The following is a 57,671-nucleotide window of genomic DNA, read 5'->3' as shown; positions in this document are numbered from 1 at the left end:
TTCCGTTGTTCCTATGGCAAATGCACTTATGGTCAATGCCCATAATGCTGCTGGTAGACTTTTCTTTTTGGCTACCGTAGTATCTTTATGTATTGTTGATGTTTCCATAATTTCTAATCGTTTTTTGTTATTTTTATTTAATAGCAACAGGATTTATTTGTACTTGTGTAGACCCTTCATATAATGGATGACCTAATACAAAAAGGAATTCCCAAGCTTTATCTTCTACCAACTCATCTACAAGAATGTTTTCCAAAACTTGTACACCGTACTCGATTGCCATCATTTGATTTACAGGAAAAGAAAGTTCGCTGTTTTCGTGTGGTACAGCCTCAAAAGACCAGTTATCTGCACCTGCTGCTACAATTCCTTTTTTACCTAAATAATGCGCAGCTTCAACACCAATTCCAGGTCCACCAGCTAAATAGCGTTTATCATCTTTACCCATTAATTTTGTCCATCCCGTGTAGAACAATACCACATCACCTTTACGAATTTCAACACCTTGTTTTTTAGATACTTTTTCAATGTCTTCAACTGTAAAAACAGTGCCTTCTTTTACAATATCTTGATTGTAATATGAGCGCATATCTAGCACAACACCTCTAGTTACAATTGGAGGTAATTTTTCTAGACCTAATTTTTTCACACCAGATACGGTTAAAAAATCTTCTACTTTATGACCGTTATAATGCACATTGTCTCTACCATAATGTGCCAATCCGTTTATTTGAGACCCAACACCTGTCCAACCAATTAATTGATCATCTACGTAAGTGAATTTGTTAGAACCTGCAGCAGCAGTTTCTGGTTGTAACGTTTCAATGTGAAAGTATCTGTGACGGAAAGCTGCAGTTTGTGCATTTACCACCATTCCTAAGCGATATACTTTTCCTTTTTTAACCAATTTTACCGCATCCAAAACTGTTTCTTCATTCAAAAGGTTTAGTGCGCCAATTTCATCGTCAGCACCATAAGGTGACGTTGGTACTTGTTGCGCGTTTGTAGTTAAAGCAGTGAAAAGTGTAGCTGCTAAGGCAATTGTTTTAAATGTATTTACTATTGTTTTCATTTTAATATGTTTTTAAATTTCTTATACAAATTTCCGATTAATGCAAGGGGTGTGCGAGGATGTACATCACCATTTTAAAGTGATGTATGTCACATTTAATAATGCTCATACATCACTTGGTTTTTTTAGAGATACTTACTCTTCAATCTTCATCTTTAACACCAAGTAAGGCGGTTTACTGGCATCTTTTCCTTCATTTAATAAAGGAAGGTTGTGAAGTTGATTTGCTACTATATATAAGTAGTTACCGTGTATGGCAACACCATCAGGCCAAGACAGGTCTTTTTTGGATTGCGCAATGGTTTTCATTCCAGCAGGCGTACTTTCTACAATGGCTGAATTTTCAACATCGGTTACATACACTTTTCCGTTTGCACCCACTTTAAATCCGTCAGATTTTGGTTTGTTGGCATAAAACTCGATGTGCTTATTCAGTTCGCTATCTTGCTTACTTTCATCAGCTAAAACAGCAGAAGGTATGCGGTGAATTTTGGTATTCCCCATTGCACCATAGTAGATGTAATTGTTTTTGTCATCTATAGAAATTGGATTTAATGGATATCTTGGTTGAATGGTAGTACCGTCTTTTCTTTTGTGGGATACTAATCTACCGTGAATTTTTACTGGTTCATCAGCAGGTAAAAATGAAGCATTCCCTTCCAAAACACGTCTTATATAACCTGTTTCTAAGTTAATAACGACAAAAGCTGGTGCAATTGGCGGATTTAAAGCATCGGTCATATCTGCAATGACAGCAGTGTTGTTTTTAACATCGATTACAAAATCCTGTAAAAAAGGTTTTGTTGATAATACCGTATTCGGGATAGGAAAAACTTTTGTTACATTACCGGTAACCAAATCAAACCCAACTAATTTTGGAGCTTGATTTTGTTTTACATTACCCATATCCAATACCCAAAGGATACCGTTAGCATCAGCTTGAATTCCGATAGTTGAATTGATACCTTTTAAACTTCCGTTTTGTGGTTTTACAATCCACTCTTTATCTCCAAAAGGAATAGCTTCTCCATTAGGTAAAATTTCTTTCACCATATATTTTGAAGCACTTAAGGCACTCATTGTTACAAATATTCTTCCGTCGTTAGAGACGGTTATATTTCCTGGTCGTGATTCTGGAAATGTAGCTATCGTTTCTAATTGTGCTTGTGCTGATAGTGTAAAATTCATTACAAGTGCGAACAAGACTGTTTTTATAATTGTTACTGTTTTCATCGTTATTGTTTTTAAAATTGAATTGATTTAATTAGTTGCCCAAAAACTTCTTTTGGGTTGATGGGTCTACCCAGATAACATCGCTTGGGTCTCTGGCTATTGCGTCAAAAACGAGTACGTCTAACGGACCTTCCAAAATTTTTCCGTTACCGTGTGCTGTGCCTTTTCCCCAAAAAAGTAAGTCGCCTTTTCCTGCAACAACAGGACCTTTATCGGCAACATAAAATTCTGCTTTACCATTTAAAATGTAGAGGTAAGCATCAGATTTTGCGTGGTAGTGCATAGGCACTTCGTCATACAACCTAAAGATTCTTACACCTGCGTGTTCACGGTCTATTAATCTGATGTCTTTGATGATGCCGTTGTGACTTTTAGGAAGTAGCGTTACGTATTCATCAATATTGATAATACCATAAGCGTTACCCATTAACGGTCTTTTGTTTTCTTGCGCATAGGTGTTAAAACCTATAGCAAATACTGTAAATAATAGAAAAAGTGTTCTTGTAGTTTTCATAGTACATTGTATTTAATTGTTCGATACAAAATTCTATGAAAACCAAGGGGTGTGCGAGGACATACATCACGGATTTTTTGTGATGTATATCAATTTTGAAAAGTGATTTAGGTCACTTTTAGCTGTTAAAACGACTTAAAGTCTCTCTGGATACGCCTAAATAAGAAGCGATTAATTTTTTAGGAACGCGTTGTATTAATTTTGGAAGTTTATTTAATAGGTATTCGTACCTACTTTCTGCGGTCATTGTAAGCAAAGACAAGATTCTTTGCTGTAAATTGATATAACCGTGGTTGGATTTAATTCTGAAGAAATTGGCAACGGCAGGGACTTCAAAACAAATCTTTTCCCTGTTCTCTAAAGACAAACAGAAGAACTCAGAATCTTCAAGGCAGTCCACAAAAATAGTCCCAGGTTCTTGATGTTGAAAAGCACAATGGTCGCTCACCCAATAGTCTTCCATAGCAAATTGAAGAATGTGTTCTTTACCTTTTTCGTCTATGGAGTACGCTTTTACCAAACCTTTAATAATCCAATATTCAAAGTCTACAGGTTGCCCTACTTGTATTAAAAATTGGTGTTTTTTAAGACTTTTAAATTCAAAGTGCGATTGTATAAAGTTCCACTCCTCATCAGTTAAAGAAACGATTTCCTCAAAATGTTGTCTTAGTAACTGTAACTTGTCTTCCATAAAGCAAAAGTACTTTTCTTTATTTAAACTATTATTTATTGTTGCATTTTATATTAAATAGACAACCAGTTAAAGAGAATAAATTTACTTTACACAGTCATTAAAATTACATTAGCATTCCACACACGCACACATATTGCTCTCCCTCCTATTGTCGGCTCGGATAATAAGTGTTTATTAATTGCTTGTTTATCATTTTTTAAAGGTATTCATGAATCTCAAAGCGAAATTGCTCTTCGATTTCATTACCTTTTTAGAAGAAAGTTTTTAGAAAGAAAAAAATAAAAGAAGATTGAAAAAATAACTTCGCTTTAGCCAAAGCTCAAGTTACTTAACGCAAGTACATTATAGAACAAAAACTGATTATTGCTTTTTTATGAGAGAAGTCCATTAAAAAGCAATAATTAATATGTTTTATTTCTTTTTCATTGGAGGTAAATCGAAAGCTGTTGCTTCGTGTTCAAAATGATTTCTGTGAGAACCATCGCAAAAAGGTTTGTTATTAGAAAGTCCACAGCGACATATGCCTAATACTGTTCTACCTTGCAAGTTATATGAATTACCTTGGCTATCTACAACTTCAAAATCTCCTTCTACTTTTACAGACCCATTACTATTTATGGTTAGTTTTGTTTTGCTCATACTATTAAATTCTTTTATTTGATTTTGGTAAAAATAGGAATATAGATTTAATTTTTATCGTGAATAATTAAGAGTTATGAATTTTAAAATAAGATGTAATAACAAGTGTTTATTCAATACATCTCGTCGGTTGTCAACTATTATTTTATTACGATTTTAAATTCTACCCTATCTTTTTCATTTTCTGATAATCTCAACACATAAACCCCTGAATTAAGAATATCCGATACATTTATTCTAAGCGTACTATTTTCAATATATTGTGTTGTTTGCATAACTACTTTACCTGAAACGTCTGTTATTAAAATGGTAACCACACCCTCGGCATTGAATCCTGATACCGATATCCAATCAGTAACTGGATTTGGAAATAAACGTAATTCATTAAACTGGAAGGTAACCATCTCAATTCCTTGACAATCTGAAGTTCCTTTTATTTCAAAAGTATTCTGCCCGCTCTTTAACGGTAGTTCAATACTATTTAAACCTGTATTTGAAAATTCGAAAACTAAAATTTCAGTATCGGTCTTTACTTGGTATGACTTGCTTCCGGTAACATTTACGTGGCCTAAAGCAGCACCTTGGTCTATTTTCTTGTTTGTAATACCTATAGCCTCTAATTCTGGAATTATTACATTGAATTCAGGAGCGTTGATTTCCACATCTGAACCTTCAAAATTAACTACAAACTGTCCGGATGGTAAGTTTGGGAAAACATACGAGCTTTTTTGTGGAACATCAATAGCTATTTCATTAATACCATTACCTGAGAGTGTAGCAATTAAATCATATTCGCTATCATTGGTAATGGTTATGCTTCCGTTTGAAGTGCCTGGACAAGTAGGCGAATTTAGAAGTATACTAATATCATTCGATGCTAGGTCAACCGGCGTACTAATCAATTCACTGATTATAACGGTTCTAACTACTTCAATTGCAGCATTTTCAACACTATCTTTTACGTTGTATGTAATGCTATAGGTACCCGCAACATTCATATTTAAATACGTCATATCTACCATTACGAGGTCGGTTATATCACCGTCCACATCATCGGTTGCCAAATAACCGTCTTCTACAAATGGTTCACCTACATAAAGTACTAATGGATTATCGCCATTTAAAACAATTATGGGCTTAATGGTATCCATAGGTACGGCAATTACATTAATGGTTCTACTAACTTCATCTGCAGCATTACCGGATTCATCGGCAACATTATAAGTAATTTCATATGTACCAGCTAGACCTAGGTTTACATTTTGCATACCTACAATGACATTATCGGTTAGACTACCGTCAACCAAATCGGTTGCAGAATAACCAGGCTCGAAGTACGTGTCTCCTTCGTTTATTTCAATGGGGTCGTCGCCTTTTAATACAATAATCGGTTTTTCGGTATCAGGTATAGAGATACATGTAAAAATCTGAGCGTTATCTTGGCTATCTGCACCACCAATGGCGGCACTCCCAGAAATGGCTACCGACGAACCAAACCAATCTTCGCCAGTATTACCCTCGGCTACAAGGTTATAGGACTCTTTCCATATTCCATCAGCTTCCTTTTGAAAAATATAGGCGGAATTTTTAGTCAAACCATATACATCGTTGGTTCCTACCATGACTACATCTCCAAAAACAGCTACGGAATATCCGAAATAGTCATACCTGTTGCCATTGCTAGCGGTTAACTTCTGTATTTCGTTCCAGTTACCGGTAGGACTCTTTTCGAATATATAGGCCGATCCATTTCCATCGTTCAAATAAGAATTATTTGTCCCGACTATGGCAACATTATCGAAAATGGATACGGACCTGCCAAAGTAATCTACCCTAGCATTGTCGCCAGGCGTCAGTTTTTTAGTATGCATCCAAATGCCATCTACATCTTTTTCAAATATATAAGCGGCACCGTTAGCGGCGTTATTCTCATTTTCGCTGTATTTGCCCACAATGGCCTTATTGCCAGAAACCGATACGGCGTAGCCAAACATATCTAAAGTTCCACCGTCGAAAGCGGTAAGCTTTGCGGTTTCTATCCAAGAGCCATTAAATTCCATTTCGAAGATATAGGCCGACCCACTTGATAAGCCCTTTTCATTATCTCCCGTTGCACCAATGATAGCAACTTCACCAGAAATAGCAACGGAAAAACCAAAACGATAATAGGATTCATCATTGTTAGGTAATAGTTTCTGAATTTCGACCCAAAGCCCATTGGCATCTTTTTTAAATATATAGGCAGCACCACTACCGGTACCATTATCACCCGCGTTAGAGGAACCTATTATAGCTATATTGCCAGAGATGGCCACAGAAATACCAAAATCATTATATGGACTGGAGTCGCTAGCCTCGAGCTTTTGAATTTCTACCCAATTGTTATTTGCGTCTTTTTCAAATACATAGGCTGCGCTGTTTCCATTGGCTCCCACAATGGCCGTATTACCCGATATGGCAACAGATCCACCAAAATAATCCCTTATCATGGCATCGCTGGGGCTAATGCTTTGATTGTTTGTACAAACCGTAATATCGATGACAGTAATAGTAACGTTTTGAACGGCAAATAATCCTTCACTATCCGTTACCGTTACTTGAGCATTGTAAACGTTATTGCCATCATTATCCAAAGGGTTATCGATATCCGGAATTGTAATAAATGAAAACTCACCGTTTTGGTCGTTTAAATTGAAAAAGGAATTATCCGCTCCTGAGTTGTCATCCATTGTAAAACTATAGACCAAACCATTACCTTCTGAATCGTTATCATCTGTAGCGGTAACCTTAAAACCAACATTGGTACCATTTACATCAAAATCAAAAGAATCCGTAGAAGATAAGACCGGGGCACGATTAGACGGTGTAACGCTAATTTCAATTTCTTGCGTTGCTGTTAAACCTGCATTGTCTGTTACCGTTACTTGAACGTTGTACGTATTATCTGCATCATTATCCAGAGGTTCACTATAATCTGGCGGGGCAATGAAAGAAAGCTCACCAGTATCCGCTACCAGTGTAAAGAGGTCATTGTCTATACCTCCATTGTTAAAAGTAGAAAGGTTATAGACTAAACCATTACCCTCTGTGTCTTTATAGTGTGATGCATTGATATCTAATACAATAGCTGTTATGTTTTCGATAATGGTTACAGTTGTATTTGCTTCTAATCTTGGAGCTTGATTTGAAAGTGTGCCACCAAAAAAATAAGCAGCACCGGTATGAGCGCCGTATTCATCGTCATTTCGTGCGCCTACTACGGCCACGTCCCCAGATATGGAAACCGAACCGCCAAAACTATCATAACCTGCATTAGGTCTAGAGTCGAGTATTTGTATTTCTAACCAAGTTCCATTTGTATCTTTTTCAAATAAATAAGCGGAACCCCTACCTACTCCATTCTCATCTGAGCCTACCACTACCCTATTACCGGAAATGGATACTGATTGACCAAACCAGTTATTTGAAGCTGCATCGCTAGCCGTCAGTTTTTCTTGTTCTTCCCAATTACCATCTGTATTTTTTTCAAATATATAGGCAGACCCACTACCGTCTCCGTCATCATTATTGCCAGGGGTACCTACTATAATGGTATTTGCAGAAATAGCTACCGAAGAACCAAATCTATCGCTGAAAGAAGCATCACTGGGAACTATTTTTTGTGTTTCCGAAAAATAACCATCTGTACCTTTTTCAAAAATATACGCAGCCCCGCTATTATTACCATTACTTCCATTACGTGCGGCACCAATTACAATTTGGTCTTCTGATATGGAGACCGAGCCTCCAAAATCATCACCTAAGGCTGCATCGCTAGCGGTAAATACTTGGAGCTGAACCCAATTACCATCCACACCTTTTTCAAATACATATGCCTTATCTATTAAATTTGCGTCCGTATGGTGTGTACCTACGACTATATAATTTTGGGATATACCGACCGAGGTTCCAAAATTACTATTTGTAGCACCATTATCAACCAGTAATTTTTGTGATTCTAACCAAATGCCATTTGCGTTTCTCTCATAAACATAGGCAGAACCACTGCTATCTCCATTATCATCATTACCAATAGCACCTACAACAGCAGTATTCCCAGAAATGGCAACAGCACTACCAAAATAATCATACGTATTGCTGTCACTTGCCGTTAGTTTTTGAGCCTCAAGCCAATTGCCATTGGTATCTTTTTCATATAGATATGCTGCGCCGCTTTCTATGCCAAAATCATCATGGCCATTAGCGCCAATTATAGCAAAATCATTTGAAATGGCAACAGAATTGCCAAACCAACTACCGGATAAATAATCATTTGCCGATACCCTTTGTACATTACCCCAAATGGTTTCATTAACATCGGTTACCTGCACGGTATAATTTCTATAGGCATAGAATCCGCCACTATCTGTTACCGTTACCTGAATTTCATATTGATTATCCTTATTACCGTCAAGAGGATTTTCAAAATCTGGGCTGTTTATAAATGAGAATATACCCGTATCTTCCGTTAAATTAAACAAGGCATTATCTAAACCATAGCCGTATTTGGTGGTAAAGGTGTAGCGCAGTCCGTTTCCTTCGGTATCCGTGTCGTCCGTGGCGTTTATATCCCTTAGGAAATCATCACTGTTTTCCGCTACATTTAAAGTTCCATAGGCAGTTTGTTGCGGTTTTTGATTTGTTGTCGGGGTGTAATTATAAAAGTACGCCGCACCACTGTTCTGACCGTTTATGTTTTTAAAAGACGAACCTATTAACGCATCATCTCCAGAAATAGCTACGGCTCCCCCAAACTTATCGCCCACAGCAGCATTACTAGCGTTAATTTTTTGAATATTATCCCACAGACCGTTCGCTGATTTACGTAACATATAGGCAGAGCCACTTTCTGGCGATTCTTCATCATCTAACAAAGCACCAACTATAGCTACATTACCCGAAACAGCTACTGCATTTCCCAGTTGACCATTTCTATAGTCATGCAGTTTATCGACTTCAATCCAATCTGTAACTGCTTCTTTTTCAAATATATAAACATCGTTAACGGCACCAACTATTGCAACATTTGATGAAATGGCAACGGAATTGCCAAATCTATTATATCTACTACTATTACTTGCAAAGAGTTTTTGTGTTTGAATCCATGTATTTGCATTTTTTTCAAAAATATAGGCAGAGCCACTGTCTCGACCTCTTTCATCATCTGAGAATGCGCCTATTATCGCCCTATCATTTGATACGGATACCGAGATCCCAAAGCCATATCCATAAATAGCATCTTCAGGAACAACTTTTACGACTTCGGACCAAGTACCATCAATACTTTTTTCAAATATATAAGCAGCTCCCGTTGAACCATTATCCCTAGAAGCCCCTACTACAATTGTGTTATTCGATATAGCTATGGAGTTACCAAAAGTGTTACCACGGGGTGCATCACTAGCAATTAGTTTTTGTAATTCTGTCCATGAGCCATCAACCGACTTTTCAAAGATGTATACAGCTGGGTTACCAGGTGCCCCTATGATGGCAATATTCCCATTTATTGCGACAGATTCACCAAAGCGGTGGTATTCATCTGCATCACTAGGTGAAAGTATTTGCATTTCATTCCAAGTACCGTCAATAGCCTTTTCATAAATATAAGCTGCTCCGCTGCCAGTTCCGTTCTCATCATTACTTTTTGAGCCGATTACAGCATAATTTCCAGATACTGCCACGGCATCTCCAAAGAAATCACCTTCTGCATTATTGCTGGCTATTAGTCGTTGCTCATTGCTCCATTGGGCATTTAGATTGCCTACGCCCACTAGGAGTAGAATTATGCAAATTAGTTTTAACTTCATAGTTGTTTGCTGTATGTTCTTGAAAACAAATAGTATCAAAAATATATTTGCTCAAATTTTGCTATAGTTCAACGCAAAAGCGAGTAAGATATTTTGAGCTACATAAACAATGCGGATGTATTAAATCATTTTCAATAAAACCTCTAAAAAAAAATTAAACTCAATTGCCAGGTAAACCTGAGCATAATTACCCGCATGGCACAACTTCCCTAAAAGGCTTAAATTGGCAGATTGTTTAAAAACTATGAAAAGAAAATGGTAGTAATGTTAAAGTTCACAAACCAATTAAATAGTGTACTATTATAGTCCAGATGACAATATCAATACTTCAAAAAAAAATATCAGATATGAAAAATCTATTGAGCTATTTATTGATTCTAATACCTTTTTTAGGATTATGCCAAATGAATAAAAAGCATACGGATAAATGGATCGACAAGAATGAAAGTGAAGATTATACGGCGCGACACGAATGTTCATTTGTGCAAATTGGTGATAAATTTGTATTGTTTGGAGGTCGCGAATCTGCTCAGAAATTGGATATATACGATTATAAGAAAAACACGTGGAGTACCGGTAGAATGGCGCCCAAAGAGTTTAATCATTTTCAGGCAACAGCTTATGAGGGTTTTATTTGGGTTGTAGCAGCGTTTAAGACCAATAATTTTCCGAGAGAAATTCCTGAAGAACATGTATGGTTATATCACCCACCTACAGACAATTGGATTCAAGGTCCTGAGATTCCTGAAAACAGAAGAAGAGGCGGTGCAGGTTTGGTTATGTACAAAGATAAGTTCTATGTCATAGGTGGTAATACTATTGGTCATGATGGCGGTTATGTCAACTGGTTTGATGAATATGACCCTAAAGCCAATATCTGGACTGTTTTAGAAAATGCGTCTCAACAACGGGATCATTTTAGTGCTGCTGTGATCGAAAATAAATTATATGCCGCTGGCGGAAGACAATCTGGTGGCGAAGGTGGAGTGTTTGCCCCGTTACCAGCAATAGTTGATACTTATGATTTTGACTTAAAGCGCTGGTCTATATTATATGAAAATTTACCGACCCCAAGAGCCGCTCCTGGTATTGTAGTTTATAACGGGGAGCTTTTTGTAATGGGCGGTGAAGGTGAAGAAGCAGGACCAGCTTATAAACTTGTTGAAGCCTATAATCCTAAATCAGGTTTATGGTCTAAAAAGGAGAATATGAACTATCCTAGGCATGGTACTCAGGCAATACTTTCGGGAAATGGTATACATATAGCAGCGGGATCACCGGTACAAGCCGGTGGAAATCAAAGGAACATGGAGGTGTATGGCGAGGACAACCCAAAAGGGAAAACACTTGTAGGTTCAAAGCTAAGTGCTAAGTCAGAAGTTGAAATACCAATTGGCACCGAAACGACTATAAATCTCAAAAATACGGGAGGTAATACGGGCTGCTTTATTAGTACTATAGCACTTACAGGTTATGCTAGAAATCAGTATCAAATTGAGTCAAAAGTTGAACATATTTTGGTTTCAACAGGAGAAGAAATGCCTATTGTTATTAAACATATAGGTAATTCAACGAATCAACAAGCAGGTTTGAAAATTGTCTACAACGGCAATCAAGTAATTGAAATCAAATTGAAGAGTATGTGATTTGTTTTAGGTATCGGTTTAATAATACAGTCTAAAATCAAGCAACTTACAGATATTGTAATGTCTTTGGTTGTAGTTCTTCTACCACATTAAACATATTATCATCTTCTTTAAATAAGTTAAAGAAAGCCTTATCAAGGTTTAGTGCTTCCCTCCTACTGTCGCGCTTTATAAATACAAAACGATACTAAACCCTAAGGTGATTATTGAATAGCATCTAAAAATGGATGCATTTCTAAGAGCTCAATATCATCGCGCTTGCGTAGTTCTCTTAAAAACCAGCCTTTGTGTCCGGCGCCATAAGTAATTAGAATACGTTTACCTTGATAGCGGTGTTTTTCAAGAGCCTTTTCAATATTCCAATAATGTGCAATATTTATATTTTCCCAACCACCAAGACCTAGTTCTTCATTAAATAGCTCATTGTATTTTTGTAATCCAATATCTTGAATGCTGTCATAGGCATTGGTATGTATGAAATAAGGGTCATTAACCCTGCCACTTGCTTTGTATAAAGAATCTGTACGCTTATTTGCTGAAATGTATGCGGTCCAATCTGTTGTTCTAGAAGTGTCTTTCTGTATTGCCCTTAGTTTCTCTCCTCGTTCGTCTGCCATGGTCTTGGTCCAACCAGCGGTAGGTATAATTTCAAAATCCATGGTTTTGGATAATGGAAAAACAACAGCTACATATTCAGGAAAACGCATGGTACGCGGTTCTGAAATACTATCGTCTCTTTTAAAGCCGTCATAGGCAGTTTTAAAACGATTTGGAGGAATCTCGGTTAATATGTAATCTGGATTAATACTCTTGATCAATTTTTTTAGATAGTCGGTAGTATAAACGTTATCCGTTAGATGCCCGCCGTGAATAGTTCCTAAGACTAGAACTTCATTTTTTACTCTTTTATCGGCGTGTTTTTTTTCGTCCATTTGGTTGCAGCCCGTTATGGATAATAGTAATACACATAGTATGGAAAAATGGATCGCTAGCTGTTTCATAATGGGTTGATGATATATCTATATATTCTTTAAAAAGTCTTTTACGGCGCTCCAATAACCATCATTATCATCAAACTTTTCCCATAATGCCCGTGAACCATGATTTCCTTTGGTAGCTGGCACATATGATACTTTTGTTGTAGTAGGTATCGCTTCGTTTATAGCTGCCCAATTATCTTGCTCGTTTTGTGCAGAAGTAATAAACGTGGGTACTTTAATATTTGCGGCACTATTTTTTATAAAATCGTCCTTACCAAAATATTCTCCGGGAGAAAAAGCCATGGCAGCATCAATATTGTCAGGATGGTCACCGGCATATTTAAGTACTAAAGAAGAAGAGTAAGAACTACCCCAGATAATTACTTTCTTTGGAGTATATGTCTTTTTTACATAAGCTACGGTAGCTTCAATATCTTGAAAAGCATCTAGGTACTTGGTTTCCTTCCCTGCGGCTACCGCTCTTTGGTTGGTCTGGTTGGTAACGGAATTCACTGCTCCACCAGAACGTTGGTCTATGGCAAGGCAGCTATAGCCTAAGGCATTTAATTTGGGTGCTATTTCTTTATATTCTCCACGGCTCCACCCTGCTTGATGAAAAAGAAGTATAAAGGTTTCGCTCCCTTTGGCTTCATAATAATCTGCGGTAATCTGCAAACCATCTTTAGAAGGAAAGTCTAACGTTTTTTGTGCAAACAAACCTAAGCAACTTAAGCTTAAGACAAAGAAGAGAATGGTTTTCATAAATGGCGTTGTTAGTTATATGTTCATGAGTCCGCATTTACTGCATTTGCTTACAAAAAGAGAGAATAAATTTTTTTGGATTGCATTTAAAAACTATGCGATACTTTTTTTAATAAAGCCCTTCATCGAATAGCCTGAATTTGTAGGAAGATGATTCCAATAATTATAATATAACTCGACTAATTCTGTTATTTTAGCATAAAACTATCCTTATGCTTATATCAATTGTATTAATTGCTATTGTTCTTATCCTATTTTTCTATGCTATTTCAGTGTACAACGGCTTGGTTAGAAAGAAAACAGAAATGGCAGAAGGCTGGAGCAGTATTGATGTGTTCTTGAAAAAGCGATATGATTTGATTCCTGGTTTGGTTGAAACCGTTAAAGGCTATGCGACGCATGAAAAGGAAACTTTTGAAAATATTACCAAAGCAAGAAATCTAGCACAAAACGCTTCATCTGTTGATGAACAGGGAAAAGCAGAAAGTGCTTTGAAAAACTCTATGGTGAACCTTTTTGCCGTTGCAGAGAATTATCCTGATTTAAAAGCGAATAGAAATTTTAGTGAGTTGCAAAATGAGCTGTCTTCATTAGAAGATGATATTGAAATGACACGTAGGTATTACAACGCTACGGTAAAAGAAAACAATATCGCTATTGAAAGCTTTCCTTCTAATATTTTTGCTAACATGTTCAATTTCAATAAAGGTGAGTTTTTTGAAATTGAAAATTCGAAAGAGAAAGAACCGGTTAAATTTTCTTTCTAGTTTCGATGAAAAGAAATGTTTACGCTACATATGATGTGTTCCCAAGCGCAAAAGGTGCTTCTACACATATTAAAGAGATGATCAACGTATCATCGCAGCAATGCGATGAATTACAATTATTCTGCTTACGAGGTAATAGCACCTACCCTGCCGTACAAACGGAAGGTAATATTGTTATAAAGCGTTATTACAACGAAGAGGAGATGAATTATTTAGAAAAAGCCTCTCTTTTCTCTCAGCAACTATTTGTTGATATCCAAAAAAATAAAGAATCTATTCAGATAGGTCATTTTAGAGATGTTTGGAGCGGCATGGGATTAACTGCCGAGCCTAGTATAAAAACAATCTTTGAGGTAAACGCCCTAACATCCATAGAGCTACCTTATAGATACCCCAATTTAACACCCACTTTTCTAGAGAAACTAAAAGAAATTGAGTCGCAATGTTTGCAAAAAGCGACCGTGATTATTACTCCTTCCGAAGTTACCAAGGCATATTTAGAAACTAATTATGCTATTGATGCAGCAAAGATAAAAGTGATACCTAACGGGGCACATATACCAGCATCTTACGAAAGACCGGTTGATGCACCTGCACAGTACATTATCTATTTTGGAGCCATACAACCTTGGCAAGGTGTAGATGTGTTGCTTAAAGCAATGACGTACTTAGAAGATTTTGAAGATCTAAAACTGGTTATTTGTTTGGCTGTAAAGGAGAAAGCCTTTAAGCCTTATAGAAAACTGATAGAGAAATTAGGGCTAGAAAACCGTGTTATTCTAAAATCTAGATTGCCTAAAAAAGAGTTGTACAACTACATACATTACGCAGAAGCCTCTATTGCGCCATTAAAAGCGTGTGATAGAAACATTACACAAGGTTGTTGTCCGCTTAAGATATTAGAGAGTATGGCTTGTGAGACTATGGTCATCGCATCTGAATTACCAGTGGTGACCGAGTTGGTTACAGCACAAGAAGCTTTGCTATTTGAACCGGATAGAGAACAAGACTTGGCAAGATGTATTCGGTTTGTATTAGATGAACCAGAACGAAAGGAAACTTATATTTCGAATGCTTTTGAAAAGGTAAAAAGTAATTTTCTGTGGGATGCTCAAAAAGATAAATTGAAAAAAATATATCAAGATTTAACGCTCTAATATGGATAGACAAGGCAATGTATTAAATAAAGAACAATATATAGGAGCCCCTATAGAAAGAGCGCACTTACACCGTGGTTTTAATTCTAAAAAAACACCTGTAAAATGGATTCGTTTTTTTAGGGCCTGTGTAATGCAACGAGAAATAGCCCGAGAATTTAAAAATAAAAGGATAAAAAATACATGGTTCATTTTTCTTGGCATATTCGTAGGTTCTTTTGTTACAATTCCACTATCGTCTATTTCTCCTTCTTTAGGTATAATACCCGGTGCGCTAGGGGTACTGGTTTTTCCGGGGATAATTATTGCAATTATCACGACTTACAGAACGAACAGAAAATTTAAAAAGAATTTTACAGAAGGTTTTGATTTTTTTGCCGATTACTTTTCTGCCTTGTTTACCTTGATAGAAGAAGACTTGCAGTTAGATTCTAAAATAGCACTAGAGGCGAATGTAAAAGATACGGTTACAGATGAAAACCTAATTAAGAATGAATCGTACACTAGTGAATCTAGAGGGTTTATATCTGGCGTAGAAAAAAATTATGAGCGGGTCATTAGTAAAGGGTCCTGTTTCTTTAATGATGAATCGTTAATATTCTTTCAGTTTAGCGAAAGAACAAGAAAGCGTATCATCAAAAAAAGAGGTAGTTCTGGTAAAAGAAAAACAAAACATAAGTATAGGGCTGCATACCCTTTTACTATTAAAATGAAAATACCTAAGCACAAATACCAATTAAACCCAACAATTGATACTTCTCAAATAAGCTTTGCTGAAGATGATCAGTATTACGTATTTAAGGTATACCGAAAATTCGATGTCAAAAAAGAAAATCCGGATCAATACAATCCGTATGAAGAAAGTAGCATTTCCTCATTTGCTGTAGATTATTTCTCTTTAGAAGTTATTAACCTGATCAACACCTGCTACAGTTGTGTAACACCTAGCGCTTAATCTTATGGAAGAAAATAAAATACGTTGCGAAGAATTTACAGGACTATTTGTAGTTCGCAATTGCGAAAATAATCCGACCGTAGTTTGCGAGAAATGCAAGAAAAATGTGTGTAATATACATGCGTTTAAAGCCAACAAAATTATAAGTCAAAATAGTGGACCTGAGGTTTATAGAAAAAAGAACGCCATATTATGTATTAGTTGCTTTGTAGAATTCGATGCACGACTAACCAATGATATTGAACTCTATTCTAAAGATAGATCAGTATGGAGAAGAAAAATGATCAATCGTTTTCATGCAGAATACCCGTATATGGTATTTATGGCAGATGATTATGGTAGTTTATTTGATAGCAGTTCTACGGTTTTCTTGCATGATGATTCTGATGATGGATCTTATTTTGATAGTTAATGAATGTACTGTTAATCACTCAAAATTATCCGCCTAATAAAGGTGGTATGGCCGTTTCTTGTGATCGTTTGGTACGTAATTTCAAAAGAAATGGAATACAGGTGCATGTCGTTCATTTCACAAATAGAAAGAAGAAATTCAATACTGATACTGTTGTAAAAGGAACCTATTCTGCAGTGCCTATAGAACGCTCAGAGGAGTTTACATTATCACTAGCATCTGAGTTTATTCAGCAACTCCCCTTTCTAGATTCACTTACACATATTGGTGTTTTTGGCGGTAACCTACCGCTTAATATTGGACCCATTTTATCTAAATGGATACAGAAACCCTTGATTACTTTTATTAGAGGTAATGATTTTGATGAAGGTATTTTTTCAAAAAAGAGAAACCATCTCTTATACGCACTTGAAAACTCCCGCTATATTTTTACGGTAACCAAAGAGAAAAGAGAAAAAATTGACAGTCTTGTTTCTCATAGCAACACCTATTTTACACAAAACGGAATTAACGTTGACCTATGGAAACCCGCTAAAAGTCACCTTAAAAGTATAGAAGGTCTAAAACAATCGTTCAATTCTAAAATACCTATTGCTTTTGTAGGGCAATTAAAAGCCAAAAAAGGGGTTATAAATTTTGTAGAAACCTTTGCTAGATTTCCATATAAAAAGGATTACGTACTGTGTTTAATTGGTGATTTAGACGAGGAAACAAAAACACATATTTTAAATTTAGATATCAATGTTCAGTTTTATGCTTTTGCTAACCAGAACGAACTGATATCATTTTACAATGCAGTTGGAATCGTTGCTATACCATCTTTTTACGACGGTATGCCTAATGTTTTATTAGAAGCGGCAGCAACTAAAAATATTGTAATCGGTGCAAATGTTGGAGGAATAAAAGATGTAATCAGTACTAAAGAGGATGGATTTTTATTCAATCCTTTACAGGCAAATGAACTGTTAGACATCTTATTGCAAATACATAAAATGACACCTTCTGAAAAAGAACAGATGTGCGATGCATTGTTTCAGAAAATTAAAACGAATTATACCGAAGAAATAGAAATATCAAACTACATAAACATTCTAAAACCATGAGAAAAACACACATTATTTTTGTACTAACACTACTTTTATTGGTAGGTTGTAAAACAGAAAACAAGAACTCATCTAACGGCACAGACACCACAACAAGTACTTCTGCTAGTGCATCTACAGAAAACCTTGACATGTCAATTACAACAGCTGATGGAGCTGTAATAGGAGGTTTTAACCTGTCTCCAATTAAAATAGTAGCGAACAATACAAACTATACTTTTAAAAGTAAGCCAGACAAGCATAAGTTCTATGCAAACGGACAAATGAAGTATGAAGTAAAGTTTAAAGAAGAAAGCTTCAAATTAAGAGATGCCGATTCTGATTTATTATGGAAGATTAAAATATACCCAGACAAAGTAAAAATCTCTGATAATGAAGAGAATGAAAATGCTTTTGAAGTAAGACCTTATGATGATAAAATTAAGGTAAAACGTAATGAAGAAGAGCTGTACAGGGTTAATATTGAAGGAAATAGTGTTAAGGTAAATGATACCGAAGCTTTTAAACTTTCTTCTAACCAACAAAGTTATGTGTATGCTATTTTGGCAATAGACGAGATACCTAATGAGCATAAAATGTTCATTATAGCCGAATTATTAAATAAGATATAGTGTATTTATTTTATGTTTATGGTGCTGGTTTTGGGCATATAAATAGGGTCCTTAATTTTATATACACACAGGAAATTCCCTTAGAAGATTGCGTGTTAGTAACGAACTCTGTTTTTCATGATCAGGTACCTAAAAACATAAAAACGTTATACAAAGAAGATGCATTTTTTAAGGACCAGGTTCATTTCAACCGGTTTCTGCTAAACTGTATAAAGGAACATAAGATCAATACGTTTGTTGTTGATGTGTTTCCTGCAGGGTTTTATGGCGAACTTGAAAAGAGCTTTTCTGATCTTCATTTCGTAAAGACCGTATTACTGGGGCGCATTTTAAACAAAGCCTACTTTGAAAAATACACGTGTCCGGATTATGATATTATCTACACATTAGAAAACGGAATTACCTTAACCAATTACAGGTACAAGAAGGTAATTCCGTTTTCTTTATTAATAAAACCGAGAGAAAAGTTGAACGAGCTAGCGCTTGAAAAACCTTATTTTTTGGTCATACATTCTTCGCCCTTAGAAGAGGTTTTATTATTGTACAAACAAGCCTTATTATATCGTACAGATGAACACATTTATATCTGTTCATTTTCAAAAATTCCAGCACATATTATCCGTGAAAATACTAGCAGTATTAAAGGTACTCGTATTGAAGACGAGGTATTAGAGAACGCTACTAAAATCTTCACTGGCTGTGGTTTCAATAGTATTCTAGAGACCAAGAACTATAGAGCGAAGCAACATATACTTCCTTTTAAAAGAAGGTATGATGACCAATTTTTAAGAAAGCAGCTGCTATAAAATTTGTAGTTCTATTTTGATAAATGTGTTGAAAGTAGATTTAATAATACAATCTAAAATCTAGTAGTTTACAGACATTGTAATGTCTTTGGTGTAGCTCTTCTACCACTTCAAACATATCATCATCTTCTTTAAATAAGTTAAAGAAAGCCTTATCAAGGTTAGCGCTACTTACTCCGTTAAATGCATTGCCATAACCAGATACAGCTTTTGCGCCAGTGATATCTAAAAAGTATTGCGATTCCTCTTCGTCTAAATCAAGAATTTTTGCGTTGGAGAAATGTAAAATCTTTCCTTTCAATCGGCCTTCAAATAGCTCTGCAATTTCCTGTAAGGTATAATAGTAATCGTTTAAGCAAATACTGTTGGCTTCACCATGCATCACCAAATAGATGATTTCATAGTCCTTAAAATTGTGATCATCTAAGACCAGGGCATTTAAGCTATCTTCTAATCCTTCAATGGTATCACATGTTTTGTAGATACTGGAAATACCGTATTTCATGGCCAGTTGCTCCAAGCTTTCTTGAGCTTCGGTAACCTTATCTGTTTCTATGTCTTGAACGCCTTCTAAACAATAAATGAAGTTTTCTTCATCTATAAATTGCTCTTGGGGTAATTGATTTCTTTTTTCTAGCAATATGCTGTAATTATATGAACTACAAAATTACTGTAACTCATTTATACTTTTTAGCGTTTTTAGATAAAATTAGCAATGAAACTACTGGGGCTAATGATAAGACTTATATGATAAGTATGGTATAATTGCCGATTATTTCATAAAACGCTTGTAGCTATAAATTAATCAACATTCTGAAGTTTAAAAGCACATGTTCGTCTTCAAATTCTTACATTAGCGAAGTAAACTTTAGGAGTAGCTATTTCATAGTTTGAGAAATATCCTTAGAACCTGATTTGATTAATATCAACGTAGGGAAAAGTTATCAGGATCAACAACCTGTACTTTCCTTTTTTCATTTCATTATTTACTCTTTCTGTTTACATCAAAATTAAAATCATTGTTGCGTTTTACGCATTGATAAACTAATTGAAAAGATGATACACATTAAAGTAAACAACACCACTCACCTATTCAAGCCGAACACTACATTAGATGAAATCATTAAAGGATTGGATATTTCTGTCAACGGAATAGCCGTGGCGGTAAATGAGAACATTATCACCAAAACAGAGTGGCATACCAAAACACTGAACGAGAGTGATGAAGTATTGGTCATTAGAGCTACTCAAGGGGGTTGAAAATCAGGCTTTCTATTCCCAGTTTATCCACATGAAGCAAAAGGATTTCCATTACAATACTTAAATCACAAAAATGATCGTATTAATAGCACCAGAAAATGATATCCCTAACGAAATTGAAATACTCCATCAGTTGTTTCAACAAGGTTTGGCATATTATCATTTGAGAAAACCATTTAAAGACTATCAAGAACATTGCGATTATTTAAATCTAATAGATACTAAATATCACAATAGAATTGTAGTACACCTTTTTCATGAGTTGATCAATGAATATGATTTAAAAGGCGTGCATTTTCAAGAGCAAAAAAGAATAGACCATATTGATAATCCCGGGCAGTATTTTAAAAGTTTAGATATGTACGGTAAGACCATAAGTTCTTCTTTTCACGATCCAGAGGTATTAGAAGATTGTGAGTTTGAATTTGATTATCATTTACTGAGTCCCGTGTTTTCTTCCATCTCTAAACAGGGTTATGAAGGCAAGGGTTTTGACGTCAACCAAAGTGAAAAGTTAATCGTGGGCATGGGCGGAATCACTGATAAAACAGTACAACAAACACTAAAGCTCGGTTTTAAAGGTATTGGTGTCTTAGGTGGCGTCTGGAATATGGAAAACCCTGTTGAAAGCTTCATAGCCTTGAAAAAGCAATATGAAGCGGCATGGATTGAGGAGAAGAAAACTTCAAATAGAAATAGCATGAATTAAGCTTTTAAGTAAAGAATCTAAATGATACCAACATTACATTATATATCACAAGGCAGTACCCCTAAAGAACACTTAGAAAATATTCAGAAAGCGTGTTCTTCTGGAGCGGAATTGGTGCAATTGCGTTTAAAAAATCAGCCAGAAAAAGTAGTACTTGAAACCGCACAACAAGCACGAGAAATAACATCAAAGTTTCAGGTACAATTAATCATTAACGATCACTATAAAATTGCCGCTGCGGTAAAAGCAGATGGTGTGCATTTAGGTAAATTAGACTCCTGCCCTACTATAGCAAGAAAAGAGCTGGCTTCTTGGCAACTCATTGGTGGCACCGCCAATACATTGGAGGATTGTAAAAATCTGATCCATAAAAAAGTAGATTATATAGGTATGGGACCTTTCAGGTTTACGAAGACCAAAGAGAATTTGAGTCCCGTATTGGGCATAAACGGTTATTTGACCATATTCGAAGAACTCAAAACAGCTATTCCTGTAATTGCCATAGGTGGTATTGTTATAGATGATGTTTCTGCACTAATGAAAATGGGTATTCATGGTATCGCAGTTTCCGGTGAAATAACGCGCAACTTTAATAGCATTCCAGATTTTAAGAAACGCATCAATGGTGGCGAAATAGTAGAACAACGTTGGATATCCGAAGAAAAAAGAAAATAAGATGTTACAGATAGCAGATAAGAAGTTTAATTCAAGATTGTTTACGGGAACGGGAAAATTTAGCTCGTCGCAAGTAATGAAAGAAGCCATACTGGCATCAGAAAGTGAATTGGTGACCGTGGCCTTAAAACGGGTAGATGTTGGTGATGCGCAAGATGATATACTACGGCATTTAAATCATAATCGCATTAATTTATTACCCAATACCTCGGGAGTTCGTAATGCAAAAGAAGCTGTTTTTGCCGCTCAATTATCTCGTGAAGCCTTAGAGACCAATTGGGTGAAATTAGAAATACATCCCGATCCAAAATATCTGCTTCCCGATCCTATAGAAACTCTAAAAGCTGCCGAAGAACTAGTGAAACTAGGTTTTGTGGTTATGCCTTATATACATGCGGATCCTGTGCTATGTAAACGATTAGAGGAAGTTGGTGTGCAGTGTGTAATGCCTTTAGGTGCACCCATAGGAAGTAATAAAGGATTAAGAACACAAGAATTTATAGAGATTATTATTGACCAAAGCAATGTGCCTGTTATTGTAGATGCCGGTATTGGTGCCCCTTCACATGCAGCCTTTGCAATGGAGCTAGGTGCAGATGCCGTGTTGGTAAATACGGCTATAGCCGTTTCTCAAAACCCTGTTGCAATGGGCATAGCGTTTAAAATGGCGGTAGCAGCTGGCAGAATGGCTTTTGAAGCGAAACTGGCACCTATAGTGCATAAAAAAGCCGAAGCAAGTAGTCCCTTAACCAGTTTTTTGAATTAGAAGTATGAGCAGTTTCAAAACCCTATTCGATACTTACAATTGGGATGATACCCTAGCCAGTATTTTTTCTAAAACAGAGCACGATGTGTTACGCGCATTAAGTAACACAAAGCGAGATTTAGAAGACTTTAAAGCGTTGCTATCGCCTGCTGCCAAACCCTATTTGGAGCAAATGGCGCAATTGAGTCGCCAACTCACCAAGAAGCGCTTTGGGAATACCATACAAATGTATTCGCCCATGTATTTAAGTAACGAATGCCAGAACATTTGTACCTACTGCGGTTTTAGCATGACCAATAAAATTCCACGTAGAACCTTGACCGACGCTGAAATTTTAAAAGAAGTAGCGTATATAAAATCTAAAGGCTATGACCATATTTTATTGGTTACAGGAGAAGCCAATAAAACCGTTGGTGTAGATTACTTCAATAATGCCTTGCAGTTAATTCGTTCTAAATTTTCGAATATCACCATAGAGGTACAACCCTTATTGCAAGATGAATATGAGCTGTTAATTGAAAATGGACTGTATGCCGTTTTGGTATATCAAGAAACCTACCATAGAGAGGAGTATAAAAAGCACCACCCAAAAGGCAAGAAATCTAATTTCGATTTTCGATTGGATACTCCCGACCGATTGGGTAAAGCCGGAATTCACAAAATAGGATTGGGCGCATTGTTCGGCTTAGAAGATTGGCGTGCAGATAGCTTTTTTACGGCATTACATTTAAAGTATTTACAGAAGACGTACTGGAAAACTAAATACTCCATATCGTTTCCTAGATTACGACCCCATTCAGGAGGATTGGAACCAAAGGTTGAAATGACCGACCCAGATTTGGTACAACTCATCTGTGCCTTTAGGTTATTAGATGAAGATGTAGAACTCTCCATGTCTACTCGTGAAAGTGAGGTGTTCAGAAATAATATTGTGAATTTGGGCATTACCTCCATAAGCGCAGAGTCTAAAACCAACCCTGGTGGGTATGCCGTTGCACCAGAATCTTTAGAGCAATTTGAAATATCAGACGAAAGACCAACAGAAGACATCACCGCCATGTTAAAAAGTAAAGGTCTAGATGTGGTTTGGAAAGATTGGGCTAATAATTGGCAAGACTAAAAGCTGTTTTCAGCAATAGGAAGTAAGCAACTTAGTTCACCGTTTTTAGAGTTTATGCGCTGTGTAAAGTTTTACGCAAAAAAAAGTCTCTGCATACCAATTAGCTGTTAACTAATTAAGGTATACAGAGACGCTCTGTAAGAAGTAAACTTATTTTTCCAATTTCTTTCTTATGATGAAAGATAAGATTGTAATAAAGTACTACCATGACTTCTCTAATTATAATAGTATAAAAATTATTTAGATAAGCAATTGTTTATTGAAAAACCATACGCATTTGTAAAATTAGAATCCTATTTTATAAATGACATATCCATATATCTTGCCCTGGCTGCAACTTCGTAATTATATCTACTAGCTCTTAAAATCTGCCAATTCAAATTTGCATTTTTACCAATATATATATTATCAATCTCTTTCATTAGGATAATTGCTTTTACAATTGCTTTTACAATTATTACATATGGTATGCTATATGCTGCTTTATGCCCTGACCATTTTAATGGTAAATTTTTGTGACTAATAAACTCATTTCTTCTAGCTTTAAACTTGTTTTTGATTATATACATTTTATAATCTTTAAATTCAGAATCTAGATTGGTGATTTTTTGTGTTGCCAAATAGAAATTAAGAGTATTGTTAGTTTCTTGAGCTAACTCAGAAAGCTTTGATATAATGTCATCAGTTAGTTTTTTTTTAATAATATGTCTCTTTTTAAAATCACTGTTCCTAAGATTTTCTTTGTACTGACTATGACTCATATTTGAAGTCAATTGATTAGTCAAAATATGATACTCTCTTAATAAAGTCCAAGATTCTATTACTGTACCTACTTCTCCTCTTAAATTTGTAATTAAGTTTTCAATATCGATTCTTTCTAATATTTTTTTACCCATTTTTAATAGATATTTAATTGAAACTGCTTTTTGCTTGATAGGCAGAGTATATTTTGAGCAAGCTGATACAGTTGTAAAACAATAAAATAAGGTTTACATTTTATTTAGAAAACAATGTAAAGGATTGGTATTATTTACCTACTCATCTTTTACTATATTTCTATAGTATTCATAAACCAAATATAACTAAAACTAAATATCATTATTTTCCTTCCTCTAATTTGGCATCATCATCTTTACTAATATCTTCTTTTTTTAGACTCAACGTCGTTGCAAGGTCTTTCATTCTTTCGTCATCCAAATAGTTTTTAGAATTATATCTTAATTGAAGTTCTCCAATGGCAGTTTCGCTATGTTGTTTGGATGATTGAATAATGGGGATAAGAGAATCTTTATTATCTAAGAAAATTTCGAAATTTGAATCAGATTCAATTAAAGGAATAATTATTTTAAGTGTACTTCTTTCTGGATTTGTCGAAAGATTAGCATAATTTATTAAACCTTTTTTAAAGAAATAAAGCTCTCCTTCTTTTAACTCCCCTCTTTCATTAATAAATATATCTCTTATATTTGTGAAAGTGCTCTTTAGCTTATTACCATGAAGTTTATCAATTAGTGTATCCCAAATCCCAACTTCTGGAACAGCTTCTTTTTCACTAGCTATTTCTTTCATGTAATCATCGTAGGCACTATAAAAAGCATTCGAAAATTTATCGATTAAATCATTGTCAATTAGTGCGTTAAGTATTTTGAAGTCTTTGTTCTTCGTTTTGAACGATTCCATGATTTGTTCCTTCGACAAACCTTTGTAATGTTTTAACGTATTTTTTATTATTAATTCTACGAGCTTTAATTCTCCTAGATTAAAATGTTTAAAAAAGCCTTCAGAAATACTTTCAACTTCTCCATTATATAACATGTGCCATGAACTTAATTTTTCTACAAAGCTTTTTACTTTCTCCTTATCATCATCAAAAACTTTTGTGGCAATATTATCAAACTTTTTAAGTGCCCACATTATATTTAAAGATGATTCGCCGTAATCATTAATTGTAACTTTATGTGCAACATTTTTAAGTTTAAGAAACCCGATCGCAGATGTATTTGTCGTTAGTAATTCAAGTAATTCTTGATAGCTCATGTATGATTCTATCTTACTTGAAATCTTTTCTAACTGCTCTTCCGTCAAGCTTCTTAAAGAACTTTGAAAATTTGATGAGTTTGCATGAGAAACCTGAAAATCAGAAATACCAATACAATAGGCATCTTCATATATTTCATCGGAGTCCAACTTTGCTGAAGTAAGTTGATCATAGAATTGGATGCTAAGTTTTAGCTTGACAGGTCTTTCTGCTAGTACTTTTAATATCTTAACATATTGGATCAAATTTTCTTTGTCATTATGAGAAATGGTCTTAATTTTCGCAGAAATATCTATAATAATAGAGTCCATTTCATATTCATCTTTAACGGTTTCTAACTCTGTAAGATTACTGAAAATTTTATTTATATCTAATTCCTCATTTTCCCCAAAAAACCATTCTGTCAGCTCTTTTTGAGAACATAAAATTTTATATTTTTTATAATTACTCTTTACCTTATTTACAAATTTCATGTAAGGCTCGGCACTAAAATTAATCTTCGTTATCAACGAAAAGAAATCAATATCAATATTTTCTTCATTTATGAACTCTTCTATAAGTATTATTTGAGTGAGATATTTTTCTTGATTTGTAAGAGAATCAAAGTCTTTTTTTAACCCCTTAATTAACTTTAATAAAATACTTTTACCCGTACCCTTCTCGGTATTTTTTAAAATAGCTTTATGATTATCATTCAATACTTCAAATTCACTTTCGAATAACTTTATTTCTTTACCAAAATCTTCCCAAAAAGTGTTCATCATGTTGGCAGAGAATATCTCATTAACAACTTTATAAATTTTAACTAACCCCTTTAATTTTTCACTTAATTGAATCGCAGAATTTGCTTGAAAAAAATATTTTTGAAATGCTCGATGTTTCAAAGAAGATTTAATTATTTCTTCATTACCTTCTCTTAAAGCAATTTTAAGTTGTCTATCCAAAAGGACTTCATCTGCTAAATCCTTCTTTACTCCAAATGTCAGCATCGACATACTTGTATCTAAGTCTTCATCATCTTTGAAAAATACTGCAGCTCCTTTTAAATAATCACGATTAAGAATCGACTCATTTGGAGTATTAATAATGGAATCCTTAACTAAAGTGAATAAAGCTATATATCGAAATTTTATACTGTTATCTTCAATATCCTTTCTCCATAACTTATACATGGATACTAAATCATTTGTGTAATTGATGATTTGGCGAGGTTTAATTGTTTTATTTGAGGCTAGGATATCAAAAAGTTTTGTGACATATTCTATTTCTTCTTGGTTTAGCAATTCTTTGCCAAATGCATCATCCAACATTTGATTTAGGAATTGTTCCCATTGGGTTACAACAGGTGGTGTAATCCTAAAATTCAAAGAAAATGTTTTACCAATAAATCCATGCAATCCATTTTCTAAATGCTCTTGTAATTTAGCCTTATCATATGGTACAATAACCCAAGAGTTAAAAGAATTGTTATCCTCAGCAAAAAAAGTATGAATAGATGACCAAAGTGACTTTATCTTATCATTATCAAGTCTATCAAGATTATCAAATACTAATATCAGCTTACCTTTACCTTTGATTTCATCTTCTATATTTTTAAAGTATTCTCTAAACTGTTTTACAGATGGTTCATCTTCTATAATATTTTTAACTTCTTCTGAATTTATTTCTTTTCCATTATACCAATAAAATAACTTACCTATTGTGACCCATCTACTATCTTGATCAATAATATCTTTTTTGCTATTGTTCTCTCTTTCTTTTAGATACTCCTTCTTTGATAATTTGAGACCCCATATAAAAAACCCGACAGGAATAAGATAAATCCATATTAAAGGTTTAAAATAACCGAAGAAAACAGATTCTACAAAGTCAAAATTTTTGATAATATGTTCATAAGTACTTGATAGGAACGCATAAAGAAGTAGTGAAAGTGAGATAACTAGCCAGTAACTCTTGATTTGTGGGAATTTTTGAGTATGGGTTGTTGACGTATTAGATAATAAGCGGTTTTTTAAATCCTTCCATTTTTCTTTTTCGGTTAAGAATTCTTCTATAAACAATTCATTTATAAGTTGTTCCAAAAAAGATTTTCTAGTTAAATCCTCCTGACTTCCCCAAGCATCAAAAATGAAAGTGTGATAATTTTCCCCGAGCCTGGATTGGATTATTCTAATCAAATTTGATTTTCCAGATCCCCAATCTCCTTCTAATCCAATAACCTTTTTTTCTAATTTATCCTCTTTTATAATTTCAGAAATAACTTCTGCAAGATTATTTTGAGAACCTCCTTCAATTTTATCTTCACCTTTTGCTATTCGTGATAAAAAAATGGGATAATTTTTATTCATAATTATAAAATTAATGTAGTATTTTTTTATAAAGGAAAGGGGAGGTTAAATATAGATATTTTTAACAAGTATTCCATTACGGAAAACCGTAAGGAAATTACAATACGTAGTAAAATCCCGTTCTACATACCTTTCACAACCCTACTAACTTAGATTTTAAATCTTAATGATTATACACCCAATCTCTAAGAAAGTTTATAACCCAAACCACATCTAAAACACATAAGTATTTATTACAACCACAATTAGACGAAACCTATGAATTCTATTTTCCATGATGGGCAATTAGCCGTACAAAAAATAGCCGGTGAATAAGACATTGCCATACAAAAAAATTAAATTACACATTACATCCGTAACTTTGCCAACTTAAATACTACAACATTTACATCAAAAAATATGGACATGATTATCCCTAAGCTACATTACATACCAAAAGGAAACTCACCAAAAGAGGTATTGGAAAATATACAAAAGGCGTGTACTTCTGGTATAGAATTAGTGCAGTTAGGCTTAGAGAATGTATCAGAAAAGAAGTTTTTAAAAATAGCCGAAGAAGCTAGGGAAATTACTTCACATTTTCAGACGCGGTTAATCATTGAGAATCAGTTTAAGATTGCACATACCATTAAAGCAGACGGCGTTGTATTTGATAATACTACTACATCCCCTACCGAGGTACGAAAACTGCTATACACTTGGCAAATGATCGGTGGTACGGCCAACACCTTGCAAGACGCAGAAACACTATTGACCAAAGAAGTTGATTATATCAATTTAGGTCCGTTTAAAGCAAATATCAACGAAGAAGATTCGAGTCCGGTTTTGGGTTTAAATGGGTATACGTTACTAGTAGAAGCTTTACAAACCGAAACTCCAATTATTGCTTTTGGTGGCATTACCACGGTAGATGTGAAAGGGTTATTGGAAGCAGGTGTATCTGGCATTGCGGTATCGGAAGAAATTACGAGCAATTTTGATAGTATAAAGACATTTCACCAATTATTGCAAGCATCTTCAACAGCAGAACAACGACATACTTTTGAATAAAAAATAGCGCTAAAAAGCGCTATGGTTTATGTTTATAATATAAGTAAGTTAGATGCAGTCATGCAAAATTACATAACAGTACCATTGTCTAACCAGCGTTGTAATAAGGCATCATTATGAGAAATGGCAACGAGATGAAATTTTGTAAAACGATTAAAAACACGTGATTCTTTAAGAGTTTCCATACAAACAGACACTGGATTAAGGTAGTTGGAGTGTATTAAGAAAAGTTCGCCCTCCCGTTTTAAAAGATAGCCCACATGTCCCTCATCAAAACCTATAAAATAAAGTCCCTCTTGGGTTAATGTATCTATCTCTTCAAATGCTTTTTCATGGGTTTCTTGTTCCACTTGAGTAATTACCGAACCACAACTGATCATTTTAGCTTCGTCTATGGGCGATTTTTGAGCCAATTTATAGCGGTTGATATTAATTCCCATATCTCGCAGCGTGGTTGAAATAAAATAACCACATGCAATTTTACCTTCATTAGGTGTAGCAGTATGTCCGCCAAAACTCCATGGAGTACCATACCAGTGCGGTATAATTTTATCTACCAGTTGATCGGCAAAAGCTGTTTTAATATGATCAATAGAAATAGTACCTAACCGTAAATCTTCTTTTAAGCGCAATCGAAGTTGATTGGCATCTTCTTTAGTACTGGCATAAGAATCAGCGATAGAATCTGATGCTATGTTAAGTACAAGTATTTTTTCTTTCTTAAAATTAGTTGATTTCGATACAGGTGAAGTTCTTACAGCAGCAGTGCTATGATGCATCACCCTATTTGTTTTAGGTGAGATATCATTAGAAAAGCCAAAAGAAAGTAGTATCGAAAAAAGAAACATAGGTTACAATAGATTTAGGGATAAGATACTATTATTAGAACGTATTAGTACTGAGTAAATTACATATAAAAAGTTAAAGTTTTATGATGCTTTTTAGGTGTAGGCTAAACGCTTAAGTTCACTGCCCACCAAACATCATAATCTCTAGGCACTAGTGGTCTGTAACTCTGAAAACCTTGATCCGCAATCCGGAGTCCGGTAATAACACCCTTGTCATCACGTACATAACTTATGAAAATAAACGAATGTCCGTATGGATCTAGTTTTTTAACATCGGCACCCTGTACCACCTCTATATAATCTTCTTTATACCGCCAGACTTGCATAAGGGCACCCGGTTTTAATTTTCCGCCCCAAATACCGGTAGAATCAACTAAAGTTCCCATACCGGCATAGGTAATAGCACCCGCATTACCTTTACCCCTATATTTTTCGGGAAGGCTTTGCCAGCTTTTATCTGGTTTAGAAGCAGTCACATAAAGCAAGTTAAATACCTGTTTAGAAGTATATGTAGCCGTAGCCATGCTATCGGGAAAATCTTGATAAGGCAAATGACCGTGCACGTCTTTGTATGCCTTTTCAAACCGAGTTTTACTTACGGTAAGGCAATGTCCGCCAGGCTCTTTAATTTCGCTATTCAGATAATTTTGAACAATTCTATCCGCTACGGGACTATCGCTATTAAAGTTGACCTCCTCTGAACTACTACTTAGTTGAGTATTACTATGCTCTTGTAGAAGCGAATCTTTATGATGGATCGTTGATTCTGGTTGGCTTGGTGTTAGACTGATGTATGAATGATCATCTAAACCCAAATTTTGAATTACAGGCTTTGCTTTAACAGGTCCGTTTTGAGTTTGTATGATAGTAGGTTCGGCATTAGAACTGTTTGTGTTCTGATTATTTGTTTTGGTAGACGTACAACCTAAAAAGATAAAAACGATATAGATATATGATTTCTTTAGCAACATTTTAAATGGGATGTGCTTCATATGACAAGCTTGTATACGCGTTTTATTGATTTAACCAGCTAAATTCCCTAGCTGTTTATTGGTGTGCTTTTATAAACTAGCACCAGTATAAAGGTAACATAATTACGCCCTTATATCAAGTGAAACGGTTTCAATGCTAGATGAACCAATACTAATTTGACGCTGTTATTTTAGTTCTAATATTCGCTTAAAAGTACGTATCTCACAAGTATAAAATTTGATAAGGATTTTCTGAAGGTCTAATTTTTTAGCTACTGTTTTCATGATGACGTAGATGTTTGTTTATGCTATTAGTATAGCAATACTTCATATTATCACACAAAACCATAAAAATATTTTAGTTGTGCCTTGTTTCTTTTTGAGCTATCTAAATATTTGTTTGGAGTAATTAGAACTAGGACTATTGTTTATTTTTAAAAAAGTACAAGACCTAAACCAATCAATTTTATAGCAATATATGAATTACTACCAAGCAGTTTAAACGAACCATCCTATTATGGAAACCGAAAAAAAAGAACAACAAGACCATCAGAAAGAACTAGAGAAAAAATCTGAAGAAATTAAGGGGGACAACGAGTACAGTGTTATTCTTAGTAGGGTTATTCATGAAGGAGAAGAAATTTTCAAGATAAAAAATAAAGCTATGTTCTTAAGTGCGGTAATTGCCGGACTAGAAATTGGATTTAGTTATTTTTTAATCTGTGCAATTTATTATCTATTGAACGGTACTATTGATACCACACTTATTTTTAAATTTTTTGCTGTAGTATACCCTGTCGGATTTATATTGGTTATCCTTGGAAAATCTGCCCTATTTACCGAGCAAACATCGGTATTGGCTTTGCCAATGTTAAATGGTCAGCGCAGCATTTGGGAGTTATTTCGTGTATGGGGCGTGGTGATTCTTGGTAACATAATTGGAGGAAATATATTTGCCGTTTTCATCGGATTTCTTGCGCCGAATCTTCATCTTTTTTCCGAAGGGACTATGGTAGAAATTGGCGCTCATGTAGTAAAAGAAGGCTCTTGGGTACTATTAGCAAGTGCCGTAGTTGCCGGATGGTTAATGGGACTATTGACCTGGTTGTTGAACAGTACCATGAATTCGCTTACCCGGGTGGTATTGATTATTATGATAACCGGTGTGATAGGTTTTGGAGGATTTCACCATAGTATTGTGGGTAATATAGAGGTGTTTGGCGCCTTTCTACATTCTGCTGATATTAGCTTCCTAGATTACCTTTGGTTTCTATTTTTAGCATTGTTGGGTAACAGTATTGGTGGCGCAGTGGTCGTTGGTCTTTTTAAATACCGCATTTTTGAATCTAATTATGAGGAGAAGGTTTGATATTGCTTAATTATCAGATGCTTCTTGCTGTAGTTTTCTTGATACTGGTGGTTGCAATACCAAAAGAAGTTCGCTGTAATTTTCGTTTTGATATAGCCATCGAAATCTATTTGTACAATTCGTATTAATTAAAATTTGGCACAAAAAAAATAGCGCTTAAAAGCGCTATTTTTCATTTTACAATTAGGTAGAATTTTACAATCCATCTAACTTGAATTGCGTTACAAAATCATCTTCAATATCCTTATAGCTATTGGTGCAATAGATATGATCTATGGATTCTTTAAGTTCGTCAAAACCATAGTTAAACTGCCCGTGGGTAACATATAAAAATACTTTGGTTGCACCTTGCTTTTTTAAAGCTTCCGCCAAAAATTTAAAGGTTCTACCACCATCTGCAAGATCATCTACAATTAAACATTCTTTGCCATTTACATCACCCTGAATACTAATTTCAGGAGCTCCATTTACTCGCACTTTATTAGAGGGCACTAAATCTGCATTTAGCTTTTCTGCAATTTCATGGGTAGTTTTATACGCACCAGCATCTGGACTCACCAATACTGGGTTACCTATTTGGTTATATGCCTTTTCAACATAGTCTACATGCGATATTTTTTCTGAATTCTCAATTAACGCCAACGAAATAGGACTGTGCGGATGTAAAATAGAAACAACATCAAATTTCATGTCATTTATAAATTTGCAGATCACTTTTAGATCGAAAGATTCTCCCTTATTAAATCGCCTATCTGATCGTTGACCAATTAAGCAAAATATGGTGAGTTTAGCTACAGCTGTTTTATGGGTTGCATTAGTAGCGTCCCAAGCTTCTTTTATGGAAGCAGCCCTAAATAAATCTTCATAACTGTTCCCTCTAATTTTTATATGAATATCTCCGGTTTCAGCAATTTTAGCAGTAACCTGTCCGTCATGGAACTTTTTTATTTCGTATTTCATATGTTCGTTTTTATTCGATAATCGAGATTAATAATTCTGAAGTGTACTCCGGAATTTAAAGTTGTTTTTAATACTGCCCTTAAGATTCGCCTTGAGGTAGTGTATTGTTGAAATTAGCTATTTCCTGTTTCAATATTTCGTTTGATCTACCGTAGCTAACTATATTCACCTCTAAAGGAATATGTTTAAATTTTTCAAGTGCCTTAAAGAGTGATTCTAGTATCCAATCTAGATCGTTACCAAATGCCCCACCACCAACTAAGGTTAAAAATACGGAGTTTGATTTGTTGTTTTTAAGATTGATCATAGCAATGTACAACGTAGCCTCATACGTGGCTTCTAAAACTATTCTCGCAAAATTCTCCCAATAGTAAGATTCAATAGAAGAATAGGCAACCGGTAATGCCGAACAGTATATTTGGGATACCAATTGCTTTTTGTCATTAAGCGTTACCTCTGTATTCCATTGGATTCCCACTTTTAATTTTCCCTTGAGAGCTTCCCGTTGATTGGTAGTAAAACTCCCAATTTGCTTATTGATCGAAAGAAGTCCTTCTAGACTAACCAACGCATAACCGTTGGTCATTTTCCATAATTGAAGCTCATGGTTATTCAGTTCCTTACCGATATCCTCTAAACAATCAATTTGATGTCCATCTGTCTGCCCTGTTTGATTATTGACCGGAGCAAAGTAATTTCTATAAATGGTACCAGCACCACAAGCTATTGCACATGCCGGACCTTGGGTAAAGTCATTTTCATAAATAGCTACTCCCGCTTTAGGAGAAACTTCTGGACCAACCATTTCCAGTAAATTAAACTGGGATGCTGCGTGAAAAAGCGCGTTCTCATTTTTTGGATCGGCATGTAACCCTTGAATATCCGCTACTATTTCAGAAACCTTTATAGTATCAGAATTGCTATGTGATAGTTGTTGTTCTCTTAACTGTTCTAAGGAAACCACTTCTAAAGACCCGAATTGATAGGATTTATTATTGACTTTAGAAATCAAATTCTGCCCATCAATAGTAATAGTATCACGCACATATTCAGGTGATATTTCTTTAAATCCTGTCAATTCTTCGAACCACATAATTTTTGTTTTAAAGATTCTTGTTAATACGGTCTCTTATCTCTTGAATGTTCGTTTGATTTACAAATTTTCCATCCTCATAGATTACTTGTAACTCACCTGTATTTTCTTGTTCTGGTGTAACTTGATCCACCAATACATATTCATTGTCGTGTAATTCAACTTTAACCAATCCCTTTGCAGATTTTTTAATTCCGTCGTCAGTAATAGGATCTTTGAAAATTTCTCTTCGTACACCATCAACCACTACAGAAGTAGCTTTCATTGCAAAACCAAAAGTATCTCTAGTATTAAACTGGTAGGTAAAAGAACCAATACCAAGAACTACATTGGTGGTAGCAAAGCCTTTATCGCTTAAACGCTGGCAGATATCTTCTGCTCTTTCCGTAGTAATGCTATCGCCATAAATAGCACCAATATGGCTATCTAAAACTTTAAAACCTTGTTCGTTAACGGTGCCGCCAAAAATATCCCAAAGTAACTCCACTACCCCTTTATCTTTAGGAGTGTTGCTGCCTAGCGAACCAGATTCTCCACAAATGATATCAACAGGGTCTCCGCTATCTGGTCTTATGACAAGTTTACCATCTCTAGAAAGTACCTCTTCTTTTAATTGCGGAAGATACTCGGTAAGCACTTTCCATAAATCCCAGGTATCACTAACAACCGATAGAATTCCCGTTGGGTAGGTATTCATTAAAGCTCTAAACGTACCTATTTCATCATCTTTAGTACCGGCACACATAACGGAGTGTTCAGTAGCATTTACAGAACCTACCACAAAACCTTCTGCATTAAACTACTTATAACCGGCAGCGTATCTGATCCAAGAAATACAGAAGCATGACCCATACCAGATGATATTGCACTTTGCAAGCCGCCCATACCTCTCATAGAAAAATCGTGCCCTTGAAAATCAATAAAAGCCAAATTATCCTTATCGGTTAAAAGTGTCCATTTTTTGAAAATACGCTTGTATAACAAAGCAATAGATGCCGATGTCATTGGTTGCCATAGCATAGTAGACAAAATGGTTTCTAAGAAATTGGTGATCCAATAGAACTTTTTATCGGTATTCACTACAGTAACCAAAGGTACTCTAATGTCTACCTCTACCCCTTCTTGTAAGGACTTTACCCTGATTGGTAAATATTGTAAATCATGTAATTCCTCGTAATGGGTAACATCATAATCCGTACCTAAATACAGTGATAATTCTTCTTTTAGCTCATTACACACTTCTGCTTTCGGCTTAGAAAAGAAGTTGTCCTGAAAATAATCATGTAACCATTGAAATACATACTGTTGCCCAAATGATAGCACTTTATCACAACCTTTAGGAGCATATTTATTGCTTCTGGGTGTCCAGTTAGAATAGACCTCTTCTGTACCTTTAGGGTATTGTTGGTGGTGTCCTGTTTTATATCCGTCTGTTAGTAGTAATCCGTTCATAATGTTGGTTTTTATTTTATAGTATTTAAAGCCTCTTCTGTACTAAGAACTATAGGCGTATTGTATTTTTTACACAAAGTAGTAACGTAGGTATTCTTATAAAATTCTTTAGGACAAATAACAATTAATTTATCGCTTGCCACGTATAGCCCCAACTCTACCAAAGATATTGGAGATGAGGCATTTGGAAGAAAATTCAGAAGGATGATATCTGCCCTGTTTAAAGCATCTAGTTCCCAATTAATATGATTCTCCATCTCGCACTTGTTTAATGAATCGTGGTCTTTATGTGTTGGGTCAAAAATGTGATGGCTATTTTCTAATGCAGCTATGCATTGTGTTCTCCAATTCAATGTAGTATTAACATCCATACTACCCGCTAAGAAAACATACTTCTCTCCTATTGCTTTATCAGGTAATGAAGTTGTTGAATTGTAAATCATAATTTGCGTTATTATGACGCAAATGTAAAACACATTAGGATACTAACCTAGAATATTATGCGTTATTTTTACGCAAACTAATTATATATCTGAAAAACAGCGGATTATATCTCAAATATGATACCTTCTTCTTTAAGATGGAAGTATCTTTTTTCATTGAATTGGAATAAATTGGCGGGTCTACCAGAACCTTTAGAGACCTTTTCATCAAGTTCATCAAGTACATTTAAACCCATAATCTTCTTTCTGAAGTTGCGCCTATCTACCTCTCTACCTAGTAGCGTACTATATAATTTCTCTAAATCTGAAAACGGAAATTTGGTATCAAGCAATTCAAAACCTATAGGTTCGTAGGTGATTTTACCTTTTAGTCTTTTAATAGCGGCATCTAAAATCTCCTTATGGTCAAAAGACAATTCTGGCAGTTCATTTATATTAAACCACTGTACTTGTGCTGCATCTGTAGAAGCATATATTTTAAATGCATTAGGGCGAATTAATCCGAAATAAGCAATGGACACTACCCTACCCCTTGGGTCTCTATTCGGTTTTCCGAAAGTATACAGCTGTTCTAAGTAATTGATCTTTATACCAGTTTCCTCTTTAAGCTCCCGTTCAACAGCTTCTTCCAGTGACTCATCATCCAATACAAATCCACCAGGGATTGCCCATTTATCCTTAAAAGGTTCATACTTTCTTTTAATAAGTAATATGGAAATGTTACCAGCTTCATAGCCAAAGACTACAGCATCTACAGAGAGTTGAATGGATTGTTGCATACTATGCGTATATTTTACGCTAAAGTAAACATAATTTTAAAAGCGCTGATATTTTCATGAATAGATGGATGTAACGGCTTTTAAGAATACCTAGTTGTAACTACTGGGCAGGTTTAAAAATCGCTTTCCACTGAAATGCTAAATAGATTACGGCACCAAGTAGAAAAGAATCCAGGAAATAAGCCCCTGTAATCTGAAAAACTTCTAAATAGGTAAACACACTAATCAATGAGCTTAACACCCAGCTAATTAGAGCAGAGGGTTCCCACTTGGCTATGTCGTCTAAGTTATAGCGCTGTCTTTTAATCCAAAAGAAATGAATAAAATAAATGGAAGAAATAGAGGGTGCCAAAATGCCCAAAAATTCCAGAAATTCGAAAAGATAGGTAGCAAAACCGAACAAAGCTAATAGGGTGCCAAATATGCTAGATACGATAACAACGTTCTTAAAGGTCCATTTTTTATTAATGGTTGAAAAGGTTAAGCTAGCCGAATACAAGTTGGTTGCATTGGTGCTCCATGTGGAAATAAACAACAGTAAAAAGGCAGGAATTACCATGTTGAATTCTTCCATTATTTTAATAATATCTACCTCGCCCGTTTGTATGGAGGGTACGGCACTTAGAAAATAAGCCAACGGCGTACCAATTGTTAAACCTAATACCGAAGCCAAACTTTGCTTATCCGTTTTAATGAATCTAGAGAAATCTGCCATTAAAACGGGGAACAATATAGCGGCACCCACTAAAATAGAAGTAGCCTTAAAAAGTGTCATTCCATTTTCTTCAGGTACAAAGTCAAAAAGTGATGAGAAACTTTCTAATTCCGCAACGGACAAGTAAAAGATATATCCTAGAAAAGCGGTTAGAATAGGGATCGATATATTAGCCACTTTTTCAATGCTACGGATACCGTATACCGTGGTAAAGGTTATGAATAGACTGGTTACAATAATGATAAGCTCTTTTGATACGGAAAAGCTAAAGGTACTTGCTGCGGTATCGAATATGGCTATAGCCAATAGTTCTAATGCAACGGCAAACCAACCGACCAAAGTAACACCAAAGATAAAATTGACAATTTTGGCACCGTATTCTCCAAAACTAAAATGAAGAATCATGTAAGTGGATAACCTAGAGCGATTACCAATTAAAGTGGTAGCCATGCACATAAGCGTCAATACCAACGTAGAAATACCAAAAGCGATCAGGGCTTTTTCAAAACCTAAGCTTAAGGCAATTTCAGAGCCCAAGAACAAGGTTGAAACCGAGAGTCCGGTACTTGCAATTATCAGTGCAACAACCCAACCGGACACGAAGTCTTTGGGCTGTACTTTGGTTGTTGCGTATTGATCTTCTGTGTTAGACATTTGTGGCGCTTAATAAGCTCTCTGCTAAAGGTCTTAATTCTTCATGACATACTTCGCCATTATCGGTAATTTGTATGTCATCAAAATAAATACTGGTTTTGGCAACAACACCATCAAAATGCGATTTTGCCATCTGTCCGAAAGGTGGCATATCCATAGCACTAGTATGTCCGAAGCCAAAATCTACACCTCCCCATATACGTTCGTCTTCTACCAACTCGCCCGTAATTGCATGTACTTTGGGGTTTAAGCCTAGCATATTATGAGAGATTTTATACATGTTTTCATCATCCCATGAAGAAAGGTATTCCTTGAATTGGGCTGCGCCATCCCCTGCTACCTCAGTGATTACACCGTCTTTCATCACAAATTCTACTTTGTTATAAAGCTCTGCATGCTGTAAATAATCGAACACGATACGACCATTCATACTATTTAGTTTAGGCACAATATTCACAAAACCTGGAGCCGTACCAAATTTTGGCATGGAGAAATCACCATCATCATAATCAAACGTATAATTAGTATCTATATCATAAGAAACATCAGTTCCGTTTGTACTGGTAATGCGAACTGTATTACATTTTTTTGCCATATTGGTCAACGGTAGCAATAGCTTTTTTAAATCGGCAATTTTATAGCCTGTAAATACCCGGTCAAGGGAATCTATAGTGCTTTCTGCAATGATCAAGTAGCGAAGCTTTTTATTATCCCTCATGGCAGTTTCCCAAATATCGGAATATAGAATAACGACAGAATTTGCCTCTATCCAAACATCAGCTTTAAGCAATGCAGCCGTTAACGCTTCTGAAGGCCAGTCTACCATACCCGCCTGACCATCTTTTTTTGCCTGTGGAATATACATGACCAATGGAAATGCACCTGCGTTCATTGCAGCTTGAGCCATGGCATCTATTGTTTCTCTATCTGTTCCTAGATCGGAAGTAATAGCTACGGTTTCCCCAGCTTTTACTTGAAACATATCTTCCATTAATATTCTTGAAAAACGAGCTCTTTTAGTTTCCATAATAATTTTTTAAAATAGGATGATAAGGGCATCTTAAAACGATGCCCATAATAATCAGTAAATAATTAATGGTTTAGATTTTTTAGAACTTAACAGAAATTGCCGTTCCAACAGTTAACGGTTGCCCTCTCCAAGCAACATCATCTGGGCTACCTACAAATTCTCCTGGAGAGAATTCTTGGTAATATGCTTTATCCGTTAGGTTTTTACCCCATAACTCTAGCTTCCAGTTTTTGTATGAAAGTCCTAAACGAGCATCTAAAAGAGAATAAGCATCGGTAGTAAAAGCATCTCTATTACTTTCATGCCAGTACGTTTTACCTGTAGTATCTAGGTTTAAGAATCCATTAAATTTTAAATCGTCCGTAATGTTTACACTAGATTCTAAACCAACTGCGAAAGTACTTACAGGTACAAATGGTGTTTTTTGACCATCATAGGCAGAGTTGTTGGTAAATGTACCATCATCGCCTCCAGTAGATCCACCTTCTATAATTTTAGCATCTGTAATACCTACGTTGGCAAATACATCTAAGAAATTAGATAACCTAGCTCTAGATTCTAGCTCAAAGCCAAAAACTTCACTTTTGTCATAATTGTATACACCGGCAATAAAGGTGGTTAAGTCTAAAATATATTGTTGTTGGTTGTTTAGCTTAGAATAGAAAACAGAACCGTTTAAAATAAAGCGATCATTCCAAGAGGTAGTTTTAAATCCTAATTCATAATTGTCTGATGTTTCATCTTCAAAATCTCTGTTAAACAAATCAGTTGGTTGTGCATTAAAACCACCATTTCTGTAGCCACGACCGTAGTTGGTGTATACCAATACATTTTTATTCGCTTGGTATGACAATGAGACTTTAGGCTGAATTTCGCTATTGTCTCTTTCAGAGTTGGTAACGAACAATACATCATCTTGTGTAAATTTGTCCATATCTAAACGGAAACCGGCAGATAAGGTTAGTTTATCTGTAAGTTTATAATCTCCAAAACCAAATAAGGCAATGGTTTGTGTTTCGTTGATATAGTCTGCCGTATCATACTCAAACGGACCGCCAAAATCAACACCTGTAGTTCCATTTTGATAGAAGTCTTTTTCTATTTTTTGGTAAAACCCTCCTAAACTCCAATCAAATTTGGTGTCTGTTTTAGCATTGTTTATTCTAATCTCTTGATTAAAAGTTTTAGTGGTAATTTCTTCACCCTGCGTTAATCCGTCCAGCTCCAAGAAATCTAAATCTCCGTTTGTAGAACGATTTACTTTATTGATAGATGTAATACTCTGTAACTTAACACCAGTTAAGTTGTAATCCATTTTTAGGGTTCCGTAATTGTTTGTCATTTTAGAAGTCCCTAATACATCGGAGAAAATAACATTATTACCATCTGCAGGATTTGGATCTAGAATACCGCCAGTAAACTCCCCATCAGTTCCCGTTGGGTTAACAGAGTAATAGGTAGCACCACCATCTATATTAAAATATTGGTAAGAACCTGTAATAGAAAAGTTAGATGATAATTTCGCCTTTAATTGACCTCTAACATTAATATCTTCTCTAAAATCTACTTTCTCGTCTAAGAATTCATTGGTTAACAGTCCATCAAAATCTTTGTATTGAGTAGAAAAGCGATAGAACAATTTGTCTTTGGCAATAGCACCGGAAGAAATAAACTGTGCTTGTTTAAAGCCACCGTTACCAACACCAAGTTTTATCTGATTGCTCATTTTATTGGTAGGGTCTTTAGTGTAAATATTTACGGCACCGCCAATAGCATTTTTACCGTAAAGCGCACCTTGTGGACCTTTTACCACTTCTACCAAGGCTAAATCATATAAGTCTTGACTAAGTAAGCTAGGATCCGGAATGGTAACCCCGTCAATAACAAAAGCCAAAGGAGCATCACCTCCCCTAACCTGTGGAATACCACGGACCGTAATAAAGTTTAAACCTATAGATTGTGAAGAATTAAACTTTAAGTTAGGTACTAGCGTAGAGAATGAACTGATATCTGTAATACCGGCACTTTCAATACCTTCTGCATTTAAAGCGGTTACCGACTCTGCAGTGGTTTGTATAGATTCGGTTCGTTTTCTAGACTTTCCCATAATACCAGCGAAGCCTTGTACGGTAACACCTGTCAGTGATACAGCGCTTTCTGCTAATTCGATATCCAATTGAGATTGTCCCGAAACTGTTACTTCTTGAGTTTCATATCCTATATATGAGATGGATAACACAGCTTCATTAGATGAGATCGTTATTTCAAAATTTCCATTGAAATCTGAAATTACACCAGTAGTTGTTCCTTTTTCGCTAATACTAGCTCCAGGTAATGGTTCACTGTTTTGATCTGTAATTTTACCAGTTACCAAAGTTTGTGAAAAGCCAATGGTAGAAACCAGAAAACAAATAAGTACGAGTAAGTTTTTCATGTTCAGTTATATTAGTTTGTTTGCTAAATGTAGAAACACATGTATTAATTATGATTAATTCTGAATACTAAAAATATTTTTAATAATTTTATTGATAAAATAGGAATTTATGATAATTGCTTCAGGTTCATTGGTTTTAACTTCAGAATATTTTAAAATTCTTATTGATAAGATACATGATGAGTTTATTAAAAAGCATGGTCTTAAACAATTACCAAAAACATTTCAACTCTATGGCTATGGGGCTTTTGATGAAAATAAACCAAGCTTAAAAAGTGATTTTGAGGCATTAGGATCCGAGTTTATTAATGGAAAGTATCTATATGATAAGTTTAGAGATTTTGAAAAAGGTAAACCATTAATAAAGTTGAATCAATATTATAAAACCATCATCTTACTTTTTTTAGGATATAAAGATTATGGAACATTTTTAGCGGAGCATAAACCATCTGAAGATGAACATGAAAAGCAACTAACCTTGCTTAAAAGTAATGATGAGGATATTACGTATTACTATATTAACTACTACTTTGGCGAGGATAATACCATTTTAAAAGGGCAAAGTATCATTTCTAAAAACTGGAAAAAGATTCAGCATATATTCATGTATCCCCTAGAAGACGGTACCATGAGAGAATATTATAGTCATGGAAATATAAAACGCCAAGGAGATACCCTTACCATTAAAACCAATACCCTCTCCGGGGATAGATATATTGATGGAGCTAGTGAGATTTACTACTTGGGGCATAGAGCACCATCAAATATAAATTACTTGATAGGCACCTATTGCACCTTTGATTTGTTTACGAATACCGTTGCCGGCAGAGCTATTTTAGAGAAATGTGAGAGTAAACAAGAAATGGAGCAAAAATCTAAAGACCCTAATATACCACCATATATTGCTATGGAAATAAGGAATAAGCGTATTGTAAACCCGAGCGTAGTACCGAGGCATGCGTTAGAATTGTCAAGTAATAGTCCGTATGCATCGCTTTATGGTAAAATACCGGGAACGTATAATGTTACTTTTGATTTTGCGGATGGATTTAAAGAGAAACTGAAATTTAAAATTCTACCATCCAATTATGAAATAGTTACTCTAACGGAAAATGTATATATAGAAAAGGACCGTATAGAGCTATTGAATAAAGGATCTGTAATTAATTTTAGATTTAATTTTTCTGGAATTATAGCGCTTGAGCGGGTCAATATTTATTTTAAAAGTTACTATTTAAAGAACAATAGTAGAAACCAAGAAGGTGTTTTTAGCGGTATAGATAATGAGAATAGATTGGTGAACGGGTCTTTAAATGTTGATTTCACCGAGGCTTGATACTTATGAAGGGAATGAATAAAATGACCGTTCAAAAATAATTGAACGGTCATTTTTAATAATCTATAATATTAAAGTTAGAATTTATTTGCTAAAAAATTATGAGCGAACACCACAGTACTATATAAATTCAAAACCGAATTATTTAAACAAGCCCTGCAAATTTTCTAGAACACCCAGCGCTGCTTTCTCACCAGCAATCATAGCTGCATTTAAAGAGCCGTTTAATTGAATATCGCCGGCTAGATAAATAGTCTCGGTTAATCGTGTTTCCGATGGTGAAATCTCATAATGTAGTTCACTCAACTTTGGTAGCGACTTTGGTATGCAGTAATGTTTTATAAATGTAGTAGAAGTAATACCACAGTGTTCCTTTAACTCCGTTTGTACTTTTTCTATTAGGGATTTACCAGATAGCCCCTGATTATCAACAACAGTAACAGAAAGTAATTCTTTACCAGCATTTATAGCAGTTTTAAGACTTGTATGGTAAAAGATATTATTGATGATAGTATTTTGATCAGGTATTAATCCGATTAGGGGTTTTTTAATAGTTCTTTGTTTCGTTTCAAAATATAGTGTATCACAGCTTTGCCATTCTATAGCCTGATTCTTTAAGTTCTGAATTAAGTTACTAGCTTCTGTAGCTATAATGGTAAAATCGCTTTCTATTTCTTTACCGTCAGCAAGTATTATTTTATTCTCTAAAATAGAAGATACAGCAGTGTGGTAGTTTATAGTGGTATTTTTTAACTGTTGTAATAGTTGCTTGGGAATTTCTTCAATTCCGCCTTTAGGTAATGCAGCATTGCCCTCACCGAACATTTTATAAACAAACTCGAACATTCTACTAGAAGTTTCTAGTTTATCTTCAAGAAAAATTCCGCTAAAAAAAGGTGTGAAGAAATCATTAATTATTTCAGAAGAGAAACCTAAATCGGTCAAATACGAAAATGTCGTTTTAGCTTCATCTGAAAATATATCTGTTATTGATTTTTTCTTGAGTTTAGTATTTAGTTTAAGAATTTTCAGTTTATCGGCAACGGTACCAATGTTAGCAATAAGTGTTGAAAATAAGAGAGAAGCATCTCTTAGAGGGTCACCAATTATTTCTTGCTGTTTATTTTTAAATATAGATGTGCCAGGTAAGAAGTTTTGAAGATCTAAAGCTTTATAATCAAGATATTTTTGTGCTGCAGGGTAAGCGGTTAACAATACTTGAAATCCGTGGTCTAACTGATATCCATTTACAATATCTGTTTTGACCCTACCGCCTACCCTATCTGTAGCTTCGATTAGTACAGGAGAATATCCGTTTTCTTCCAGCACATTTGCTGCTATTAAGCCACTAATTCCGGCACCAACGATATGTATTTTATAATCCTGTTTATTCATTCTTTAATTTTGTTTAACTAATTTTATATAAATATAAACAAAATTAGTATTTTTGGTATGGACTAATTTAGGTAATTGGTTTATAAAACTATCTTAATCATGAATTATTTAATCATCATTTTTCAAATTATAGTCGCCTTAAGCATTTTAAATGTATGGCTAATTCAGAATAAAAAACCAACCAAATGGCGTGGAGGAAAGGCAAAAACGATTATTGAAGAATTTGAGGTCTATGGCCTATCAAAGCAAATGTGCTACATTATTGGCTTTTTTAAGGTAACACTCACTATTTTGCTACTTGTTGCAATTTGGTTTCCTGTAGTTAAGCAACCGGCAGCTTTAGGTTTGGCAGCTTTTTTAATGGGTTCAATAGCGATGCATATTAAAATAAAGGATCCTTTATTTAAATCTTTTCCGGCAGCTTTATTTTTAGTGTTGTGTTTGTGTATTGCTTTTCTATAATATTTATAGCGCAGTAAGTTGTTGGTAGTAGCTTACTGCTATAAATAAATTTACAAGAGCCAAAACCAATGATGGTAATGATTCTGCTGTGCTGTCTTTAATTTTTATTCTAACGGCAAATCCTAAAAGCATTAGAAGTGTTAGTCCTGCTGCAGCTACGAATATTAAAATAGGTAAAAAGAAATATCCTATTATTAATCCCAAACCTCCTGCGAGTTGCAAGTATGCAGTAAGAACTCTTTGATTTTTTAAACCAAATCTAGCGAACTCATCTTTCATTTTTTGGGACAAAAGGCACTCCATACCATAATACAAGAACGCACTGCTTGATAAAAATATAGCTATGTGTATAATCTTCATTTTATTTTATGCCAGAATGTTTGTGTGTAGCTGAAATGAATTAAGATAACTGTTCTATCTTCTTCATAATTTCATCGGCTTCAAAAGCTTTTTGATCACTCATTTTTCTATTTGTTGTAGAAAGAGAATGCGCTTCTTTTAATAGCTTTTCATATTGAGAACGTAATTTATCTTTCTCTGATTTCTTTTTGAATATTCCGAACATAAGGTCAATGTGTTTCTGAAGTTTGTTTCTAGTAATTTAGAATATGATAAAGATACAAAATGTTTAACTATTTAATTATATAATTAAACAAAATTACTAAAGACAATTTCTATCTACCCTACTCTTGTCGCAACTTAGAAATCACTGTACCCACATGCTGTTCTTCAAATTTGCCTATAAATTTGAGTGCATAAGTGACAATTTTAGATTTAGGGTTTTTAATAAATTCTCCCAATCTTAACACAGTTAAATCCATTTCATGTATGGCATTAGTTTGGTGATCAATGCCTAAACCCCAAAGCAAATTGGCATTATACCATGAGAATTCTCTAGCTTTTTTTAAACTAAAGTTGATAATTTCTTCATCTGTATTTTTTCCGGCAAGGTCTAAAAGAAATAGCAAAGGCGAAACGCTACTTAGTCGGTCTTGCATTTCATTTACAATATTACCAAGTATCGAATTTACGGTGTTGAAGTCCTTTTCAATATCAGATATTTCTAACCCGTTCATGGCAGTGCTCGCCGCTAAACTTAAATCTAGATTTATATGGGTATTGATACCTAACATGATATGCTGTAAAATGGTTAGGGTATCATCTTTTGCATCAAAGGCAAATTGCCACGATTCACTAATTGTTTGATTATTAATATAACCATTATAAGCGTCCAAGTAATAATTGGCAAAAGTAACATCGAAGGTTTCCATTCGGGAATTATCCTCAAAATTCCCTAATTGTACCTCTTTCAATATTTCTGCAGTCACCCTTCTATATAAATAAGCAAAATACCCTATGCGGTTATTGTTAATTATAGCATTATCAATGATACTGTCTAATTGATGCAAGACTTCTTGTATGGTGGTTGGTCTACTGATGAGAATAGTTTTTAGGTTAATTAATATGTATTCATTGTTTAGAAATTTCAAGTTAAGCAAATGAATAGAAGTACTTCTTTAAAATTTTAAAATCATTTTAAACGTATTCCGTCAATCATTATAAATAGCTAGTTCTATGACTGAAATATGCCTTATACATAATAGCAACATCATTATATTAAAATAGTACTAAGAGTATTCACGTTAATAAAAAAATGGTATGCACTAATGATTAAGTGTTAATCAAAATATCTTGCGTACTGATAATCAGCTTCATATTAAAAAGTTGAAAGGTGTGTATGAGTAGAAATTCATATAGCCTATAAAATTTTCAAAAAGCAAAAAATAATATCTAAATGAAAAATGAATTACCAAAATTGGTATTAGCAGGTATTTTAGGAACTGTGGTAATGACCATAATTATGATAATAGCACCACATATGGGTATGCCCGAAATGGCACCGTGGAAATTATTAGCAGGCGCTATGGGCGTACCAATAGTTGTGGGTTGGATAATGCACTTTATGATGGGGATACTCTTTGCTCTAGGTTATGGATATGTCTTTGCGCCAAATGTGAGTATTACCAATTTATGGTTAAAAGGTATCGCTTTTGGTATAGTAGCCCTTATTCTAGCACAAATAGGAATGAAGGTAATGGGTATGATGTTAGAAATGCCACCAATGGACGGATCAATGCCAATGAGATTAGTTGCCATGCTAATTGGTCACCTTGTATTTGGTGTAGTTACTGTAAAAACTATAGGTAAATAAGAACATTATGAAAAAGACAGATTTTAGTGCTTTAAAAGCAATATTCATTAATTGTACCTTAAAAAAATCACCATCTAAAAGTCATACACGTAATTTAATCGATGTTTCGGCTAAGATTATGAAATCGGAAGGTGTAGATGTAGAGATTCTACGGCTTGCAGATTTTGATATACCCGTTGGTGTACAGCCAGATATGACCGAAGAAGGATATGATAAAGATGATTGGCCTGCTATTTATAAAAAAGTAATGGTTGCCGATATTCTAGTCATAGGAACCCCTATATGGTTGGGAGAGCGGTCTTCTATAGCTACGAAACTTATAGAACGTTTGTACGCTATGAGTGGGTACCAAAATGACAAAGGGCAATACGTGTACTATGGCAGAGCTGGTGGTTGTATTGTAACCGGTAATGAAGATGGTGTAAAACATTGCTCTATGGGAATATTATATGCGCTACAACATTTAGGATATAGCATTCCGCCGCAAGCGGATGCCGGTTGGATTGGTAAAGTTGGACCTGGACCTAGCTATGGTGATACGGAATGGAACGGAGAAAGTATAGATCCACCAATTGGGTTCGATTCAGAATTTACAAACAGGAACACCACTTTTATGAGCTATAACTTAATGCATTTAGCCAAAATGTTGAAAGATAATGGTGGGTATCCATCTTATGGAAACTCCAGAAAAGAATGGGATGACGGTACACGCTGGAATTTTGAGAATCCTGAATATAGATAGAATACGGATGCATAAGTTATCCAATTTAAAAATATAAAGAATACTATTATGAGTAAAAATGTATCAGAACAACTACTGGATATTTTGCAAGGTGTTGGCGTAGAAAATGTATATGGAGTTACGGGTGATGCCCTTAACTTTTTTGTAAAAGCTATAGAGGAACGTGATGGAGTAGATTGGATAGGAATGAAACATGAAGGAAATGCCTCTTTTGCTGCCTTTGGACATAGCCAAACTAGAGAGAACTTAGCTGTTTGTGCAGGTACGGTTGGTCCTGGGGCACTACATTTAATAAACGGACTTTATAATGCTAAAAAAGAACGTACTCCGGTGATTGCCATTACGGGACAAATCAATCAGAAGCAACAAGGAACAAGTTTCTTTCAAGAGGTGGATTTAAAAAAGGTATTTGACGATGTTTGCGATTATCAGGCAATTATTGAAACTCCGGAACAAGCCCCAATGGTTATACAACGTGCCATTAAAAATGCAATGGCCAATAATGCGGTTTGCAGAATTGAGCTACCGGCAAATGTAGCGGAAATGAAGGCGGAGAACGAGCAATTTGTTCATCCTATTAAAAAATACGTTTCCCGCTTAGTTCCAGAGGAATCTGTAGTTATTGAAGCTGCCAATCTTTTGAACAATGCTAAAACGGTGGGTATATTAGCTGGTGATGGATGTAGAGAAAGCAGAGCTGCGGTAATTGAATTATCTAAAAAACTGAATGCACCCATAACCCACAGTCTTCGAGCAAGTGATATTTTTGACCACGATACGGATAATGTAGTTGGGTTAACCGGATTGATAGGAAACCCATCTGGATATAATGCGGTTATGAAGTGTGATTTGCTATTGATGCTGGGAACAGATTTTCCGTATATCGATTTCCTTCCACATGAAACAAAAACAATTCAAGTAGATATTCGCCAAGAAAATATTGGTAATAGAACCGCTGTGTCTTTAGGCGTATGGAGTGATATCTCTTCTTTCCTAGAAATCCTTAACCCTAAAGTTGAACAAAAAGAGGATACCACTTTTATTGATAAGCTAAAAAAGAATTTTGAGAACTGGAGACAGAACATGAAAGAGCAGGCTTCCCCTACTCGTGAAAATGAACCTCTACACCCGCAGATATTTGCAGATTTAGTAAACGAACACGCTTCTAATGATGCCATTTTTACGGTAGAAACAGGAACATCTGCTATTTGGGCCGCTCATCATATTTCTTTTTATAGTCAAAGACGTTTAATAGGCTCTTTTAATCACGGTTCTATGGCAGTGGGCTTACCTTCTGCAATTGGAGCACAAATGGCTAATCCTAAACAAGAAATTTGGTGTCTGAGTGGTGATGGTGCTTTTAATATGGCGATGCAAGATTTTATAACAGCCGTTAAATATGAGTTGCCTATAAAAGTGCTCATCTTTAATAATTCTGAATTGAGCTTTGTAAAACTAGAAATGGAACAAGTTGGCTTAGCGGCTAGTCTAGATGCATTGCATGAAACCAATGTCAATTTTGCCGAGTATGCTAAATTATGTGGTGGAGATGGTGTAAGAGTTGAACATGCCAAAGATATTGATGCTGCTGTACTACAGGCAAAGAATAGTAAAAAGCCTTTTATTATAGATGCCGTAGTTAGTAGTGGAGCATTGTCCTTACCTCCTCATATTGGAATAAAAGAAGCTATTGGTTTTGGAACTTCTAAATTAAAGGAAGTAGGACAGGTAATTAGTGGAGATAAAAAGCAATGGAGTAATTTAAAAAAGGAATTACAATCGTATTTTGATTAGTGGTTAGTTTGTTGAGGTAGTCTTTGAATGTTATACTACTTATATTGTAAAGATTCTTTGTATCTAATGTTGGGTACAAAGAATCTTTTTTATTCAATGGCTATTCATGTATAACATTTGGCTAAATGGTTTAATAGAAATAGGAAAATGTTGAGCGCATAGTTTGAATAGTATTAATTGATAGATTTATTCGATTACACTAATCGATTAAACCAGCATGTTAGTCTGATATGCAATAATTAAGTTTTTCATGTTATAATGGCGTTGAAATGTATATTTAACATTTCAAGCAAGTTTTTAGCCTTTCATCCGAATTTATTTTCTAGAATGAGGCATAGCAGTAATTTTCGTCTCTCAAAACTCAAACTCATTAAATTATGAAGCTCGAATTAGTAATCGTAGATGACTCCCATCTTTGGTTGTCGCTAGCAGAGAAACTTGCCAAAACTCATCCGTTAGTACGTAGTGTACTTACTTTTGAAGATTCTTATGATGCTTGGGTGCATATACAAATTGCGAAACCACAAGTTGTGATGTCAGATATAGAAATGCCTGGTATGAACGGACTCTCTTTTCTAGAAATGTTCGCTGATCGTTTGCCATTTATATCAAGTTCTACCAAACAAGAATTTGAAGTTGTTGCTAGAGAACTTGGCTGTGTTGATTTTGTTAGTAAGCCATTTACAAAAAGTGAACTTCACAGGGCTCTAGATTTGGTTTATTATAAGATCTACGGAAAGAAAGTAAGTGCATAATGATACATTCTAAATGAACTACATTTTAAAAGAATTTTCACCCTAAACATCTTAAGATAAGGGTAAATTATATACATAAACATCAGATTGGTTATATTTACTTTTTTAGGTAAATAATTGTACTTCATAACAAACACATAACCATGACCCCCGATAAAGATATTTTTAGTAGCCGAGAAGGCAGATGGGATTTTGTAATAGCCATTGTCGTAATCGCAATTTTCTCTGCATTTATTTACATGTATATGTTTAATAAAGAGGAAGATAGTTCTGTAACTGCCACAGATATTGATACTACAGAAGAAACACCACTACCCGATTCTTATCATTCTGAAGGTCGCGACTATGTATACTCTAATTCTGATACATTTGTTCCCATAACTATCCCGGTAAAAGATGCATACGATCATAATAAAAGTACTGCAGTTGTAATTTCTGATACTATACTTACCGTTTCTGATTTTGAAGAGGAAATAAATGTCGATCTAAAAGAAGAGATAACAACTGAAGTTCAAAGTTTATCTAAAGGTGCATCCGAAGAAAATATAGCAGACATAGAGACTCCAGTTATTGAAAAAAAAGAAGCTGAAATTTCTGCAACTAAGAAAGTCGAGCAGCTACCGGAAGTTACTAAAACAGTACCTGTAGCTACTTCTAATGCTACTTTAAATTGTATTGCAATGGTAGGTGTTTTTAAAGACCCTAATAATAAAAATACAATTATAGAAAAGCTTAAAACATTGGGCTATACTTATGATGAAGGGGCATATCCAAAAGGATTGATCTATGTTGGGGTTCCTGTTGACTGTGGTAATGAAGCCAAAAGAAAGCAACTTGTACTAGAATTAAACGAAGCATTCGGTATTGATTCTTGGGTCAAAAAACGTTAGGTTATCTCATCTATTTTAAGGCAGGTCATAATCTAAACCAGAATAAATACTCAGCGCACCAATTAAAATATCATTCGGTACCATATTTACACCATTAGATACATACGTTATTGTGACATCATCAGAAGGGAAGTATACTGTAGATGATCTATAACCATCAATACTTCCAGTATGTCCAAATCCTTGTTTATTATAGAAAGCAGGAGAATTTAGACCAAATCCATAACCATCTACCATATTTGTCATAAGACTTAATGAGTTTTCTGAAATTAGCTTGCCGTCGAATAAAGCTTGATAAAAGATATTTACACCTTTAGCTGAAGATATAATTGAACCAGTGCCTTGTAATAATGTATAATGCGTTTCTAAAATAGGTGTCCAATTATCATTTTCAAGAAAATATGAAAAAGCTTCATTGTCTTCAGAATTAGTAACCTCACCATTGTAAGTATCTACCAGTTCTAAAGGAACAGCTATTCTATCATTTAAAGATTGGTCGTATGTTTTGGCATCTAAATCTTCTATTATAAAAGATAATAAAACATAATTGGTATTTGAATACTCGTACCTGTCGTCAGGTTCAAAAATGGTTCCGCTACTTATGAAATAGTCTATAAGTTCTGAGCGTGTGGCAGATTCAAAATTTCTTCCTGCCTCGAATTCACCACTTGTATAATTAAAAAGTCCGCTTCTATGTCTTAGTAAATACTCAATAGTAATAATTTCGGCATTGGGTATTTCTGGAAAGTAGTTGTCAAGTGTAGTCTCTAAGCTTAATTTATTTTCTTCAACAAGTTGCATGATAATGGTTGCAGTAAATGTTTTTGTAATGGAAGCTATTCTATATTTAGAAGCTGAATTGGCTTCCATATTATTTTCAATATCAATAAATCCAAAAGAATTTTGATAGTCTTCTTTTCCATCTTTGAAAATTGAAATACTGCCCATGCCTAAATTTTTTTCTTCAATTCTAGTGAAAAACATATCCATTTTGTCTCGATCAAAATCTTCTCCAAATTCGTCAACTTCTGTCGTACAAGAAAAGGCTGTCAATAATAAAAATGTTACAGCAATAGCTTTTAAGTAATGATTCTTCAGGTGTAAATAATTGAATTAGTTGATGTTATGATGCCAAACTTCGACCATTAAAATACGCAAGGTTGTTAATGAAATAATAATTGAAGTTAAATTTAAGGTAATTATGTAGGAGTGTTTCTATAGGAATTCTATTAAAATAAATTAACCTTTTTTAAGATTTAGTAGAAAGATTTATAGACTACATTTGCCGCCTTAAATAATTATCAAGAATCTCAAAAAAAGGAGATAGCAACCTGCAATAACAAGCAAGGTGCTAAATAGATAAGCCAATTAGTTGGAACAAATGTTAACTCATGTGTCTACTTATTTGCTACTATTTCCTTTATAGAACAAAGAAAGAAATGGCAAACACAAAAGACAGAACTCCCAAATTTTCAGCTTTAATACCCTTGTTCGTATTTGTATTTACGTTTTTAGGGGTAGGTATATATCAGAATGATTTCTATGCTTTACCAGCTCCTATTGCGGTAATAGTTGGTATAGTGGTCGCATTTATATTATTTAGGCAAACCATTTCTTCTAAAATTAATACACTACTGAAAGGCTGTGGAGATGATAAGATATTGACCATGTGTCTTATTTATTTGTTAGCTGGTGCTTTTGCGGCTATTACAAATGAAACAGGCAGTGTAAATGCTATTGTAAACCTTGGTTTAGATGTCATAGCCATTCAATATATTTATGTAGGCATCTTTATTATTGCTGGATTTTTATCTGTTTCTACTGGAACATCAGTTGGTGCAATTGTAGCATTGGCACCCATTGTAGTTGGTTTTGCAGATGAAAGCAGTGCAGATTTGGCAATATTATGTGGTGCCTTGTTAGGTGGTAGTATGTTTGGTGATAATTTATCTGTCATCTCAGATACCACCATTGCAGCTACACAATCGTTAGGTTGTAAAATGAGCGATAAGTTTAAGCAGAATATTAAAATAGCGGTACCTGCAGCGTTATTCACCATAACTATTTTAGTATTTCAGGGATTGGGGTTGGAGTCCGTCGTAACTGAAACCACAGTTTATAATTATTCCATCATAAAAATTATGCCATATGTATTAGTTATTATTCTTTCGATTGTGGGAGTTAATGTGTTTGTAACTTTATTGTTAGGTACAATTGTAGCAGGTGCATTAGGAATTGCCTACGGAGACTTTACCCTGATAGAATCAACTAAAATCGCGTATACCGGATTTACCAATATGACTGAAATATTTCTATTGTCATTATTGACAGGTGGCTTAGCTGCATTGGTTGAAAGAAATGGAGGCATCGAATTTATATTGGTCAATATTAAAAAACTGATTAAAAATAAGAAGTCAGCACAATTTGGTATTGCCACTTTAGTAAGTACCATTAATATGGCGATTGCGAATAATACGGTGTCCATTATTATTGCTGGTCCTATTGCAAAAACTATAAATGACGAGTACCATTTAGATAATAAAAAGACCGCTTCAATATTAGATATTTTTGCTTGTATATTTCAAGGTTTACTACCCTATGGCGCTCAGGTTTTAATGATTTTGAGCTTCTCAAAAGGGAAAATCGATTATTTAGATTTGATAAGTAATACTTGGTATTTACTGCTTTTGTTTATTTATACATTATTGTTCATTGGTTTCAAGCCAAAATATATGAAGTAACCTTTAGTATAACGCAATGACTTTTAAAAAGTAATTTTTCTGATAAAAGTCCGTTCTAGCATCTCATAAATTTCAAAACCATTACCTATGAATTTCAAGATGTTACCATTTGCCGTATTGTTTCTTTTTATTTCAAATGTATTTGCTCAAAACAAAGGTGTAGTAACTTTTAAAAACGGAGATATTAAAAAAGGAATTATTGAAAATAAAGGAAGTAAAATTCTTTTTACTGAAATTGAAACTTCGGAACCTAATAAAATTGAACATGATGATATTGAACATATAAAAACTGGAGATATTGAATATTTTAGAACCTCTCCAAAATCTAAGAAATTAGAAGAATTTCAGGTGATTATTTCTGGAGAAACAATGCTAGTTGCACGTAATATTCAAACCAACTACGGTAGTATGAAGGTTGAAAATGATATTTCAAATGCTCAAAGTGGTAATTTAACAGCAAGTCAAAGTTCGCAAGTTTCAAGAAGAGTTGTTAGAGGACCTAGTAGTAGAGGTACGATTATTAAGTATTATATTAAAAAACCAGGGTCTAACACTATTGAACAAGTATACCGACTAATTGTTGGCGATGTGGATTGGATTGGATACAAGAAAAAAGTAAAAAAGCAATTAGGTGATTGCAAAGAACTAATTCAAAAAATGAATGACGGTGACTTTAAGGATGATGAATATGGTAAAGGTGCAGAATTAGCTGCGATTGTTCTTTTTTACAATCAAAACTGTAGCAAATAAATTAATTTAGCATATTAAATATCATAAAACCTATAGGAAACTATAGGTTTTTTATTTTAGAGTATCTTGCAGATAAAGGGGTAATAGCTACTTTTGGGGGTAATACCTTTACAGTAGGTCTTTTAGAATTTAATATTAAAGAATGGGTCAAGAACCATCGGTTTGCGAAGAGAGCGTTTATAATAACATTTATCGAACCCATGCAGAAGGTTTGCGAAATTATCTTTACTATAAGTTTGGTGATATGCAGCGGGCAGAAGATATTGTACATGATTCTTTCGTTAAATTGTGGTCTTTATGTAGTACGGTGGTTTATAAAAAAGTAGCCAGTTTTCTATATAGTATTTCACGAAATCTAATGATCGATACATTACGTAATAAGAAAGTTGCTTTAAAATTTGAAAAAGGATTGGTTAAGGAACAAGATAATGAAGACCCTTATTTTAAATTAAGAACAAAAGAATTTCAGTTAAAACTAGAGTCCGTAATTTCAGATTTACCAGAAAAGCAACGCGAGGCTTTTTTAATGAATAGAATAGACAAGCTTACTTATAAAGAAATAGCGATAAGGCTAGAGGTTAGCGAGACAGCTATTGAAAAACGTATTTCAAAAGCATTGATAAAATTGAACAGTATTACAGAAATTAAAAATTTTTCTATTTAGCAGGTTGGTTAAATAGTTTTTTAAACGTACTACTAGTATGAGCAAGCATTTAGAAGATAAAAATTTAATTGCCCGTTGGATGGATGATCGTTTAAGTAACGAGGAGAAAGAACAACTGAAAGAATCGGGTGAACTAGATGCGCTTAAAACTGTAATTGATGATATAGATACCTGGAAGGTAAAACCATTTAATCTAGATGCAGGCTTAGCCAAGTTAACGGAAGAGAATAAGACAGTTGTTCCATTAAAAAAGAGCAATAAAAATTGGCTGCGTATTGCCGCAAGTGTAGCTATATTACTTTCCTGTAGTTTGGTTTGGTATTTAACGTCAACTAGTTCCACTACTATTGCTACCAAAATTGCAGAGAGTAAAACAGTTGAACTACCAACAGGTTCTTTGGTTGAATTAGATGCTGCATCAAGCATAACATATAATAAAGATGATTGGGAGGACAGTAGAATTCTTACTCTTTCAGGTCAAGCATTTTTTAACGTAACCAGCGGTGCTCCTTTTATAGTAAAAACTCCTACGGCACAAGTTTCTGTGTTGGGTACGCAGTTTAATATAAGCACACAAAAGGAACAGTTTTCGGTATACTGTTATGAAGGTAAAATAGAAGTTTCGTATAAAAACAATTCAGAAATTATTACGAAAGGGCAAAGTGTATTTTTAGTAAATGGCAAACTTAAAAAAGATAAACACGAATATTTAAGTCCGGAATGGATGAATGGTTTAAGTACCTATGATAGAACTCCGCTAAAAACAGTTATAGCTGATGTGAAACGCTATTATAATGTAGAGGTCAATCTTCCAAAAAAGTATGGTACACTTCAGTTTACAGGTACAATAGCGCATAAAGATTTGCAACAAACTTTAAACACCATTTTTACTACAATGGAAATTAAATACGAGCTTCAAGAAGATAATACAGTTATTTTTGAATAGTATTGAACGTATAAATCAGAATATGAGACCTATGTATAAGCATAAGAGAGCGTTACTTCAGTTTCTTGTTCTAAGTTGGTGTTGTATTTTTTTTCCTTGCGTATCATTTTCTCAAAACGGTCCTACATTAAAATTAGTAGATTTTTTAGATGAATTAAAAGCCACTTATAATGTAGATTTTATCTATAACCACACACTTTTAGATCAAGTTGTACTTCCCTCCTCTTCACATGATTGCGAATCGTTAGAAAATTGTTTAGCGAATATAAATGAAAAGGCTCCTATCAAATTTATTAAAGATGGAATCAACTCATATATGGTAGTACCTATTAGAAATGATATTTCATTTAGTGTTATAGATGCAGAAAATAGCGAAGCTATTCCTAATATAACCATTCAAATTAATAAGGGAGAAGAGCGCTTTTTGTATCCTATTAATTCAAGGTATACGATCAAGAATATATTCGCATTAGATTCAGTTCATATACGTGCTTCATTTTATTCCAAATTAGATATAATAGCTTCTGAGTTGGGGGCATTAAAAACACCTGTGCGCTTAGAACATGCTATGATTCATTTGAATGAAGTTCAAATAACCGATTATTTGACAAGGGGAGTTAATGCTAAGATTAGTGATAATACCTTTCATATAGATATGAGGTCATTGGGTTTACTAGCTGGGGAAACTGATGGTGATGTTTTCAATGTGGTTAAAAATATACCGGGAGTACATACGCCAAGTGGTAAACCTGGTAGTTTAAATTTTAGAGGAAGTACATTTGACCAATCACTTATTGAAATTGACGATATACCCATTTACCATAACGGGCATTTTTATGGCGCCATAGCACCCTATAACCCTACTACTGTCAGTAAAATTGAAATACAGAGAAATACCTTGGCTGCAAAATGGGGAGGTCGTGTAGGCGGACTCATACATATGACCACGAATAATACGGTGCCAGATTCCACCTTATATGAAGTACAGGCAAATACCGTTTATGCAGGGGCAACTGTTCAAATGCCTTTGGTAAAGGATAAATTGGCATTATATGTTGCTGCTAGGTCTAATT

General features: G+C 34.6%; 53 protein-coding genes, 1 pseudogene and 2 riboswitches (2 of these 56 only partly in view). Of the genes and pseudogenes, 27 read left to right on the top strand and 27 right to left on the bottom strand.

The features are described 5' to 3' along the window. From BUC31_RS12135 to BUC31_RS20125, 7 genes are all read right to left on the bottom strand, one after another. A protein-coding gene (locus BUC31_RS12135) for an MFS transporter (RefSeq protein WP_073245932.1) crosses the window boundary here: on the bottom strand, positions 1-108 show its 5' portion. It extends 1,101 nt beyond the left edge of the window; 108 of the gene's 1,209 nt are visible here — the first part of the coding sequence; it begins with the start codon at positions 106-108; the stop codon falls past the left edge of the window. Between the two features lie 25 nt (positions 109-133). After that, the gene (locus BUC31_RS12130; RefSeq protein WP_073244537.1) at positions 134-1,072 is read right to left on the bottom strand and encodes a cyclase family protein; all 939 of its coding nucleotides are present in this window, start codon (positions 1,070-1,072) and stop codon (positions 134-136) included. Positions 1,073-1,207: 135 nt separating this feature from the next. Continuing rightward, entirely contained in the window at positions 1,208-2,305 is a 1,098-nt protein-coding gene (locus BUC31_RS12125; RefSeq protein ID WP_084135032.1) for an L-dopachrome tautomerase-related protein, read from the bottom strand. 31 nt (positions 2,306-2,336) lie between these two features. After that, positions 2,337-2,819 (bottom strand): cupin domain-containing protein, encoded by a 483-nt coding sequence (locus BUC31_RS12120; RefSeq protein WP_084135031.1) that lies wholly within the window; start codon positions 2,817-2,819, stop codon positions 2,337-2,339. A 118-nt stretch (positions 2,820-2,937) separates the two neighbouring features. Continuing rightward, on the bottom strand, positions 2,938-3,510 hold the full coding sequence (locus tag BUC31_RS12115) for a Crp/Fnr family transcriptional regulator (RefSeq protein WP_073244535.1): 573 nt from the start codon (positions 3,508-3,510) through the stop codon (positions 2,938-2,940). Positions 3,511-3,924: 414 nt separating this feature from the next. Further along, a complete protein-coding gene (locus BUC31_RS12110) occupies positions 3,925-4,152 on the bottom strand; it encodes a CDGSH iron-sulfur domain-containing protein (protein ID WP_073244533.1) in 228 nt (75 codons plus the stop codon). 140 nt (positions 4,153-4,292) lie between these two features. Further along, positions 4,293-9,998, bottom strand: a complete 5,706-nt coding sequence (locus tag BUC31_RS20125) for an immunoglobulin-like domain-containing protein (RefSeq protein ID WP_139251963.1) — start codon at positions 9,996-9,998, stop codon at positions 4,293-4,295. 347 nt (positions 9,999-10,345) lie between these two features. Between BUC31_RS20125 and BUC31_RS12100 the strand changes: the two genes are divergently transcribed. Then, positions 10,346-11,644, top strand: coding sequence for a Kelch repeat-containing protein (locus BUC31_RS12100; protein ID WP_244534045.1), 1,299 nt, complete (start codon positions 10,346-10,348; stop codon positions 11,642-11,644). A gap of 203 nt (positions 11,645-11,847) precedes the next feature. Here BUC31_RS12100 and BUC31_RS12095 read toward each other — a convergent pair whose 3' ends face one another. Next, positions 11,848-12,576 carry a hypothetical protein gene (locus BUC31_RS12095; protein WP_073244527.1) on the bottom strand — a complete coding sequence of 243 codons (729 nt, stop codon included), beginning with the start codon at positions 12,574-12,576 and terminating at the stop codon, positions 11,848-11,850. Between the two features lie 87 nt (positions 12,577-12,663). Further along, positions 12,664-13,386 (bottom strand): alpha/beta hydrolase, encoded by a 723-nt coding sequence (locus BUC31_RS12090; protein ID WP_084135029.1) that lies wholly within the window; start codon positions 13,384-13,386, stop codon positions 12,664-12,666. Positions 13,387-13,598: 212 nt separating this feature from the next. On the opposite strand from BUC31_RS12090, the gene BUC31_RS12085 reads away from it, so the two are divergent. The 7 genes from BUC31_RS12085 to BUC31_RS12055 are packed head-to-tail and all read left to right on the top strand — an operon-like array spanning position 13,599 to position 19,197. Then, positions 13,599-14,153 (top strand): LemA family protein, encoded by a 555-nt coding sequence (locus tag BUC31_RS12085; RefSeq protein WP_073244523.1) that lies wholly within the window; start codon positions 13,599-13,601, stop codon positions 14,151-14,153. Positions 14,154-14,158: 5 nt separating this feature from the next. Then, positions 14,159-15,310 (top strand): glycosyltransferase family 4 protein, encoded by a 1,152-nt coding sequence (locus BUC31_RS12080; protein ID WP_073244521.1) that lies wholly within the window; start codon positions 14,159-14,161, stop codon positions 15,308-15,310. 1 nt (position 15,311) lies between these two features. Next, positions 15,312-16,265: a hypothetical protein gene (locus BUC31_RS12075; RefSeq protein ID WP_073244519.1), complete on the top strand. Its 954-nt coding sequence runs from the start codon at positions 15,312-15,314 to the stop codon at positions 16,263-16,265. A 4-nt stretch (positions 16,266-16,269) separates the two neighbouring features. Further along, positions 16,270-16,677, top strand: coding sequence for a hypothetical protein (locus tag BUC31_RS12070; RefSeq protein WP_073244517.1), 408 nt, complete (start codon positions 16,270-16,272; stop codon positions 16,675-16,677). Beyond that, positions 16,677-17,780 carry a glycosyltransferase family 4 protein gene (locus tag BUC31_RS12065; protein ID WP_073244515.1) on the top strand — a complete coding sequence of 368 codons (1,104 nt, stop codon included), beginning with the start codon at positions 16,677-16,679 and terminating at the stop codon, positions 17,778-17,780. Before BUC31_RS12070 ends, BUC31_RS12065 begins: the two co-directional genes overlap by 1 nt. Next, positions 17,777-18,391, top strand: coding sequence for a hypothetical protein (locus BUC31_RS12060; protein ID WP_073244514.1), 615 nt, complete (start codon positions 17,777-17,779; stop codon positions 18,389-18,391). The genes BUC31_RS12065 and BUC31_RS12060 overlap by 4 nt, the downstream gene beginning before the upstream one ends. Then, positions 18,391-19,197, top strand: coding sequence for a hypothetical protein (locus tag BUC31_RS12055; protein WP_073244512.1), 807 nt, complete (start codon positions 18,391-18,393; stop codon positions 19,195-19,197). The genes BUC31_RS12060 and BUC31_RS12055 overlap by 1 nt, the downstream gene beginning before the upstream one ends. A 40-nt stretch (positions 19,198-19,237) precedes the next feature. Here the strand turns inward: BUC31_RS12055 and BUC31_RS12050 are convergent, their stop codons facing one another. Beyond that, positions 19,238-19,837 carry a DUF6642 family protein gene (locus tag BUC31_RS12050; protein ID WP_073244511.1) on the bottom strand — a complete coding sequence of 200 codons (600 nt, stop codon included), beginning with the start codon at positions 19,835-19,837 and terminating at the stop codon, positions 19,238-19,240. 220 nt (positions 19,838-20,057) lie between these two features. Further along, positions 20,058-20,151, top strand: a riboswitch (TPP riboswitch). 102 nt (positions 20,152-20,253) lie between these two features. Here BUC31_RS12050 and thiS point away from each other — a divergent pair. The 5 genes from thiS to thiH all read left to right on the top strand — a co-directional run bounded on the left by thiS (position 20,254) and on the right by thiH (position 23,727). After that, a complete protein-coding gene (gene thiS, locus BUC31_RS12045) occupies positions 20,254-20,457 on the top strand; it encodes a sulfur carrier protein ThiS (RefSeq protein WP_073244509.1) in 204 nt (67 codons plus the stop codon). A 73-nt stretch (positions 20,458-20,530) separates the two neighbouring features. After that, positions 20,531-21,166 (top strand): thiamine phosphate synthase, encoded by a 636-nt coding sequence (locus BUC31_RS12040; RefSeq protein ID WP_073244507.1) that lies wholly within the window; start codon positions 20,531-20,533, stop codon positions 21,164-21,166. A gap of 21 nt (positions 21,167-21,187) precedes the next feature. After that, entirely contained in the window at positions 21,188-21,841 is a 654-nt protein-coding gene (gene thiE / locus BUC31_RS12035; protein ID WP_073244506.1) for a thiamine phosphate synthase, read from the top strand. A 1-nt stretch (position 21,842) separates the two neighbouring features. Next, positions 21,843-22,607 carry a thiazole synthase gene (locus tag BUC31_RS12030; protein WP_073244504.1) on the top strand — a complete coding sequence of 255 codons (765 nt, stop codon included), beginning with the start codon at positions 21,843-21,845 and terminating at the stop codon, positions 22,605-22,607. A gap of 4 nt (positions 22,608-22,611) precedes the next feature. Then, positions 22,612-23,727, top strand: a complete 1,116-nt coding sequence (gene thiH / locus BUC31_RS12025) for a 2-iminoacetate synthase ThiH (RefSeq protein WP_073244502.1) — start codon at positions 22,612-22,614, stop codon at positions 23,725-23,727. 293 nt (positions 23,728-24,020) lie between these two features. On the opposite strand, the gene BUC31_RS12020 is transcribed toward thiH, so the two are convergent. Both BUC31_RS12020 and BUC31_RS12015 read right to left on the bottom strand, forming a co-directional pair. Further along, entirely contained in the window at positions 24,021-24,623 is a 603-nt protein-coding gene (locus BUC31_RS12020) for a hypothetical protein (RefSeq protein WP_073244500.1), read from the bottom strand. Between the two features lie 202 nt (positions 24,624-24,825). Then, positions 24,826-28,113 (bottom strand): P-loop NTPase fold protein, encoded by a 3,288-nt coding sequence (locus tag BUC31_RS12015; RefSeq protein ID WP_073244498.1) that lies wholly within the window; start codon positions 28,111-28,113, stop codon positions 24,826-24,828. 405 nt (positions 28,114-28,518) lie between these two features. Between BUC31_RS12015 and BUC31_RS12010 the strand changes: the two genes are divergently transcribed. Next, complete coding sequence (locus tag BUC31_RS12010; RefSeq protein WP_073245925.1) at positions 28,519-29,163, top strand: thiamine phosphate synthase; 645 nt, start codon at positions 28,519-28,521, stop codon at positions 29,161-29,163. Positions 29,164-29,231: 68 nt separating this feature from the next. Here BUC31_RS12010 and BUC31_RS12005 read toward each other — a convergent pair whose 3' ends face one another. Further along, positions 29,232-30,011 (bottom strand): hypothetical protein, encoded by a 780-nt coding sequence (locus BUC31_RS12005; protein ID WP_073244496.1) that lies wholly within the window; start codon positions 30,009-30,011, stop codon positions 29,232-29,234. A gap of 104 nt (positions 30,012-30,115) precedes the next feature. Then, positions 30,116-31,003, bottom strand: a complete 888-nt coding sequence (locus BUC31_RS12000) for a hypothetical protein (protein WP_139251962.1) — start codon at positions 31,001-31,003, stop codon at positions 30,116-30,118. A gap of 496 nt (positions 31,004-31,499) precedes the next feature. Between BUC31_RS12000 and BUC31_RS11995 the strand changes: the two genes are divergently transcribed. Next, complete coding sequence (locus BUC31_RS11995; protein ID WP_073244493.1) at positions 31,500-32,351, top strand: formate/nitrite transporter family protein; 852 nt, start codon at positions 31,500-31,502, stop codon at positions 32,349-32,351. 195 nt (positions 32,352-32,546) lie between these two features. Here BUC31_RS11995 and BUC31_RS11990 read toward each other — a convergent pair whose 3' ends face one another. The 8 genes and pseudogenes from BUC31_RS11990 to BUC31_RS11955 all read right to left on the bottom strand — a co-directional run bounded on the left by BUC31_RS11990 (position 32,547) and on the right by BUC31_RS11955 (position 41,911). Further along, positions 32,547-33,311 carry a phosphoribosyltransferase family protein gene (locus tag BUC31_RS11990; RefSeq protein WP_073244491.1) on the bottom strand — a complete coding sequence of 255 codons (765 nt, stop codon included), beginning with the start codon at positions 33,309-33,311 and terminating at the stop codon, positions 32,547-32,549. A 79-nt stretch (positions 33,312-33,390) separates the two neighbouring features. Then, entirely contained in the window at positions 33,391-34,404 is a 1,014-nt protein-coding gene (locus BUC31_RS11985) for a hypothetical protein (RefSeq protein ID WP_073244489.1), read from the bottom strand. Positions 34,405-34,414: 10 nt separating this feature from the next. Beyond that, positions 34,415-35,856: pseudogene (locus BUC31_RS11980) on the bottom strand (nicotinate phosphoribosyltransferase). An 11-nt stretch (positions 35,857-35,867) separates the two neighbouring features. Then, positions 35,868-36,299 carry a nucleoside 2-deoxyribosyltransferase domain-containing protein gene (locus BUC31_RS11975; protein WP_073244488.1) on the bottom strand — a complete coding sequence of 144 codons (432 nt, stop codon included), beginning with the start codon at positions 36,297-36,299 and terminating at the stop codon, positions 35,868-35,870. Positions 36,300-36,403: 104 nt separating this feature from the next. Next, the gene (locus BUC31_RS11970) at positions 36,404-37,078 is read right to left on the bottom strand and encodes an NUDIX hydrolase (protein ID WP_073244486.1); all 675 of its coding nucleotides are present in this window, start codon (positions 37,076-37,078) and stop codon (positions 36,404-36,406) included. A gap of 100 nt (positions 37,079-37,178) precedes the next feature. Then, a complete protein-coding gene (locus BUC31_RS11965) occupies positions 37,179-38,447 on the bottom strand; it encodes a purine-cytosine permease family protein (protein ID WP_073244484.1) in 1,269 nt (422 codons plus the stop codon). Then, positions 38,440-39,474 (bottom strand): 2,5-dihydroxypyridine 5,6-dioxygenase NicX family protein, encoded by a 1,035-nt coding sequence (locus tag BUC31_RS11960; protein WP_073244483.1) that lies wholly within the window; start codon positions 39,472-39,474, stop codon positions 38,440-38,442. The genes BUC31_RS11965 and BUC31_RS11960 overlap by 8 nt, the downstream gene beginning before the upstream one ends. 82 nt (positions 39,475-39,556) lie before the next feature. Beyond that, on the bottom strand, positions 39,557-41,911 hold the full coding sequence (locus tag BUC31_RS11955) for a TonB-dependent receptor (RefSeq protein WP_073244481.1): 2,355 nt from the start codon (positions 41,909-41,911) through the stop codon (positions 39,557-39,559). A gap of 109 nt (positions 41,912-42,020) precedes the next feature. On the opposite strand from BUC31_RS11955, the gene BUC31_RS11950 reads away from it, so the two are divergent. Then, positions 42,021-43,247 (top strand): hypothetical protein, encoded by a 1,227-nt coding sequence (locus BUC31_RS11950; RefSeq protein WP_073244479.1) that lies wholly within the window; start codon positions 42,021-42,023, stop codon positions 43,245-43,247. A 141-nt stretch (positions 43,248-43,388) separates the two neighbouring features. Here BUC31_RS11950 and BUC31_RS11945 read toward each other — a convergent pair whose 3' ends face one another. Continuing rightward, positions 43,389-44,642, bottom strand: coding sequence for an FAD-dependent oxidoreductase (locus BUC31_RS11945; protein ID WP_073244477.1), 1,254 nt, complete (start codon positions 44,640-44,642; stop codon positions 43,389-43,391). Between the two features lie 99 nt (positions 44,643-44,741). Here BUC31_RS11945 and BUC31_RS11940 point away from each other — a divergent pair, with 99 nt between their 5' ends. Beyond that, positions 44,742-45,104: a DoxX family protein gene (locus tag BUC31_RS11940; RefSeq protein WP_170861957.1), complete on the top strand. Its 363-nt coding sequence runs from the start codon at positions 44,742-44,744 to the stop codon at positions 45,102-45,104. 3 nt (positions 45,105-45,107) lie between these two features. On the opposite strand, the gene BUC31_RS11935 is transcribed toward BUC31_RS11940, so the two are convergent. The 3 genes from BUC31_RS11935 to BUC31_RS11930 all read right to left on the bottom strand — a co-directional run bounded on the left by BUC31_RS11935 (position 45,108) and on the right by BUC31_RS11930 (position 46,594). Then, positions 45,108-45,407: a DoxX family protein gene (locus BUC31_RS11935; RefSeq protein ID WP_262987451.1), complete on the bottom strand. Its 300-nt coding sequence runs from the start codon at positions 45,405-45,407 to the stop codon at positions 45,108-45,110. A gap of 97 nt (positions 45,408-45,504) precedes the next feature. Then, the gene (locus BUC31_RS20120; protein WP_139251961.1) at positions 45,505-45,669 is read right to left on the bottom strand and encodes a Lacal_2735 family protein; all 165 of its coding nucleotides are present in this window, start codon (positions 45,667-45,669) and stop codon (positions 45,505-45,507) included. Between the two features lie 118 nt (positions 45,670-45,787). Continuing rightward, positions 45,788-46,594 carry a DUF5995 family protein gene (locus tag BUC31_RS11930; protein WP_073244474.1) on the bottom strand — a complete coding sequence of 269 codons (807 nt, stop codon included), beginning with the start codon at positions 46,592-46,594 and terminating at the stop codon, positions 45,788-45,790. 305 nt (positions 46,595-46,899) lie between these two features. Here BUC31_RS11930 and BUC31_RS11925 point away from each other — a divergent pair, with 305 nt between their 5' ends. The 5 genes from BUC31_RS11925 to BUC31_RS11905 all read left to right on the top strand — a co-directional run bounded on the left by BUC31_RS11925 (position 46,900) and on the right by BUC31_RS11905 (position 51,497). Beyond that, positions 46,900-47,316: a DUF6789 family protein gene (locus BUC31_RS11925; RefSeq protein WP_073244472.1), complete on the top strand. Its 417-nt coding sequence runs from the start codon at positions 46,900-46,902 to the stop codon at positions 47,314-47,316. Positions 47,317-47,323: 7 nt separating this feature from the next. Further along, entirely contained in the window at positions 47,324-48,058 is a 735-nt protein-coding gene (locus BUC31_RS11920) for a flavodoxin family protein (protein WP_073244470.1), read from the top strand. Between the two features lie 48 nt (positions 48,059-48,106). Further along, the gene (locus BUC31_RS11915; RefSeq protein ID WP_073244468.1) at positions 48,107-49,852 is read left to right on the top strand and encodes a thiamine pyrophosphate-dependent enzyme; all 1,746 of its coding nucleotides are present in this window, start codon (positions 48,107-48,109) and stop codon (positions 49,850-49,852) included. Positions 49,853-50,229: 377 nt separating this feature from the next. After that, a complete protein-coding gene (locus BUC31_RS11910) occupies positions 50,230-50,607 on the top strand; it encodes a response regulator (RefSeq protein ID WP_073244466.1) in 378 nt (125 codons plus the stop codon). A gap of 143 nt (positions 50,608-50,750) precedes the next feature. Then, on the top strand, positions 50,751-51,497 hold the full coding sequence (locus BUC31_RS11905) for an SPOR domain-containing protein (protein ID WP_073244464.1): 747 nt from the start codon (positions 50,751-50,753) through the stop codon (positions 51,495-51,497). A 15-nt stretch (positions 51,498-51,512) separates the two neighbouring features. Here the strand turns inward: BUC31_RS11905 and BUC31_RS11900 are convergent, their stop codons facing one another. Further along, positions 51,513-52,550 carry a serine hydrolase domain-containing protein gene (locus BUC31_RS11900; RefSeq protein WP_073244462.1) on the bottom strand — a complete coding sequence of 346 codons (1,038 nt, stop codon included), beginning with the start codon at positions 52,548-52,550 and terminating at the stop codon, positions 51,513-51,515. A 240-nt stretch (positions 52,551-52,790) separates the two neighbouring features. Further along, a riboswitch (SAM-I-IV-variant riboswitch) is annotated at positions 52,791-52,889 on the top strand. A gap of 47 nt (positions 52,890-52,936) precedes the next feature. On the opposite strand from BUC31_RS11900, the gene BUC31_RS11895 reads away from it, so the two are divergent. The 5 genes from BUC31_RS11895 to BUC31_RS11875 all read left to right on the top strand — a co-directional run. Continuing rightward, positions 52,937-54,238, top strand: a complete 1,302-nt coding sequence (locus tag BUC31_RS11895; protein WP_073244460.1) for a Na+/H+ antiporter NhaC family protein — start codon at positions 52,937-52,939, stop codon at positions 54,236-54,238. An 87-nt stretch (positions 54,239-54,325) separates the two neighbouring features. Next, positions 54,326-54,988: a hypothetical protein gene (locus tag BUC31_RS11890; RefSeq protein ID WP_139251960.1), complete on the top strand. Its 663-nt coding sequence runs from the start codon at positions 54,326-54,328 to the stop codon at positions 54,986-54,988. Between the two features lie 142 nt (positions 54,989-55,130). Further along, positions 55,131-55,652: an RNA polymerase sigma factor gene (locus tag BUC31_RS11885; RefSeq protein WP_073244456.1), complete on the top strand. Its 522-nt coding sequence runs from the start codon at positions 55,131-55,133 to the stop codon at positions 55,650-55,652. A 37-nt stretch (positions 55,653-55,689) separates the two neighbouring features. After that, entirely contained in the window at positions 55,690-56,598 is a 909-nt protein-coding gene (locus BUC31_RS11880) for a FecR family protein (RefSeq protein ID WP_073244454.1), read from the top strand. Positions 56,599-56,629: 31 nt separating this feature from the next. Next, on the top strand, positions 56,630-57,671 hold the start of the coding sequence (locus tag BUC31_RS11875) for a TonB-dependent receptor plug domain-containing protein (protein ID WP_170861956.1). 1,454 nt of this gene lie beyond the right edge of the window; the window shows 1,042 of its 2,496 coding nt (coding positions 1-1,042); the start codon lies at positions 56,630-56,632; its stop codon lies off the right edge, out of view.

Source organism: Maribacter aquivivus (assembly GCF_900142175.1).
Taxonomy (GTDB): domain Bacteria; phylum Bacteroidota; class Bacteroidia; order Flavobacteriales; family Flavobacteriaceae; genus Maribacter; species Maribacter aquivivus.
The sequence above is the reverse complement of the archived record's forward strand: the minus strand, read 5'-3'. Positions and strand labels throughout refer to the sequence as shown.

Coding starts and splice junctions, on each gene's coding strand:
- BUC31_RS12115 (WP_073244535.1), bottom strand. CDS start 3,510: ATGGAAGACAAGTTACAGTTACTAAGACAACATTTTGAGGAAATCGTT.
- BUC31_RS12130 (WP_073244537.1), bottom strand. CDS start 1,072: ATGAAAACAATAGTAAATACATTTAAAACAATTGCCTTAGCAGCTACA.
- BUC31_RS12095 (WP_073244527.1), bottom strand. CDS start 12,576: ATGGACGAAAAAAAACACGCCGATAAAAGAGTAAAAAATGAAGTTCTA.
- thiH (WP_073244502.1), top strand. CDS start 22,612: ATGAGCAGTTTCAAAACCCTATTCGATACTTACAATTGGGATGATACC.
- BUC31_RS11985 (WP_073244489.1), bottom strand. CDS start 34,404: ATGTGGTTCGAAGAATTGACAGGATTTAAAGAAATATCACCTGAATAT.
- BUC31_RS11995 (WP_073244493.1), top strand. CDS start 31,500: ATGGAAACCGAAAAAAAAGAACAACAAGACCATCAGAAAGAACTAGAG.
- BUC31_RS11990 (WP_073244491.1), bottom strand. CDS start 33,311: ATGAAATACGAAATAAAAAAGTTCCATGACGGACAGGTTACTGCTAAA.
- BUC31_RS12030 (WP_073244504.1), top strand. CDS start 21,843: ATGTTACAGATAGCAGATAAGAAGTTTAATTCAAGATTGTTTACGGGA.
- BUC31_RS11955 (WP_073244481.1), bottom strand. CDS start 41,911: ATGAAAAACTTACTCGTACTTATTTGTTTTCTGGTTTCTACCATTGGC.
- BUC31_RS12040 (WP_073244507.1), top strand. CDS start 20,531: ATGATCGTATTAATAGCACCAGAAAATGATATCCCTAACGAAATTGAA.
- BUC31_RS12020 (WP_073244500.1), bottom strand. CDS start 24,623: ATGGGTAAAAAAATATTAGAAAGAATCGATATTGAAAACTTAATTACA.
- BUC31_RS11915 (WP_073244468.1), top strand. CDS start 48,107: ATGAGTAAAAATGTATCAGAACAACTACTGGATATTTTGCAAGGTGTT.
- BUC31_RS11910 (WP_073244466.1), top strand. CDS start 50,230: ATGAAGCTCGAATTAGTAATCGTAGATGACTCCCATCTTTGGTTGTCG.
- BUC31_RS12125 (WP_084135032.1), bottom strand. CDS start 2,305: ATGAAAACAGTAACAATTATAAAAACAGTCTTGTTCGCACTTGTAATG.
- BUC31_RS11895 (WP_073244460.1), top strand. CDS start 52,937: ATGGCAAACACAAAAGACAGAACTCCCAAATTTTCAGCTTTAATACCC.
- BUC31_RS11935 (WP_262987451.1), bottom strand. CDS start 45,407: ATGGAGTGCCTTTTGTCCCAAAAAATGAAAGATGAGTTCGCTAGATTT.
- BUC31_RS12110 (WP_073244533.1), bottom strand. CDS start 4,152: ATGAGCAAAACAAAACTAACCATAAATAGTAATGGGTCTGTAAAAGTA.
- BUC31_RS11925 (WP_073244472.1), top strand. CDS start 46,900: ATGAAAAATGAATTACCAAAATTGGTATTAGCAGGTATTTTAGGAACT.
- BUC31_RS11940 (WP_170861957.1), top strand. CDS start 44,742: ATGAATTATTTAATCATCATTTTTCAAATTATAGTCGCCTTAAGCATT.
- BUC31_RS11945 (WP_073244477.1), bottom strand. CDS start 44,642: ATGAATAAACAGGATTATAAAATACATATCGTTGGTGCCGGAATTAGT.
- BUC31_RS11960 (WP_073244483.1), bottom strand. CDS start 39,474: ATGGAAACTAAAAGAGCTCGTTTTTCAAGAATATTAATGGAAGATATG.
- BUC31_RS12085 (WP_073244523.1), top strand. CDS start 13,599: ATGCTTATATCAATTGTATTAATTGCTATTGTTCTTATCCTATTTTTC.
- BUC31_RS12065 (WP_073244515.1), top strand. CDS start 16,677: ATGAATGTACTGTTAATCACTCAAAATTATCCGCCTAATAAAGGTGGT.
- BUC31_RS12010 (WP_073245925.1), top strand. CDS start 28,519: ATGATTATCCCTAAGCTACATTACATACCAAAAGGAAACTCACCAAAA.
- BUC31_RS12100 (WP_244534045.1), top strand. CDS start 10,346: ATGAAAAATCTATTGAGCTATTTATTGATTCTAATACCTTTTTTAGGA.
- BUC31_RS12120 (WP_084135031.1), bottom strand. CDS start 2,819: ATGAAAACTACAAGAACACTTTTTCTATTATTTACAGTATTTGCTATA.
- BUC31_RS12000 (WP_139251962.1), bottom strand. CDS start 31,003: ATGAAGCACATCCCATTTAAAATGTTGCTAAAGAAATCATATATCTAT.
- BUC31_RS20120 (WP_139251961.1), bottom strand. CDS start 45,669: ATGTTCGGAATATTCAAAAAGAAATCAGAGAAAGATAAATTACGTTCT.
- thiS (WP_073244509.1), top strand. CDS start 20,254: ATGATACACATTAAAGTAAACAACACCACTCACCTATTCAAGCCGAAC.
- thiE (WP_073244506.1), top strand. CDS start 21,188: ATGATACCAACATTACATTATATATCACAAGGCAGTACCCCTAAAGAA.
- BUC31_RS11975 (WP_073244488.1), bottom strand. CDS start 36,299: ATGATTTACAATTCAACAACTTCATTACCTGATAAAGCAATAGGAGAG.
- BUC31_RS20125 (WP_139251963.1), bottom strand. CDS start 9,998: ATGAAGTTAAAACTAATTTGCATAATTCTACTCCTAGTGGGCGTAGGC.
- BUC31_RS12060 (WP_073244514.1), top strand. CDS start 17,777: ATGAGAAAAACACACATTATTTTTGTACTAACACTACTTTTATTGGTA.
- BUC31_RS12090 (WP_084135029.1), bottom strand. CDS start 13,386: ATGAAAACCATTCTCTTCTTTGTCTTAAGCTTAAGTTGCTTAGGTTTG.
- BUC31_RS11950 (WP_073244479.1), top strand. CDS start 42,021: ATGATAATTGCTTCAGGTTCATTGGTTTTAACTTCAGAATATTTTAAA.
- BUC31_RS12005 (WP_073244496.1), bottom strand. CDS start 30,011: ATGTTTCTTTTTTCGATACTACTTTCTTTTGGCTTTTCTAATGATATC.
- BUC31_RS11970 (WP_073244486.1), bottom strand. CDS start 37,078: ATGCAACAATCCATTCAACTCTCTGTAGATGCTGTAGTCTTTGGCTAT.
- BUC31_RS12075 (WP_073244519.1), top strand. CDS start 15,312: ATGGATAGACAAGGCAATGTATTAAATAAAGAACAATATATAGGAGCC.
- BUC31_RS11965 (WP_073244484.1), bottom strand. CDS start 38,447: ATGTCTAACACAGAAGATCAATACGCAACAACCAAAGTACAGCCCAAA.
- BUC31_RS12015 (WP_073244498.1), bottom strand. CDS start 28,113: ATGAATAAAAATTATCCCATTTTTTTATCACGAATAGCAAAAGGTGAA.
- BUC31_RS12070 (WP_073244517.1), top strand. CDS start 16,270: ATGGAAGAAAATAAAATACGTTGCGAAGAATTTACAGGACTATTTGTA.
- BUC31_RS11905 (WP_073244464.1), top strand. CDS start 50,751: ATGACCCCCGATAAAGATATTTTTAGTAGCCGAGAAGGCAGATGGGAT.
- BUC31_RS12080 (WP_073244521.1), top strand. CDS start 14,159: ATGAAAAGAAATGTTTACGCTACATATGATGTGTTCCCAAGCGCAAAA.
- BUC31_RS11920 (WP_073244470.1), top strand. CDS start 47,324: ATGAAAAAGACAGATTTTAGTGCTTTAAAAGCAATATTCATTAATTGT.
- BUC31_RS11885 (WP_073244456.1), top strand. CDS start 55,131: ATGGGTCAAGAACCATCGGTTTGCGAAGAGAGCGTTTATAATAACATT.
- BUC31_RS11880 (WP_073244454.1), top strand. CDS start 55,690: ATGAGCAAGCATTTAGAAGATAAAAATTTAATTGCCCGTTGGATGGAT.
- BUC31_RS11890 (WP_139251960.1), top strand. CDS start 54,326: ATGAATTTCAAGATGTTACCATTTGCCGTATTGTTTCTTTTTATTTCA.